The 54,887-nt window shown below is 52.5% G+C and carries 60 protein-coding genes, 2 tRNA genes and 1 pseudogene (2 of these 63 cut by a window edge); 15 read left to right on the top strand and 48 right to left on the bottom strand.

Going from position 1 to position 54,887, the window contains the following annotated elements:
• The 12 genes and pseudogenes from WC772_00955 to WC772_00900 form a co-directional block, all read right to left on the bottom strand.
• A protein-coding gene (locus WC772_00955) for an ABC transporter permease (GenBank protein MFA6169325.1) crosses the window boundary here: on the bottom strand, positions 1 to 780 show its 5' portion. 414 nt of this gene lie to the left of the window's left edge; only the first 780 of its 1,194 coding nucleotides appear in the window; it begins with the start codon at positions 778 to 780; its stop codon lies beyond the left edge, outside the window.
• Positions 777 to 1,094 carry an FtsX-like permease family protein gene (locus tag WC772_00950; GenBank protein MFA6169324.1) on the bottom strand — a complete coding sequence of 106 codons (318 nt, stop codon included), beginning with the start codon at positions 1,092 to 1,094 and terminating at the stop codon, positions 777 to 779. Before WC772_00950 ends, WC772_00955 begins: the two co-directional genes overlap by 4 nt.
• Before the next feature lie 168 nt (positions 1,095 to 1,262).
• Positions 1,263 to 1,973: pseudogene (locus WC772_00945) on the bottom strand (ABC transporter permease).
• Positions 1,970 to 2,611 carry an ABC transporter ATP-binding protein gene (locus WC772_00940; protein MFA6169323.1) on the bottom strand — a complete coding sequence of 214 codons (642 nt, stop codon included), beginning with the start codon at positions 2,609 to 2,611 and terminating at the stop codon, positions 1,970 to 1,972. The pseudogene WC772_00945 and the gene WC772_00940 overlap by 4 nt, the downstream one beginning before the upstream one ends.
• Positions 2,612 to 2,651: 40 nt before the next feature.
• Positions 2,652 to 3,629, bottom strand: a complete 978-nt coding sequence (locus WC772_00935) for an efflux RND transporter periplasmic adaptor subunit (protein MFA6169322.1) — start codon at positions 3,627 to 3,629, stop codon at positions 2,652 to 2,654.
• The gene (locus tag WC772_00930; GenBank protein ID MFA6169321.1) at positions 3,626 to 4,951 is read right to left on the bottom strand and encodes a TolC family protein; all 1,326 of its coding nucleotides are present in this window, start codon (positions 4,949 to 4,951) and stop codon (positions 3,626 to 3,628) included. Before WC772_00930 ends, WC772_00935 begins: the two co-directional genes overlap by 4 nt.
• Positions 4,952 to 4,988: 37 nt before the next feature.
• On the bottom strand, positions 4,989 to 6,113 hold the full coding sequence (locus tag WC772_00925; GenBank protein ID MFA6169320.1) for an ABC transporter permease: 1,125 nt from the start codon (positions 6,111 to 6,113) through the stop codon (positions 4,989 to 4,991).
• The gene (locus WC772_00920; protein ID MFA6169319.1) at positions 6,113 to 7,246 is read right to left on the bottom strand and encodes an ABC transporter permease; all 1,134 of its coding nucleotides are present in this window, start codon (positions 7,244 to 7,246) and stop codon (positions 6,113 to 6,115) included. Before WC772_00920 ends, WC772_00925 begins: the two co-directional genes overlap by 1 nt.
• Complete coding sequence (locus WC772_00915) at positions 7,243 to 8,196, bottom strand: ABC transporter ATP-binding protein (GenBank protein MFA6169318.1); 954 nt, start codon at positions 8,194 to 8,196, stop codon at positions 7,243 to 7,245. The genes WC772_00920 and WC772_00915 overlap by 4 nt, the downstream gene beginning before the upstream one ends.
• Positions 8,193 to 8,918 carry an ABC transporter ATP-binding protein gene (locus tag WC772_00910; GenBank protein ID MFA6169317.1) on the bottom strand — a complete coding sequence of 242 codons (726 nt, stop codon included), beginning with the start codon at positions 8,916 to 8,918 and terminating at the stop codon, positions 8,193 to 8,195. Before WC772_00910 ends, WC772_00915 begins: the two co-directional genes overlap by 4 nt.
• The gene (locus WC772_00905; GenBank protein MFA6169316.1) at positions 8,903 to 9,691 is read right to left on the bottom strand and encodes an efflux RND transporter periplasmic adaptor subunit; all 789 of its coding nucleotides are present in this window, start codon (positions 9,689 to 9,691) and stop codon (positions 8,903 to 8,905) included. Before WC772_00905 ends, WC772_00910 begins: the two co-directional genes overlap by 16 nt.
• A gap of 63 nt (positions 9,692 to 9,754) precedes the next feature.
• On the bottom strand, positions 9,755 to 12,193 hold the full coding sequence (locus tag WC772_00900; protein MFA6169315.1) for a homocysteine S-methyltransferase family protein: 2,439 nt from the start codon (positions 12,191 to 12,193) through the stop codon (positions 9,755 to 9,757).
• A 364-nt stretch (positions 12,194 to 12,557) separates the two neighbouring features.
• On the opposite strand from WC772_00900, the gene WC772_00895 reads away from it, so the two are divergent.
• A complete protein-coding gene (locus WC772_00895) occupies positions 12,558 to 13,505 on the top strand; it encodes a nucleotidyltransferase domain-containing protein (GenBank protein ID MFA6169314.1) in 948 nt (315 codons plus the stop codon).
• On the opposite strand, the gene rimI is transcribed toward WC772_00895, so the two are convergent.
• The 8 genes from rimI to WC772_00855 form a co-directional block, all read right to left on the bottom strand.
• Positions 13,480 to 13,893 carry a ribosomal protein S18-alanine N-acetyltransferase gene (gene rimI, locus WC772_00890; protein ID MFA6169313.1) on the bottom strand — a complete coding sequence of 138 codons (414 nt, stop codon included), beginning with the start codon at positions 13,891 to 13,893 and terminating at the stop codon, positions 13,480 to 13,482. The genes WC772_00895 and rimI overlap by 26 nt on opposite strands.
• Positions 13,886 to 14,545, bottom strand: a complete 660-nt coding sequence (gene tsaB, locus WC772_00885; GenBank protein ID MFA6169312.1) for a tRNA (adenosine(37)-N6)-threonylcarbamoyltransferase complex dimerization subunit type 1 TsaB — start codon at positions 14,543 to 14,545, stop codon at positions 13,886 to 13,888. The genes rimI and tsaB overlap by 8 nt, the downstream gene beginning before the upstream one ends.
• Positions 14,509 to 14,943 carry a tRNA (adenosine(37)-N6)-threonylcarbamoyltransferase complex ATPase subunit type 1 TsaE gene (gene tsaE, locus WC772_00880; GenBank protein ID MFA6169311.1) on the bottom strand — a complete coding sequence of 145 codons (435 nt, stop codon included), beginning with the start codon at positions 14,941 to 14,943 and terminating at the stop codon, positions 14,509 to 14,511. Before tsaE ends, tsaB begins: the two co-directional genes overlap by 37 nt.
• A gap of 53 nt (positions 14,944 to 14,996) precedes the next feature.
• The gene (gene folK / locus WC772_00875) at positions 14,997 to 15,635 is read right to left on the bottom strand and encodes a 2-amino-4-hydroxy-6-hydroxymethyldihydropteridine diphosphokinase (GenBank protein MFA6169310.1); all 639 of its coding nucleotides are present in this window, start codon (positions 15,633 to 15,635) and stop codon (positions 14,997 to 14,999) included.
• A gap of 2 nt (positions 15,636 to 15,637) precedes the next feature.
• Positions 15,638 to 16,828, bottom strand: coding sequence for a dihydropteroate synthase (gene folP / locus WC772_00870; protein ID MFA6169309.1), 1,191 nt, complete (start codon positions 16,826 to 16,828; stop codon positions 15,638 to 15,640).
• Positions 16,821 to 18,200, bottom strand: coding sequence for a tRNA lysidine(34) synthetase TilS (gene tilS / locus WC772_00865; GenBank protein ID MFA6169308.1), 1,380 nt, complete (start codon positions 18,198 to 18,200; stop codon positions 16,821 to 16,823). The genes folP and tilS overlap by 8 nt, the downstream gene beginning before the upstream one ends.
• A 12-nt stretch (positions 18,201 to 18,212) precedes the next feature.
• Positions 18,213 to 18,512 (bottom strand): hypothetical protein, encoded by a 300-nt coding sequence (locus WC772_00860; GenBank protein ID MFA6169307.1) that lies wholly within the window; start codon positions 18,510 to 18,512, stop codon positions 18,213 to 18,215.
• Positions 18,513 to 18,524: 12 nt separating this feature from the next.
• A tRNA-Met gene (locus tag WC772_00855) sits at positions 18,525 to 18,598 on the bottom strand.
• Positions 18,599 to 18,703: 105 nt separating this feature from the next.
• Between WC772_00855 and WC772_00850 the strand changes: the two genes are divergently transcribed.
• On the top strand, positions 18,704 to 19,129 hold the full coding sequence (locus WC772_00850) for a response regulator (protein ID MFA6169306.1): 426 nt from the start codon (positions 18,704 to 18,706) through the stop codon (positions 19,127 to 19,129).
• 28 nt (positions 19,130 to 19,157) lie between these two features.
• Here the strand turns inward: WC772_00850 and nadA are convergent, their stop codons facing one another.
• Positions 19,158 to 20,075, bottom strand: a complete 918-nt coding sequence (gene nadA / locus WC772_00845) for a quinolinate synthase NadA (protein MFA6169305.1) — start codon at positions 20,073 to 20,075, stop codon at positions 19,158 to 19,160.
• A complete protein-coding gene (gene mnmA, locus WC772_00840; GenBank protein MFA6169304.1) occupies positions 20,044 to 21,117 on the bottom strand; it encodes a tRNA 2-thiouridine(34) synthase MnmA in 1,074 nt (357 codons plus the stop codon). Before mnmA ends, nadA begins: the two co-directional genes overlap by 32 nt.
• 15 nt (positions 21,118 to 21,132) lie before the next feature.
• Between mnmA and WC772_00835 the strand changes: the two genes are divergently transcribed.
• The gene (locus tag WC772_00835) at positions 21,133 to 21,684 is read left to right on the top strand and encodes a hypothetical protein (GenBank protein MFA6169303.1); all 552 of its coding nucleotides are present in this window, start codon (positions 21,133 to 21,135) and stop codon (positions 21,682 to 21,684) included.
• Here the strand turns inward: WC772_00835 and nifU are convergent.
• From nifU to WC772_00760, 15 genes are all read right to left on the bottom strand, one after another.
• Positions 21,681 to 22,109, bottom strand: coding sequence for a Fe-S cluster assembly scaffold protein NifU (gene nifU / locus WC772_00830; protein MFA6169302.1), 429 nt, complete (start codon positions 22,107 to 22,109; stop codon positions 21,681 to 21,683). The genes WC772_00835 and nifU overlap by 4 nt on opposite strands.
• Before the next feature lie 13 nt (positions 22,110 to 22,122).
• Positions 22,123 to 23,304 (bottom strand): cysteine desulfurase NifS, encoded by a 1,182-nt coding sequence (nifS, locus tag WC772_00825; GenBank protein ID MFA6169301.1) that lies wholly within the window; start codon positions 23,302 to 23,304, stop codon positions 22,123 to 22,125.
• Positions 23,301 to 23,711, bottom strand: coding sequence for an RrF2 family transcriptional regulator (locus tag WC772_00820; GenBank protein ID MFA6169300.1), 411 nt, complete (start codon positions 23,709 to 23,711; stop codon positions 23,301 to 23,303). Before WC772_00820 ends, nifS begins: the two co-directional genes overlap by 4 nt.
• Before the next feature lie 54 nt (positions 23,712 to 23,765).
• On the bottom strand, positions 23,766 to 24,563 hold the full coding sequence (larE, locus tag WC772_00815; GenBank protein ID MFA6169299.1) for an ATP-dependent sacrificial sulfur transferase LarE: 798 nt from the start codon (positions 24,561 to 24,563) through the stop codon (positions 23,766 to 23,768).
• Between the two features lie 65 nt (positions 24,564 to 24,628).
• Positions 24,629 to 25,078: a 3D domain-containing protein gene (locus tag WC772_00810; protein ID MFA6169298.1), complete on the bottom strand. Its 450-nt coding sequence runs from the start codon at positions 25,076 to 25,078 to the stop codon at positions 24,629 to 24,631.
• 262 nt (positions 25,079 to 25,340) lie between these two features.
• Positions 25,341 to 25,787: a ferritin family protein gene (locus WC772_00805; protein MFA6169297.1), complete on the bottom strand. Its 447-nt coding sequence runs from the start codon at positions 25,785 to 25,787 to the stop codon at positions 25,341 to 25,343.
• Positions 25,787 to 26,362, bottom strand: coding sequence for a rubrerythrin family protein (locus tag WC772_00800; protein MFA6169296.1), 576 nt, complete (start codon positions 26,360 to 26,362; stop codon positions 25,787 to 25,789). Before WC772_00800 ends, WC772_00805 begins: the two co-directional genes overlap by 1 nt.
• 82 nt (positions 26,363 to 26,444) lie before the next feature.
• A complete protein-coding gene (locus WC772_00795) occupies positions 26,445 to 27,020 on the bottom strand; it encodes a GerMN domain-containing protein (GenBank protein ID MFA6169295.1) in 576 nt (191 codons plus the stop codon).
• 92 nt (positions 27,021 to 27,112) lie between these two features.
• Positions 27,113 to 27,583, bottom strand: a complete 471-nt coding sequence (locus tag WC772_00790) for a hypothetical protein (protein ID MFA6169294.1) — start codon at positions 27,581 to 27,583, stop codon at positions 27,113 to 27,115.
• 166 nt (positions 27,584 to 27,749) lie between these two features.
• Complete coding sequence (gene secF, locus WC772_00785; protein ID MFA6169293.1) at positions 27,750 to 28,628, bottom strand: protein translocase subunit SecF; 879 nt, start codon at positions 28,626 to 28,628, stop codon at positions 27,750 to 27,752.
• A gap of 6 nt (positions 28,629 to 28,634) precedes the next feature.
• A complete protein-coding gene (gene secD, locus WC772_00780; GenBank protein MFA6169292.1) occupies positions 28,635 to 29,969 on the bottom strand; it encodes a protein translocase subunit SecD in 1,335 nt (444 codons plus the stop codon).
• A gap of 239 nt (positions 29,970 to 30,208) precedes the next feature.
• A complete protein-coding gene (locus WC772_00775; GenBank protein MFA6169291.1) occupies positions 30,209 to 30,967 on the bottom strand; it encodes an MBL fold metallo-hydrolase in 759 nt (252 codons plus the stop codon).
• A complete protein-coding gene (locus WC772_00770) occupies positions 30,967 to 33,666 on the bottom strand; it encodes a cation-translocating P-type ATPase (GenBank protein ID MFA6169290.1) in 2,700 nt (899 codons plus the stop codon). Before WC772_00770 ends, WC772_00775 begins: the two co-directional genes overlap by 1 nt.
• A 17-nt stretch (positions 33,667 to 33,683) precedes the next feature.
• Positions 33,684 to 33,757, bottom strand: a tRNA-Arg gene (locus tag WC772_00765).
• Position 33,758: 1 nt separating this feature from the next.
• On the bottom strand, positions 33,759 to 34,403 hold the full coding sequence (locus WC772_00760) for a C39 family peptidase (protein MFA6169289.1): 645 nt from the start codon (positions 34,401 to 34,403) through the stop codon (positions 33,759 to 33,761).
• An 83-nt stretch (positions 34,404 to 34,486) separates the two neighbouring features.
• Between WC772_00760 and WC772_00755 the strand changes: the two genes are divergently transcribed.
• The gene (locus WC772_00755; protein ID MFA6169288.1) at positions 34,487 to 34,690 is read left to right on the top strand and encodes a hypothetical protein; all 204 of its coding nucleotides are present in this window, start codon (positions 34,487 to 34,489) and stop codon (positions 34,688 to 34,690) included.
• Here the strand turns inward: WC772_00755 and WC772_00750 are convergent.
• The 4 genes from WC772_00750 to WC772_00735 form a co-directional block, all read right to left on the bottom strand.
• Positions 34,687 to 35,277 carry a fumarylacetoacetate hydrolase family protein gene (locus WC772_00750; GenBank protein ID MFA6169287.1) on the bottom strand — a complete coding sequence of 197 codons (591 nt, stop codon included), beginning with the start codon at positions 35,275 to 35,277 and terminating at the stop codon, positions 34,687 to 34,689. The two genes, WC772_00755 and WC772_00750, sit on opposite strands and share 4 nt — an antisense overlap.
• A gap of 14 nt (positions 35,278 to 35,291) precedes the next feature.
• Complete coding sequence (locus WC772_00745; GenBank protein ID MFA6169286.1) at positions 35,292 to 35,939, bottom strand: hypothetical protein; 648 nt, start codon at positions 35,937 to 35,939, stop codon at positions 35,292 to 35,294.
• Positions 35,940 to 36,003: 64 nt separating this feature from the next.
• A complete protein-coding gene (mutM, locus tag WC772_00740; GenBank protein MFA6169285.1) occupies positions 36,004 to 36,870 on the bottom strand; it encodes a bifunctional DNA-formamidopyrimidine glycosylase/DNA-(apurinic or apyrimidinic site) lyase in 867 nt (288 codons plus the stop codon).
• Between the two features lie 86 nt (positions 36,871 to 36,956).
• Positions 36,957 to 37,997 (bottom strand): AI-2E family transporter, encoded by a 1,041-nt coding sequence (locus WC772_00735; GenBank protein ID MFA6169284.1) that lies wholly within the window; start codon positions 37,995 to 37,997, stop codon positions 36,957 to 36,959.
• Between the two features lie 60 nt (positions 37,998 to 38,057).
• Between WC772_00735 and WC772_00730 the strand changes: the two genes are divergently transcribed.
• Both WC772_00730 and WC772_00725 read left to right on the top strand, forming a co-directional pair.
• Positions 38,058 to 39,371: a TrkH family potassium uptake protein gene (locus WC772_00730; GenBank protein ID MFA6169283.1), complete on the top strand. Its 1,314-nt coding sequence runs from the start codon at positions 38,058 to 38,060 to the stop codon at positions 39,369 to 39,371.
• An 11-nt stretch (positions 39,372 to 39,382) separates the two neighbouring features.
• A complete protein-coding gene (locus WC772_00725; GenBank protein MFA6169282.1) occupies positions 39,383 to 40,051 on the top strand; it encodes a TrkA family potassium uptake protein in 669 nt (222 codons plus the stop codon).
• On the opposite strand, the gene cutA is transcribed toward WC772_00725, so the two are convergent.
• Positions 40,048 to 40,371, bottom strand: a complete 324-nt coding sequence (gene cutA / locus WC772_00720) for a divalent-cation tolerance protein CutA (protein ID MFA6169281.1) — start codon at positions 40,369 to 40,371, stop codon at positions 40,048 to 40,050. The two genes, WC772_00725 and cutA, sit on opposite strands and share 4 nt — an antisense overlap.
• Positions 40,372 to 40,440: 69 nt before the next feature.
• Here cutA and WC772_00715 point away from each other — a divergent pair, with 69 nt between their 5' ends.
• The 6 genes from WC772_00715 to WC772_00690 all read left to right on the top strand — a co-directional run bounded on the left by WC772_00715 (position 40,441) and on the right by WC772_00690 (position 46,044).
• Positions 40,441 to 41,028, top strand: coding sequence for an MBL fold metallo-hydrolase (locus tag WC772_00715; protein ID MFA6169280.1), 588 nt, complete (start codon positions 40,441 to 40,443; stop codon positions 41,026 to 41,028).
• Complete coding sequence (locus WC772_00710) at positions 41,012 to 41,659, top strand: HAD-IA family hydrolase (GenBank protein MFA6169279.1); 648 nt, start codon at positions 41,012 to 41,014, stop codon at positions 41,657 to 41,659. The genes WC772_00715 and WC772_00710 overlap by 17 nt, the downstream gene beginning before the upstream one ends.
• 105 nt (positions 41,660 to 41,764) lie before the next feature.
• Positions 41,765 to 42,859: an aminodeoxychorismate synthase component I gene (gene pabB / locus WC772_00705; GenBank protein MFA6169278.1), complete on the top strand. Its 1,095-nt coding sequence runs from the start codon at positions 41,765 to 41,767 to the stop codon at positions 42,857 to 42,859.
• Positions 42,860 to 42,951: 92 nt separating this feature from the next.
• Positions 42,952 to 44,295, top strand: a complete 1,344-nt coding sequence (locus WC772_00700; GenBank protein ID MFA6169277.1) for a potassium transporter TrkG — start codon at positions 42,952 to 42,954, stop codon at positions 44,293 to 44,295.
• Positions 44,296 to 44,317: 22 nt separating this feature from the next.
• Positions 44,318 to 45,367, top strand: coding sequence for an ATP-binding protein (locus WC772_00695; protein ID MFA6169276.1), 1,050 nt, complete (start codon positions 44,318 to 44,320; stop codon positions 45,365 to 45,367).
• A complete protein-coding gene (locus tag WC772_00690; GenBank protein ID MFA6169275.1) occupies positions 45,364 to 46,044 on the top strand; it encodes a response regulator transcription factor in 681 nt (226 codons plus the stop codon). The genes WC772_00695 and WC772_00690 overlap by 4 nt, the downstream gene beginning before the upstream one ends.
• 25 nt (positions 46,045 to 46,069) lie before the next feature.
• On the opposite strand, the gene WC772_00685 is transcribed toward WC772_00690, so the two are convergent.
• Genes WC772_00685 through WC772_00665 form a run of 5 tightly spaced genes read right to left on the bottom strand, consistent with a single transcriptional unit; the run spans position 46,070 to position 50,561 of the window.
• Positions 46,070 to 47,161: a radical SAM protein gene (locus WC772_00685; protein MFA6169274.1), complete on the bottom strand. Its 1,092-nt coding sequence runs from the start codon at positions 47,159 to 47,161 to the stop codon at positions 46,070 to 46,072.
• A gap of 41 nt (positions 47,162 to 47,202) precedes the next feature.
• Positions 47,203 to 48,327, bottom strand: a complete 1,125-nt coding sequence (locus WC772_00680) for an alpha/beta hydrolase (protein ID MFA6169273.1) — start codon at positions 48,325 to 48,327, stop codon at positions 47,203 to 47,205.
• 55 nt (positions 48,328 to 48,382) lie between these two features.
• A complete protein-coding gene (locus WC772_00675) occupies positions 48,383 to 49,045 on the bottom strand; it encodes a zinc ribbon domain-containing protein (protein ID MFA6169272.1) in 663 nt (220 codons plus the stop codon).
• A gap of 2 nt (positions 49,046 to 49,047) precedes the next feature.
• Positions 49,048 to 49,377, bottom strand: coding sequence for a zinc ribbon domain-containing protein (locus WC772_00670; protein MFA6169271.1), 330 nt, complete (start codon positions 49,375 to 49,377; stop codon positions 49,048 to 49,050).
• Entirely contained in the window at positions 49,377 to 50,561 is a 1,185-nt protein-coding gene (locus tag WC772_00665; GenBank protein ID MFA6169270.1) for a hypothetical protein, read from the bottom strand. The genes WC772_00670 and WC772_00665 overlap by 1 nt, the downstream gene beginning before the upstream one ends.
• A 52-nt stretch (positions 50,562 to 50,613) precedes the next feature.
• Here WC772_00665 and tsaD point away from each other — a divergent pair, with 52 nt between their 5' ends.
• Positions 50,614 to 51,678 (top strand): tRNA (adenosine(37)-N6)-threonylcarbamoyltransferase complex transferase subunit TsaD, encoded by a 1,065-nt coding sequence (gene tsaD, locus WC772_00660; GenBank protein MFA6169269.1) that lies wholly within the window; start codon positions 50,614 to 50,616, stop codon positions 51,676 to 51,678.
• Between the two features lie 53 nt (positions 51,679 to 51,731).
• Here tsaD and WC772_00655 read toward each other — a convergent pair whose 3' ends face one another.
• On the bottom strand, positions 51,732 to 52,556 hold the full coding sequence (locus WC772_00655; protein ID MFA6169268.1) for a hypothetical protein: 825 nt from the start codon (positions 52,554 to 52,556) through the stop codon (positions 51,732 to 51,734).
• Positions 52,557 to 52,876: 320 nt separating this feature from the next.
• Here WC772_00655 and WC772_00650 point away from each other — a divergent pair, with 320 nt between their 5' ends.
• Entirely contained in the window at positions 52,877 to 53,893 is a 1,017-nt protein-coding gene (locus WC772_00650; protein ID MFA6169267.1) for a LacI family DNA-binding transcriptional regulator, read from the top strand.
• Between the two features lie 75 nt (positions 53,894 to 53,968).
• On the top strand, positions 53,969 to 54,887 hold the 5' portion of the coding sequence (locus tag WC772_00645) for a HAMP domain-containing sensor histidine kinase (GenBank protein MFA6169266.1). It continues 362 nt past the right edge of the window; only the first 919 of its 1,281 coding nucleotides appear in the window; its start codon is at positions 53,969 to 53,971; its stop codon lies beyond the right edge, outside the window.

Raw genomic sequence — 54,887 nt, 5'->3', positions numbered from 1 at the left:
GATTCCCTTTTGGGTGATAAAACGGAAGTCGTCATTTCCCAGTCGGCGCTCCATCAGGATTTGGACTTTGGCTTTGACCTCGTCCATCCTGGCCACGTCCTTGGGAAAAATATTCATTCTCATGATGTTGCTCGTCCCCATCATATTCTGGGCGGTCGTGATCGGAATGATCACCCGGGCGTCCATATCGAAAACGCCGATGCTCCCTTTAGGCTCCGCCAACCCGATAATCAGATAGTTTGTCCCCCGGATTTTTATTTTTTCGCCGAGCGGGCTGATCTCACCGAAAATATCTTTGGCAATTTTCGGGCCGATAATCGCCACCTTTTTTCGCGCTTCAACGTCAGCCTCATTAAAGAAATGGCCGGACGATAAACCCCATCCCATTAACATCATGTTATTGGCGGTCGTCCCGATGATCACCGGGGCTTTATACTTTTTCTTGCCATAATACAGATCGCCGCTCCCGGGATTTAAAGCGACGATATCCCTGACCTCGGGGATCCGGGATTTGATCAAGTTGATGTCGGCATAGACGAACTTCGGATTGGGAGGGACCGAATTATCTTTCCCCGCGATCATGATAAAAGAATCGTAACCGGCCCCCAGGCTCTGCACCTGGTCGGTCACATATTTCTTCGCCCCTTCGCCGATCGTCACCAGCGTGATCACCGAAAAGATCCCGATGATCACGCCAAGCATCGTCAGGATCGAACGGACCTTATTGGAAACCAGCGAGCGAAAGGCCTGCTTTAAACTCTCCCAGAGAAAGAAGATCATACTTCAAACCTCAAGGCTTCGACCGGGTCAAGCCTTGAGGCCCGAACCGCCGGATAAACCCCGAAAAAGAGGCCAACCAAAAGGGCAACCAGACAGGCAATGGCCGCCGCGTTATAGGCGATAACCGCCTCGAGCTTCAGGGCGCTCATTATCCCCCAGGAAGCCAAAGTCCCCAGGGTTATCCCTAACAACGCCCCGCTTAAAGTGATCAGGATCGATTCCATGACAAACTGCAGGAAAATATCCCGCCGTTTGGCGCCGATCGCTTTCCTGATCCCGATCTCCCGGGTCCGCTCGGTCACCGCCACCAGCATGATATTCATGATCCCGATCCCGCCGACTAAAAGGGAGATCGCCGCGATCGCGCTGACGATCCCGGTCAGAGCGTTAAGAATATTGGTGGTGATGTCGATCAAGCCGGCTTGAGTATGCATGTGAAAATCGATCTTCCGATGCCGGGCCAGAAGCAGTTTTTCGATCTCCGCCATCACTTCCGGAACGTCTTTATCTTCGTTGGTCGTGATCATCATTTCCCAAATCTTGCTGGTCCCAAGGGTCAGCTCCGCCAGCGAAGAAGGGATCAACACCATATCGTCCATGTCATAAGTTAACATCGCCCCTTTTTCTTCCAGCACCCCGATGACGATATAGCCGACGCCGTTGATCTTGATCTTCTCGCCGATCGGGGAAAAATTACCAAATAAATTGCGGACAACGGTTTTACCGATCACCGCCACTCTTTTACGGCCGTTATCTTCCGCTAAAGAAAAAAAGCGCCCTTCGACCGCTTTTTGTTTGTAAGCAAAGGGATAATCTTGGGAAACCCCCAGGGTATAGCCCGGGGTGTACTCCTTATTCCCGTATTTTAGACGGCCCCGACCGACGATTTCCGGCATCAAATATTGGATCTTTTTGACCCGGTCCCGGATCGCGATCATATCACCGTAGGTTAAGGTCAGCTCCGGAACGGCGGTCCCGGAACCTTCGCCTGGTTGTAAGGTAATGCTATTGGATCCAACTCCCCAGCCGCTGATCTGGTTAAGAACATAGCTCTTGGCTCCTTCGCCCATCGAAACCAGGGTAATGACCGCCGCGACTCCGATAACCACACCCATTGTCGTCAGGATAGTTCGAAGTTTATTGGAAAGAAGCGATTGGCTGGCAAGTTTGAACGGCTCGATCAAATTGATCATCGGACTGTTTCGTCGGCCACGACCAAGCCGTCTTTTAAACGGATGATCCTTTTGCTGAAGTTCGCGATATCCTGATCATGGGTCACCATGATCAAAGTGATCCCTTTATTGTTCAATTCCTTAAACAGATGAATAATTTCTTCGCCGCTTTTGGAATCAAGATTGCCGGTCGGCTCGTCCGCCATGATGATCGAGGGATTGTTGGCCAGCGCCCGGGCGATCGCCACCCGCTGGCTCTGCCCCCCCGACATTTCCGGAGGCCGATGGAAAGCTCGCTCCTTAAGCCCGACCATCTCTAAAAGTTCCAAAGCTCTTTCCCGCCGCTCATCAGGCTTTAGACCGGCATAGATCAGCGGCAATTCCACGTTCTCGACCGCGTTCAGTTTAGGGAGGAGGTTAAAAGTTTGAAAGACAAAGCCAACCTTCTTGTTGCGGATCTCGGCTAGGCTGTTGTCATCAAGCTTATTAATATCGATATCATCTAAAAGAACTCTGCCGGTCGTCGGCCGGTCAAGACAGCCGACAATGTGCATCATCGTCGACTTGCCGCAGCCGGACGGTCCCATAATCGAAAGAAACTCCCCTCTCTTTACCACCAGGCTGATACCCTGCAGGGCCCGGACCTCGACCTTCCCCATCAGATAGGTTTTGGTGACGTTATTTATCGTGACGACCGCGTCATTGTTCAATCTTAACCCTGCCTTTGTTTTTCAACTTGGCTACGTTGGTAATCGCAACCTTGTCCCCCGCCAGAACGCCGCTGATCGCTTCGACGCTGGTATAGGAACGGAGGCCGATCACGATCTTGTTCTCGTAAGTTCGGTTATTTTTGACCGTAAAAACATACTGCGCGTCATCACGGCTAAGCAACGCTTCGCGCGGCACGACAACCGCCGAACTTTTGGCCCGGGTCACGATCTCAACGTTAACGGTCATATTGGCCTTAAGCTCTTCGTGGCCGTTCAGGAACTTGATCTTGCAGGGAAAGACATAAGACTCTTCGTCCATTTTGATCCGGCCGCCGACCCGGCGCAGTTCGGCCAAAGGAGCGATCCAGTAGATCTCCCCCAGAAAATTTCTGGCGGCGTAGACATCGGAAAAGATCTTGACCTGATCGCCGATCTTAACGTTGGCGATATCGATCTCGTCAATCTGGGCCTCAACCCAGGAATTATCGTAATTGACGACGACAATCGCCGGCTGTCCCGGAACGACCGTTTCCCCCTCCCGATAATCGATCTTGGCCACGACCCCCTTGTTCGGCGCGACGATCCGCGAAGCGTCGAACATTGTTTTGGCGGCATCGTAAGCCTGTTTGCTGGCCGCCCCGTCTTTGTAAAGCTGGCGGGTCCGCTCAAAATCGTTCCGGGCCTGCTCGTAACTGTCGAATTCGGCCAACAACTGGCCTTTGTTCACGCGATCCCCCTCTTTAACCTTTAAGTTTGAGAGCTTCCCCCCGATTTTTGTTCCCAGCTCATAGATCGGCGCGTCAACCGTTCCGCTGGCCGCGATGATCTCTTCGATCGAAGTCAGGGCGACCGGCGCGGCCTTGACGGAAACAACATCGCGGTTCAGCCAGTTAGCGGCGACTCGCCAGCCGATCAAAACGACGATCACGATCAGGATCAACCATAACCAACGGCGGTTTTTTTTCATAGCACAACCTCTCTTCCGACTATTTTATTTAGTTTAGCTTTCGCGATCTCCAGGTCGAATAAGGATTGAAGATGATTGATCTTCGCCTGGGTCAGGGCAACTTGAGCGTCGAGAACTTCGATATTCGTCCCGACCCCGGAATTATAGCGGGAGGCCGAAACTTTGTAGCTTTCCGCCGCGGAAGTGACCGCCTTTTCGGCCGAATTGATAATTTCCAGGGCGCTCTTAATGGTCAAATAAATATCGCGGACTTCCAGGGCGAGCCCGCTCCTGAACTGATCTTCATTGGCGGTCTGGACCTCGAGATTGGCGCCGTTTTCCTTGATCCGGTTCTCCCGGCCGAAACCGTCAAAAAGGGCCCAGGAACCGACCCCGGCAACCGACCAGGAATTGACCGAAGAATTATAACCCGGGTATTCCATCCCCCGGTTACCGATCTGGCCGACCAGAAAAATGGTCGGGTAGTATTCAACTTGCGAGATCCGCAAAGTTTCTTCCACGATCTTTTTGTTCAACTGGAACTGGCGCCACTCCGGCCGGTTAGCCAGCGCCAGCTTAAAAAGGTCCTGGTATTCAGGAAGCGCAGCGATCGCGCCCGACAATGACCCGTCTTCCAGCGCGACAGTCTGCTCCAAATCGCGGCCAAGAGCGTTGTTGAAAGCGTCTTTGGCCAGTTCCAGGCCGTTTTTTGCTTTAGTCAGGCTGACGTCGGTATTAGCGAGTTGGACCTCGCCCCGCAGCAGATCGGCCCGGGTGGCGACCCCGGCCGAAAACATCGCCTTGACCTGATTAAGATGGGACTGCGCCATCTCTTTTGACTCCTGCGAAAGTTTTACGAACTTTTCGGCTTTCAAAACACCGAAATAGGATTGCGTGACGTTGAACGCCGACTCCAGCTGGACTTTTTTCAATTCCTCATCGGCCAACTCAACCCCTTTCCGGGCCAAACTCAAACCCGGCCAGAGAGCGGCGACAAAAAGCGGCTGGTTAAGCGAAGCGGTCCAGCTGTTCGAAGTAACGGTCGAATCGGTGCCGGAAGTGAACGACTGCGTTACCGAACCCGTTGAGGTTGGGACGGTGAACTGGATAAGCGACGGCTGGGTATATGATTTACTGTAATTGGCGTCTAATTTAATGGTCGGCAAAAAAGCGCCGGTCGCCTGGCCGAGCTTAGCGCCGGCCGCCGCTTGTTTCTTTTGGGCGGCGATAACCGTTGGATTGTTCCTGTTCGCCAGGTCGAGGCTCTCTTTCAGGGTCAAGCCCTGCGCCGCCAGGACAAGAACCAGGACAAGAACGAAAGAAGATCCGATTGTCTTTCTCATAATATCATTATTTTACAATATTGACCGTTAAATGCAATTATTCTATCTTTTTTTTGAAGCGGACGATGCTTAAGCCGAGAATGACCACGGCAAAGACAAAGAGCGGCCAAACATCATTCCACAAATATGAAAAGCCGACTCCTTTCAGAAATAACCCGCGAACGATCTCCAGAAAATATCTTAACGGAACCAGATAAGTTATCGCCTGGACGACCGGCGGCATATTAGCGATCGGGAAAACGAACCCGGACAGAATGAATTGCGGCGCCATGACGGAAGTAATGGTCATCATCGCCTGGCGCTGGGTCTGGGAAACGGTGGAAATAAAAACCCCAAGCCCCAGGTTGGTCGCCATGAACAAGGTCGCCAGAGCAAAGAGAAGCCAAACGCTCCCTTTCAACATAATGCCGAACCAGAGAGTCACGACCAGGAAGACCAGTAAAATATCGAGGAAAGAAACGATCGCGAACGGCAGGATCTTGCCAAGGATCAATTCATAGGAGCGGAGCGGCGTGACCGCCAGCATCTCCATCGTTCCGTGCTCCTTTTCCTTAACGATCGAATTGGAAGTCAGGATCATGCTGATCATCATCAGGACCAGCGCGAACAAGGCCGGGACCATGTAATTCCGGCTTTTCAGCTCCGGGTTGTACCAGATCCTTTGGTTCAAGTCGACCGGCTCGAGATCGCCGGGCGACAGACCGTAACGCCGGCCCAGAATCGCGGCGACGTTGTTAAAATTGATCTGGCCGATGTACCCCTGAATGACCGCGGCGGTCGAAGAGTTCGAGCCGTCGAGAACGGCCTGGACGGCCGCCGTCTCTCCCCGGACCACCTTCCGGCCGAAACCGGGCGGCACGCGCAGGGCAAGTTTGACGCGCCCGTCATCAAGCAGCGAAACCATCGTCCGCTGATCATCGACGTAATAATTCAGGTCGAAATAACCGGAGTTCTTATAGCTGTCGAGATATTGCCGGCTGTAGACGGAGCGGTCCTCGTCAAAGACCGCGGTCGAGATATGCTTGATGTCGAGCGAAGCGATGTAGCCGAAAACGGTCAGCTGGACGAGCGGGGACATGACGGCGACAAAAAGCATGCGCGGATCCCGCAGCAGCTGGATAAATTCTTTTTTGATGAAATGGAACAAACGGCCGTCGAACATCATTCAATCCTCTTTTTAAAAAGCCGGACACTGATAAACATAAAAACGAACGAAAGAACGGCCAGCCCCAAAAGGTCGGGCCAAAAAGAGCTTATCCCGACCCCTTTAAGGAAAAGATCGCGCAGGATGCGCAAATAGTACCGGGCCGGTATCAGGTACGATATCCCCTGAAGAAGCCAGGGCATATTTTCAATTGGAAAAATAAAACCGGACAGGAGCAGCGACGGAAGCATCGTCGCGAAAGTCGCGACCTGCATCGCCTCCTGGCTGGTCTTGGCGATCGTCGAGACCATGACGCCAATCGCCATGGCGCCGACCAGAAAAATGAAGGAACTGACGATCAACAGAAAAAAATCGCCTTTGAGCGGGACTTTGAACCAAAAGACCCCGAGGGCGGTGATCATCATGATATCAAAAAAAGCGATGACGACGTAAGGGATGACTTTACCCAGCATCAGTTCGTTTTTCCGGACCGGACTGACCACCAACCCTTCCAGCGTCCCCTGTTCTTTTTCGGAAACAATGGTCAAAGAGGTCAGGATCGCCGCCATTTGCATTAAAATGATACAGATCAGGCCGGGGAGATAAAAATTGAGGCTGCGCAATGTTTCGTTGTACCAGATCCGCGAGACCAGCTCGATCGGCTGGGCAAGCCGCCCCCTTATCCCCCGCTTGATCAGGATCGGAGCGATCAAGCCCTGGGAATACTCCAGCGCGATCCCGTTGACGTAACCGATCGCCGACGAGGCCCAGGTCGGGTCGGCCCCGTCGACCAAGACCTGAAGTTCGGCCTTTTCCCCCGCCTGGACTTTGGCCCCGAACCGGGGCGGGATATTAATGATGACTTTGGTTTGCCCCCGATCCAGGCGGTCGCCGAACTGTCCGGCCGAGGTCAAATATTCTTCAATATTGAAATAGCCGCTGTTGGCGAAACGGGCGATAAAATCGCGGCTGACCGGGGTCCGGTCCTGGTCGAAGACCGCCGTCGGAATGTTCTTAACGTCAAAGGAGACCGCGTAGCTGTAGAGGAAAAGCAGAACGACCGGCATAAAAAACGTGATCGCCAGCGAACGCGGATCGCGGATCAGGTGCCGGAACTCCTTTTTCATGATCGGCAGCAATCGTTTGATCATTGCCCGGCCCCCCGCGCTTTATTTCTGGCCTGCTCTTCGACCATAAAAACAAAGACATCTTCCAAGGACGGGATGATCTTCTCGATCCGCCGGACCTCGATCTTATTTTTAACCAAAACTTCACGCAATTCGGCCCCCTGGCTCTCTTTTTCCACCACGACGTGGAGAAAAAGTCCGTAGAGGGTCAGGTCGAGGATTATCGGCCGCCCCCTTATGACCTCCAACCCCGCCATGACGTCGTCGCACTCGATCTCCAGGAGCACCCCTTTCATCGCCGTGCTCTTCAGCTTCGCCGGCGTATCGCAGGCGATGATCCGACCATCGCTGATCAAAGCGATCCGATCGCAGCGTTCCGCTTCGTCCATGTAATGGGTGGTGACCAGCGTCGTCACTCCTTGAGCGGAAAGATTATCAATAATATTCCAAAACTTGCGCCGGGAAAGCGGATCGACGCCGGCGGTCGGTTCGTCGAGAAAAACGATCCTCGGCTCATGGATCAGGGCGCACCCCAGCGCCAAATGTTGTTTAATGGAGGTGGCCAGATTCGCGGTCAAAACTCGTTCTTTGCCGATCAGTTCGGCCTGTTCGACAATCGACCGCTTCTTGGCCGCCCGGGTCTCTTTTTTAGTCTGATAGATCCCGGCGTAAAAATCGATGTTCTCGCCGACCGTCAGGTCATCGTAAAGGGAAAACTTCTGCGACATATAGCCAATATTTTCCTTGATCTTTTCCCCCTGCCGCCGGATATCCAGCCCCCCAACCAACCCCTCCCCCCCGGTCGGCGTCACCAAGCCGCAAAGCATCCGGATCGTCGTCGTCTTACCGGCGCCGTTCGGCCCAAGGAAGCCGAAAATTTCGCCTTTCTTAACGTCAAAGTTGATGGTGTCGACCGCTGTAAAAGAACCGAATCTTTTGCTTAGCCCCTTGACTTCGATCGCCGGGCCGCTCATTTCGCGGCCCCCTCAACCAGATTGATAAAAGCCTCTTCCAAAGTCTTGGCCCCGGCCCGGCGCTTAACTTCCGCCGGGGTGTCGCAGACCAGCAGCCGCCCTTCCCGGATGAGGCCGACCCGATTACAGCGTTCCGCCTCGTCCATGTAAGGAGTCGAAACTATAATGGTCACGCCGCTCAAGCCGTAAAGGATCCGCCAGAACTCCCGCCGGGAGATTGGATCGACCCCGGTCGTCGGTTCATCAAGGAAGAGAACTTCCGGCGTGTGGATCAGGTTGCAAGCCAGGCCCAGCTTCTTTTGCATCCCGCCGGACAACTGGCCCCCGCGCCGTTTGATGAACGGCGCCAGGTTGGTAAATTCCAGCAATCGTTTTTTGCGGGGCAGAAGCTCGCTTTTTTTCACCTGGTAGATCTCGGCGTAAAAATCGATGTTCTCATCAACCGTTAAATCGGGGTAAAGGCTGAAACGCTGGGGCATGTAACCGATCTTATCGCGGATCCGCTCTTCGTCGGTCTTCACGTTAAGGCCGAGGATCAGCGCCTCGCCATCCGACTGCTCCATGGCGGTCGAGAGCATCCGCAAAGTGGTGGTCTTGCCGGCCCCGTCGGGACCGACCAAGCCGAAAATCTCGCCGGAGCGAACCTGCAGATCAAGGCTTGAAACCGCGGTCAGCCCGTTGAATTTTTTTGTCAGGCCGCTGGTCGTTATCGCGAAGTCCATGGAAACTCGGCGTCCGCCGGCATCCCGGGCTTAAGTTTAAGTTCCGGGTTGGGGATCTCGATCCTGATCGCGAAGACCTGGGTCGTCCGCTCCTCTTTGGTCTGGATCGATTTAGGGGTAAATTCAGCCCGGTCCGAGATATAAACGACCCGACCGGCAAAGATTGCGCCGGGAAAAGAATCGACCGATATTTTCACTTCTTCGCCCAAATTAACCTGACCGATGTTTTGTTCCGGCAAGTAAACGGTCAGTTTGACTTTAGTCAGGTCGGCCAGGGTGGCGATCGGCGAACCGATCGTCGCCAGTTCTCCCCGCTCGATCGCTTTGACCAGGACGATTCCGGAGATCGGCGCGGTGATGGTGGTATTCTCAACTTGGAGCCTGGCTATTTCCAACGCGGCAGCGGCGATATCAAGGGAGGACCCGGCCCCTTCGTACTGCTGTTGGCTGATCATCCGATCGCGGTAGAGCTGTTGGCTGCGATCTAAATCATCTTTGGCGATCTTGTAGCGGGCCTGGGCGCTTTTTAGGGCTTCCCCCAATTCTTCGGCTTCGATCGAAGCCAGAACATCCCCCTCGTTGACGGTCAACCCTTCGTCGACCAGGATCACGGAAACTTTTCCGGTCACTTTACTGCTGACCGTCACTTCGGTCCCTTCGATCGTGCCGGAGGCGGTCAACTTCCCGTTGTGCTTCTGCTGGTAAAAATACCAGCCGAAAGCGGCGCCAACAAGCAGGACCGTGATCAAAACGAGGATCTTGAACCTGTCCATTATGTCCCTCCCGTTTGAACGGCCTAATTTTACCAATTGCTAACTAAGATGTCTAACGACTAATTAACCGATCTTTTTGATCAATCTTTTCGCCAAGTCAACCGCCCCGACCGCGTCGGCGCTGTAGAAGGCCCCGATCTCTTCGGCATAATCGTCGGTCACGACCGCCCCGCCAACCATGATCGGAATATCAAGCCCGGCTTTTTTCAGCTCTTTGCCGACCTGCTCCATCTCGACCATCGTCGTCGTCAGAAGAGCGGAAAGACAGATGGCGTTTGGCTTTTCCCGTTTTGCGGTGATCAGGATCGTCTCGGACGGAACATCTTTCCCCAAATCCAGGACTTCAAACCCGTGGTTCTCCAGCATCATTTTGACGATGTTTTTGCCGATATCGTGGACATCCCCCTTGACCGTCGCCAAAATAACCTTGCCGACCTTCCTGACTTCCCCCGCCGGGATCCGTTCCTTGCAGATCGCGAAACCGGCCTTCATCGCTTCGGCCGAAGCCATGACTTGCGGCAGAAAGATTTTCTTGGCCGAGAAGTCTTTCCCGACCTTTTCCATCCCTTTGACCAGCGCCTGATCGATGATCTTTTGCGGCGCTTCGCCTTTAGCCAGCAGTTTTGCGGTCAGATCGACAACTATCTCGTTGTCCCCTTCGATCACCGCCGCTTCGATCCCGCCGAGCGTTTCCGGATACTGCTTAACCGCGCTGGCGCTCGTATCCCGCTGTTCCGCTTCCCCCTTCTCCTCCGCCGCTCGCTTAAATTCCTCAAGCAACTTAACCTCGGCCTCCGCCTTAGCCTTCCCTTTTATCTTGGCGGCAAATTCAATCGCCTCTTTCGTCGCCGGATCGGTAATATCGACGATCCCGGCATCAAGGCCATTAAGCAGGCAGAGTTTCAAATAGAGATTATTAAGTTTAGAGCGGTTCGGCATCCCATGCGAAACATTGCTCACCCCCAGGATCGTCCTGACGCCAAACTTCTCTTTAACGATCGGGATAGCGGCCAAAGTGTCCAACGCTCCTTTGATCCCGACCCCGACCGTCATCGCCAGATTATCAATAAAGACCTGATCGCGCGGGATCCCGGCCGCGTCGGTCGCTTTGATAATCTTCCCGGCGATCGCCACTTTCTGGTCGACGGTTTCCGGTATCCCCTGGTCGTCGAGGACCAGGCCGATCAGCGCGGCGCCGTATTTTTTCGCCAGCGGAATAATTGTTTTCAGGCTTTCTTCTTTACCATTAACTGAATTGACCAACCCCCGGCCGCAAAAGGCTTTCAGCCCGGCTTCCAGCGCCGCCGGATTGGGGCTGTCGATCGACAAAGGCTGCTGCGAAGCGGTCGACGCGATGATCACCGCCTGTTTCATCGCGGCGACATCGTCGATCTTAGCGACCGAAACGTTGACGTCAAGCAGAGTCGCCCCATGTTTGGTCTGGTTCTCCGCTTCCGCCCGAACAATTTTAAATTTACCCGCCTTGAGCTCTTCCCGGAAGAGTTTCCGTCCGGTCGGATTGATCTTCTCCCCGACGGCGATAAAACCGTCCGGCGCGATCATCTTGGTCCGGCTGGAAAAACGAACAGCCCTCACCCCGTCGCTACGCTCCACCCCTCTCCCAGAGGGAGAGGGGTCGGGGGTGAGGGCCGTCTTCAACGCTTTTATGTGCCTAGGGTTCGTGCCGCAACAACCACCGACGATACTAATGCCGAGTTTGAAGGCTTTCGTCAGATGTTTGGCAAATTCTTCCGGGGTCATCTTGTAGACCGCTTTACCGTTCTCCAAGACCGGCATTCCGGCGTTCGGCATGATCATGACCGGCAGGTTGGTCACTTTCAACAATCTCTCGGCAACTTTGAGCAGTCCTTCCGGACCGGCCGAACAGTTGGCGGAAAGGATATCGGCCCCAAGAGCTTGCAGGACAACGGCCGCCGCCTCGGGCGTCGTGCCAGAGACCGTCGTCTCCCCTTCGTCGTAAGTCATGCTGGCGATGATCGGCAGGCTAGTCACGCTTTTGGCCGCGATCACCCCGGCGCGCATCTCCTGCAGGTCGGAGATCGTCTCCAGGCAAATAAGGTCAGCTCCGGCCTCGGCCAGCGCTTTGGCCTGCTCGGCAAAGGTTTCAACCGCCTGGTCAAAAGTCAGCCCTCCCATCGGTTCCAAAAGTTGGCCGATCGGCCCAATCGAACCGCAAACAAAACCATTTTCTCCAATTGCCCGTCTGGCCAGTTTGACCGCCGCTTCATTGATCTCTTTTACTTTATCGGCTAAACCATACTCGGCCAGTTTGATCCGGTTGGCGCCAAAGGTGTTCGTTTCGAGAATGTCGGCCCCCGCCTCGGCGTAAGCTTTATGGACGGCATAAACCGCTTCCGGGTTTTTCAGGTTTTGGGCGTCAAAGCAATCGTCCGGCCGGATCCCCCGCTCCATCAGCTGGGTCCCCATGGCGCCGTCGATGACTAGAATCCGCTTCTTCAACTCGGTTAAAAATTTGTTCATTATTGAAATTATAACATGAAAAAATAGCCGAAAAAGTGAAATCAACCAGTACAGCCAACGATAAATAAGAGCAGTGATAAATTCTATGAATATCCAAATTATCTACAGGAAAGGTTACGGATCGCAGCAGACATTACATCCCCAGTGGCAACACGACCGGCTCCCGGCTTGCCGCGGATATGAGCTGGGAGTCATCCATTGGGACCGCTCGAATCGGGTTGTCCGGGCCTCTGATCAGGATGAATCAGCGCGCATCACTCGGGCTCCAATTCCCCTTTCTATTTTGGGAGAGGTCGAGACGCGAGATATTAACGGTAAAACATGGGAGATCGTGCGGGAACCCAACCTCTGGAAGCCGTTTGAAATGGCACATGAAAATAATGGTACTTTTTTTAGTTTTTGCCGTGACGCTAGCTTGGTTTATCTGAATACAAACGGCCCTACCAGTTGGCGAGATAATTTCGACAAAATATTGGTAAATGGCCAGGGAAAGATCGAGATTGCGACCAGTGTCGATCCCCTCGCGGTAAAACTATTTGGCACCGCTTTGGCCTCTCTATTAAGACGTCACTTTGACTTAAGGGTTTATTTTGTCGAGGGGAATAAAGAGATCGGCTTGGGCAGACCAATTATCGGAACAACTGAAACCGAAGAAATTTTCAAGCCGCATCGGGAACTTGTGTCAAAAGGCTGCGTAATGGTCTCGGATTGTGATTATGACCCGGCCGGTAATTATGTCGGTTTGGGAGGGGGGAATGTCATTGCGCTTGGCGTTCCTCCTCAAGAAGAAAAAACAGCAAACCAGCCCGTTTCTCCCGCAACTTCCGCTTCGCCAGAACTATCAAGAAAAAGAATCGACTTGGTCCGCAATTTTTTGGCTGCCGGGCAAGCCCCAAATATCAGGGCAGTTATTGTATTCGGCAGCACCGCCCGCGGCCAAGCCAGAACGAACAGCGATCTTGATTTGATGTTAGTTTGCCAGACAGCCAACCGTCACGAAGAAGAGAAATTTATAACCACCCTGTGTTCCCTGCCGGATTGCCCGGAAATTCTGCTCCCGCCGACGCCAATAATTCCTGATGAGCCGGATATTTTTGCGCGGGAAGTCAGCCTTAAATTTATCCCCTTTTATTTATTGGAAAGAATAGGCATTAAAGTCTCCGGCGCGGGGCTTGATCCCAGCAAAGCTTTTATCGAAGACTACGTGGTCGTCGCGAGAACTTCGGAAGAAGCCGAACAAATTCGAGCCAAGATCGAAGCCAAGAAAGCGGAAATCCTAAACCAGCTCACTCAAATGGGATCCTCCTCATGACCAGGGCGTCTTCGTTATCAGGATAATACTGTTTCCGGGTACTGATCACTTTAAAACCGTACCGTTCGTAAACGCTTTTCGCCGTCTCGTTGGAAGCCCTGACCTCCAGGAAAAAGACATCTTCGTCGTTTAAGACATGCTGCATCAGACGTTTCGCGATCCCCTGCCCCCGGTAATCGGGATCGACCGCCATGTTAATGATATGGGTCTCGTCGATGACCTTCTCGATCCCAATGTAGCCGACCACTTTATTGCCGTCTTTCGCGACCAGATACTTATGTTCATCCTCGCGGAAGATCGATTCCGGTTTCGGGAAACGGAAACATTTCGCCTCGATCGCCACGACCTGGGCGATCTCTTTTTCTTTCAAGGGAATTATCTCAATCATGATACTCGCGGATATTCGGTTTGTGGGAATAATGAGGCGCCAGCTTAAGCAGATCAGCCCGCTCTCCGTTCCTGATCTTCTCCAGCCCCAGCCGGGCGACATTTAGACCGTAAGGAATAGAGTGAGCCTCTTCAGCAAAAAAGAAATTCTCACCTAACCCCCGCTCCTTCAAGCCGTTAATATTACCGACTAAATGAAGCGGACCGATGATCTTCTTTAATTTTTCAACCAAGGCGTCAAGTTTAACCACCAGATCATTGGTCACCCGCTGGAGTTTTCCGCCTTTGGCGCTGAATAAAGCGAAGTTGTACTCGTCGGCCCGGGCATCGAGGACGACCGCCATCGTCCCTTCGATGTCGATCAGATTATAAGCGATCGCTTCCAGGGTATTGACCCCCACGATCGGAATATTTAAAGCCTGGGCCAGCGATTTGGCGGCGGTGACGCTCCCTCTTAAGCCCGAATAAGAACCGGGACCGATCGCCACGGCGACCGCTTCGAGCTGTTCCGGTTCGATCCCCGCTTCTTTCACGTAGAAGATCACCCGTTCCGACTGGGCGCCGGCCACGGTCGTTTCGACCAAAACCTTGGTCTCGTCGATCAGGCCGATACTGACTACTTTAGTCGCGCTGCTAATCCCGAGGAGACGCATATTTCCCTCTCATTTTCATCGATCAGTTTGATCTCGATCGTTTCTCTTTTCGCCGGTAAAAGCTCGGTCATCCGCTCCGCCCACTCGATCAGGCAGACCCCGCCCCGCTGAAAATATTCCTCAACCCCCAGCTCTTCGATCGAGCCAAGGTCTTCCAGCCGGTAGAGGTCGAAATGGTAAAGCGGTAAGCGCCCTTGGTACTCATTGATAATAATAAAGGTCGGCGAAGTAACGTAATCCTTGACCCCCAGGCCAGCCGCGATCCCCTGGATCAAGGTAGTCTTCCCGGCTCCCAGGGTCCCGGTCAGGGCAATCAAATCGTTAGCTTGAAGAATCGAACCGATCCGTGTTCCCAGAACAATTGTTTCCCCAGCATTCTTGGTTACGATAATTGCCATAATTTTAAGCTTACAGCTGTAAGCTTAAAGCTTTATGCTGCAAGATTTTTCCTCTACCAGCGTTCGTAATCGTCCAGGTTCGCCCCTTTAATTTCTTTAAACCCGGGGAGTTCGTCATCGTAGGTATCGCCGTGCTCCGCTTTTTTCTCGTCGTAGATCATCTCGATCGTTTTTTCCAGCACCGGATGGATCAAGCGCGGGGCGATTTCCTTGAGCGGTTTCAAAACGAAGAGCCGCTCGTGCATCAGCGGATGGGGGATTTGCAGGTTGTCGTCGGAAACGATCATCTCGTCATACAAAAGGATGTCGATGTCCATCGTCCGCGGACCCCACTCGAGTTCCCGTTCCCGGCCGAGCGCCGCTTCGATCTCCTGGCAGACATCAAGCAATTTCTGTGGGGCGAGTTTGGTCCGGATCTCGACCGCGGCGTTAATGAACTTCGGCTGTTCGCTGTTCCCCTCCGGTTCGGTCTCGTAATTGGCCGAACGTTTGGTCACCTGGATGTACGGGTTCTTTTCCAGCAGGAAAACCGCCTGTTCGACATATTCCTCGCGGTCGCCGACGTTGGAGCCGAGTCCGAGATAAGCCATCACCAATCCGCCTTTTTTGGGCGCCTTCTTGACGCTCGCCTTTTTAACCGGGGCCTTTTTCTTGACCGGTTTTTTAGCCGGTTTCTTGGCCGCTTTCTTCATGGTCATTTCCTCCTAACGATTGAATCCGCCATTTTAACGACTTGGCTAATCTCTTTGACGTCGTGGACCCGGACGATGTCGGCCCCGTTTTGGACCGCCAGCGCGGTCACCGCCGCCGTCCCTAGGAGCCGCTCCGTCGGGGGAAGCGCCAGGACCTGGCCGATCAGCGATTTGCGCGACGGTCCGATCAGGATCGGCCGCCCCAGGCTTTTCAACTCCTTGAGCCGCCGCACGATCTCTAAATTATGATCCAGGGTCTTGCCGAAACCGAGGCCGGGATCGATCACAAATTTATCAGGTAGTATACCAGCATTTAACCCGATTTCAAGGCTTTGTTCCAAAGAAGCGATTATCTCTCCCATTAAGTCGTTATATTTAGGGTTGGCCTGCATCCGGCGCGGGGTCCCGCTGGAATGCATGACGCAGACCGGTATTTTATATTTGGCAACAACCGCCGCCATTTTTTTGTCGAAGCGAAAGCCGCTGACATCGTTGACGAAATCAGCCCCCGCCTCCAGAGCCGCGGCGGCAACCGCCGCTTTCCGGGTATCGACCGACAGGGGCATTTTCCCCGCCAGCTTTTTGATCACCGGGACGACCCGGGCGATCTCGGTCTTGGTTGGAACGGTCCTTGACCCCGGCCGGGTCGATTCGCCGCCGATATCGATCAGGTCGGCCCCGGCCGCGAACAAGGCTTCCGCCCGCGCGGCCGCGGCGGCCGGGTCGCTGAAGCAGCCGCCGTCGGAAAACGAATCCGGCGTGACATTAACGATCCCCATGATAAACGTCCGTCGACCGAAATGAAAGGTCCGCTTGCCGATCGAAAGCGCCGGGAGCGGACGATCGACGGCGGTCAGGACCTTTTCAATCTCCGCGCCGACCGCGGGGAGGCCAAATTGGTGAGCCTTCAGTTTTTTAGCGATGGACAGGAGCTGGCGAATGGTCCCAAAAAGGAGGACCCCGGTCGTTTTCACCGAATGATTGATCGAACCGTAAGCGGTCGCCGCTTCCGCGCCGTAAGAGAGGCTCTCCTGCTTCAAAATGTTGGCCGCTACCGGACGAAGCGCGCCGATCTTAAGCACCCGGAAAGCCGCCTTCGGGGCCATAATCCTGATCCCGGCCGGCTCAACTCCCAGCACGGCCAATTCTTCGGCCGCTTCGGCCGCGTTATTTATTTCTATAATTCTAGCCATTTTTTACCAGCTCCAGTTTTAAGATCCGCCGGGTAGTCGCGGTCACTTTCGAGCGCTCATCGAGGCGCAGCTCCCCCAACCAGATGATCCGGCCGGCGCTCTCAAAGACCGGTACGGCGTCCCGTTTCTCCTGGGGAACCTTCTCGTCGACTAAAAAATCCTGAAGTTTTTTCGTCCCGGCCAAACCAAGGGGCTGGAACCGGTCGCCGGGAAGCTTATTTCTGACGATAATATCCCGACCGAGCGAATCTTGGTCCACGTAGGCGACCTCCGGGCCGGCCGGACCAAGAGCGGCTCCTTCAGTCGCCCGGACCAGCCGCCCGATCTCCGGGATCGTCGTCTCGCCGGGGACCAGGACCGCGTAGCGGAAGGGTTCGATCTTTTCCATCTTCAGGCGCTCCCGACTGACCGTCAGGTTCATCCCATCGCCGTAGACCATGATCCCGTCGGGAAGATGAAGCTCCCACTTTTTAGCCGTGGGAAGCTGGTCGATGATCGAGCGGACATGATTAAAGGAAAGTTCGGTGAGGTTTCCTTTGACTTTTTCGATCGCCAAACGAAGAAGATGACGCTTGATCGCCAGCGGATATTCGAACAATTTGGTCAGGTTGAGCCTTACCAGCCCCTCTTTCTCTTCCAGGATAATCTTGGCCATCAGCTCTTCGGTCTCGCTCTCCAGATAATAACGGTCTTCATTGAGCATCAGGACCGTCTGCAGTAAGATCTCTTTGATGTTCATGTTGTAAAGCTTAAGCTGGGGAACCAATTTCAGGCGGATGCTGTTGCGCATGTATTTCGATTCGTAGTTGGTGTAGTCGCGGCGGGGGATCATTTTTAAGGCGCTGACGTAGTCTTCCACTTCCCGGCGCCAAACCTTGATCAGCGGGCGGACGATCCGCCCTCGCCGGGCCGGAATACTGCAGAGCCCCTTCAAGCCGGAGCCGCGCAGGAGACGCATCAGAAAGGTCTCGATATTATCTTCAGCGGTATGCCCGACGGCAATTTTTTGGGCGCCGATCTTATCGGCCAATCGCTCAAAAAAGTCATAGCGGGCGAGCCTGGCCGCCGCTTCGATCCCCAGCCGCTCGGCTGACGCCAAGGCGGCCACGTCGCGCGCCTCGACACTGATCGGCAGGCCCATTTTCTGGGCCAACCCTTCCACGAACCGGACGTCGAGTTCGGCGTCGTTCTTACGGAGCAGATGGTTTAAGTGCGCGACATGGAGAGAGAGCCCAAGCTGTTCTTTATATTCGTTGAGCAGGCTAAGCAAAGCGCAGGAGTCCGGTCCGCCGGAAACCGCCACCACGACCGTTTCGCCAGGTGAAAACATCTGGTATTCCGCGATCGCATCTAAAAATTCGTCTTTGATCATTGCCGTCCTTCCTTAATGAGGAATAGTAAAGGGGACCCCAAGATAACAGCGCCTGGCGCAGTAAGCGGCGTAAATAAAGGAAGCGAAGCCGACCGAAGTTTCGATCACCTCGAGATGAGGAACATAAAAAACCAGCCAGATCGAATTAACGATCATCCGGGCGGCAAAAAAGACCACAAAAATGATCGTCCAGAGAAGAAGCGCCTGGCGGGCGTGATAATTCAGGTACTCGCTGTGCTTCTCGGTTAAAACGAGGTAGATCGAAGGGACCCACGTCAGGTAGCACAAGACGGCCAAAGTTTTATCTTTCATATTAAGTATCCATGCCGGGGGCCAGGATCGAACTGGCGACCTAGGGCTTATGAGTCCCTCGCTCTAACCAACTGAGCTACCCCGGCCTGTTTTATCGTCCTTATTTAGAATAACACAACCGAATTTTTATTGCAATAATCGTCTCCTGATGCTAAAATGACAGCCGGATTTCATAGAAGGGGGAGAGTAACTTGCCAGAAAACGTTAAGATCATGGTTGTCGACGATGAACCATCGGTATTGGAATCATTCAAAATGATCCTGAAGATCAAGGATTATGATGTTGCCACCTTCCCCGACGGCCCCACCGCCCTCGCCGGGATCGAAAAAGGAAAGTTCGACCTCGCCTTTATCGATTACAAGCTCCCCGGAATGGACGGGTTGGAAGTCCTGCGCAAACTTAAAGAGCTCGATCCCGCGATCGAAGTTATTATCGTGACCGCTTACGCGACCGAATCGTCGCACGCCAACGCCATTACCCTCGGCGCGCTGGAATATCTGCGCAAGCCCTTCCTGATGGAAGAGATCTATGAGTTGGTGGAACGTGGTTTGCGGCGGAAACGGACCAAAGCGAGCCGTAAAGACGAAAGCGGCCCGTCACTGACCGGCATTCATTAACCCCTCGACTCACTTCGTTCGCTCGGGATCAATCCTGCCGGCCTACCGCCAGCATCCGCAAGATAGCCTGCTCCGCTTTGACCCTGACCGTTTCATCAACTTTCACGACCGTCTTCATGTCTTCCAGCGACCAGAGAACTTTTTCTAACGTGGTCATTTTCATGTTCGGGCAAACCGCCAGATCGGTCACCGGATAAAAGTTTTTACCGGGATTTTCCTTGTTCAGACGGTGGATGATCCCGATCTCCGTTCCGATAATAAATTCCCGGTCCGGCGAGTTCTTAACGTACTTCAGCATCCCGTCGGTTGAAAGGGACTGGTCGGCCAGCGCGACGACGTCGGGGCGGCATTCCGGATGGACCAAAACCTTGGCCTCCGGCCTTTGCCTTTTGGCTTCAAGAACCTGTTGCGGCATGATCTTGGCGTGGGTCGGGCAATAGCCGGGAAAAAGGACCAGCTTTTTTTCCGGCACCGCTTTTTGGGTGTTGAGCCCAAGAAATTTATCAGGCACAAAAATGATCTCTTTATCCGGCAAGGAACGGACAACCGCGACGGCGTTGGCGGAAGTGCAACAGATATCCGATTCCGCTTTGACCGCGGCGCTGGAGTTAACGTAACAAACGACCGGCACGCCGGGATGTTCGGTTTTTAAAGCGCGCAATTTTTCCGCGTCGATCATGTTGGCCATCGGACAGCCGGCGTTGCTCTCCGGGATCAAGACAGTTTTATCCGGCGAAAGGATAGCGGCAGTCTCGGCCATAAAATCGACGCCGCAGAAGACAATGACCCGGGCGGTTGCCTTGGACGCTTCGATCGACAGGCCAAGCGAATCGCCGACATAATCGGCCGCATCCTGGACCTCCCCCGGCTGGTAGTTGTGGGCCAGAATGACCGCCTGGCGCAGGGTTTTGAGCTTATTGATCTTTTCGACTAATGATTCCGCCACCGATTACTTCCTCTCCTTGGTAAAAAACGACCGATTGACCGGGGGTGATCGCTAATTGCGGTTCGGCAAAGCTGACCTTGACCGTCCCATTCCCCAAATCGCTGATCGTTGCCTTGGCCGCTTTAGCATTATAACGTATTTTCGCTTCTATTTGGCTAGGGGGCTCCCCTGACACAAAAGTGACTTCGTCTGCGGATAAAACCGTTCCGTAAGTCTCTTCCTTTGTCCCGATAATGACCGCGTTTTGCGCCCGGTCGAGGCCAATTACATAACGCGGCTCACGGTGCGCTCCGATCCCTTTCCGCTGGCCAATAGTGTAAAAAGCGATTCCTTCATGCTCCCCGACTTTATGTCCGGCGGAATCGAGGATCGGTCCTGGCTTGACCGCTTCGGGAACCTTTTCCCGAATAAAACGGGCGTAGTCGTCATCTTCGATAAAACAGATCTCCTGGCTCTCTTTCTTCTCGGCGACCGCTAAACCCAGCGCCCTCGCCTTAGCCCGAACCTCTTCTTTGGTCATCTCCCCTAACGGGAAAAGTGTGCGGGCCAATTGGTCCTGCGTCAGCCGGTAAAGAAAATACGACTGGTCTTTCTTCTGGTCTTTCCCTTTGAGAAGTTTAAAGCCCCTAACTCTGGCGTAATGCCCCGTCGCTACATATTCCGCCCCCAGCTCGCGCGCTTTCCGCATCAGAAGGTTGAACTTCAGGAACTGGTTGCAGCGGACGCAGGGATTGGGGGTCCGGCCGTTCTTATACTCATCGATAAAGTTTTGGATAACCGTTTGTTCAAACTCGCTCTTAAAGTTGACGACGTAGTGCGGGATCCCCAGTTTGGCCGCCACTTTTTGGGCATCGATCGCCGCTTCGGCCGAACAGCAGCTCCGGTCCGACCCCTTGGTCGAGCAATAAAGGCTCATCGTCACGCCGATCAGTCTCCACCCCTGCTCGATCAGCAAAGCGGCCGCCACGGAGGAGTCGACTCCGCCGGACATGGCAATAACCGCCGTTTTCCTGTTTCCCTTGAAATTTAGGGTGTTTTCCATAGATATAAGTATATCATGATCAATAAATTACGCGGCAGCGGCGCTCCGGGAGCGAATCACCAGTTCAACCGCTTGCTGGCAAAACTGCCGACGCCGGCGGAACGAGACAAAGCCAGGATCCAGGCGATCAACGGCTATCTGCGCGCCGACGCGATAGTCATGGCAGTCCGCCTCTCACGCTCGATCGAATCGCCGAGCCAGCGTTTTGCGCTCCAGATGGAAAGATTCGTCGAGCCGCATCTTTATGACGATCATCATACGATCGCGCTTGAATTGCTCTCTGACGATTTTGCCGCTTACGCGAAAACACTCCCGACCGCGGAGCGGCTTCCTCTCCTGGCGAAGATCGCCAAAAAAATCGCGCAAATGGACGGCAGAACGAACTGGTTTAGCAACGAGATCGATTACGTTCTTAAAGAGGCGGCAAAATGCGTAATTTCCAATCTCCAGCCTTTGACCGCCGGAGAAAGAGAACGCTTAGTGGAGGCCATTACCTGCCAGTGGGGAAACTTCAGAACGACCAGTCATCATGATCGGTTGATCGCTTGGCTGAACAAGACCTATTAATGGCCGCAGATCGGTTCGTCCGACGGTTTAAAACCGGGGAGCCCTTGGCCGGTCGTCTTCTTTAGGTAATCGTCGATCGCCGCCTTGACCGCTTCTTCCGCCAGAACGGAACAGTGCATTTTAACCGGCGGCAGGCCGTCCAGCGCTTCCGCGACCGCTTTGTTGGTCAACTTCAGCGCCTCTTCGATCGTCTTCCCTTTGATCATCTCGGTCGACATGGAAGAGGTGGCGATCGCCGCCCCGCAGCCAAAGGTCTTGAACTTAACGTCGGTAATTACGTTGTCCTTCACTTTAATGTACATCTCCATGATATCGCCGCAGGTCGGGTTGCCGACCTTGCCGATACCATCCGGATTTTCCATCTCCCCGACGTTCCGGGGATGGCGGAAATGCTCCATCACTTTTTCACTATAATTACTGGCCATATTATTCCTCCTCTTATTTACAAGTGTACAATGGCGACATTTTTCGCAAACGCTCCACGATCGGCGGAAAGACTTCCAGGACCCGGTCGACTTCCGCTTCGGTCGTGTATTTTCCCAGGGAAAAACGGATCGAGCCATGCGCCAGCTCGTGCGGCAGGCCGATCGCCAGCAAAACATGCGACGGTTCCAGCGAGCCAGAACTGCAGGCCGAGCCGGTCGAAGCGGCAATCCCCTCCATGTCGAGGCTAAGGAGCATCGATTCCCCTTCGACATATTTGATCGTGATATTCAGGTTGTTCGGCAGGCGCTCTAGCGGATGACCGTTAAGCTGGCTTTCCGGGATCCTGGCCAGCAAGCCGTCTTTTAATTTATCGCGCAATTTAGCGACCCTGGCGTCTTCATCGTCCATCTCTTGAAGGGCTATCTCGGCCGCTACGCCAAACCCAACGATCCCGGGGACATTCTCGGTCGAACCCCGTTTCCCCCCTTCTTGCGCGCCGCCATGGAGGAAACTGGTCAAGCGGGTCCCCTTACGGATGTATAAAGCGCCGACCCCTTTCGGGCCGTAAAGTTTATGAGCGGAGATCGATAACAGGTCAACGCCGAGCTCGTCAACATTGATCGGCAGGTGTCCGGCAGTCTGGACCGCGTCGGTATGAAAGTAGGTTTTGGTACCGAGGGCCGCCTTCCGTTCTTTAATAACTTTGGCGATCGCGGCCAGCGGCTGAACCGTTCCTATCTCGTTATTGGCATGCATCACGGAGACCAGGATCGTTTTGGCTTCGATCGCTTTGGCAACTTCAGCCGGATCGACCAGGCCGTATTTATCGACCGGCAAGACGGTTACCCGAAAGCCCCGTTTTTTCAGAAAATCGGCGCATTCTGTAACAGCGTGATGTTCAATCCCGGAAATAATGAGGTGATCCGCCTGTTTTTCGTTGGCAAAAGCGACCCCGATTAAAGCGTGATTGTCGGCTTCGGTCCCGCCGGAAGTAAAAACAATTTCCGCCGGTTTAGCGCCGATCAACTTAGCGACCTGTTCGCGGGCTTTTTCGACGGCGCTCCTGGTTTCCTGGCCAAAACTGTGGATCGAGGAGGGATTGCCGAATTTCTCGTTAAAGTACGGCAGCATGGCGGTCACGACCCGCTGATCGGTCGGAGTAGTAGCGGCATAGTCAAAGTATATTCTGTTCATTTTTTCTCCTTTGGACAAAGGTCAGCCAGAGTGGTCTGGTCAAACAACAATGCCACTTTTTTGCTTAAATTATGCCAAAGGTTACGGGTTGAGCAGCATCCTCCGCCAGTGCAGTGGACCCGGGAAGAAACGCAGCTGGCCAGTTTGATCGGACCGTCGGTCGCCCGGATCACTTCCCCAACACTGATCTTCGCCGGTTCCTTAGCCAGATAATGACCGCCAGCCGGTCCCCTGACGGTCTTAATTATACCGGCTTTTTTTAATTTCAACAGTAACTGTTCAAGATAGTTCAGGGCAATCCCCTGCCTCTTGGAAATAGTTTTCGCCTGGATCGGCTCCCCATTGGCATTGGTCGCCAGATCAAACAAGGCGGTTACGGCATAGCGGCTCTTGGTTGAAAGCTTCATAATAAAATACTAACTTACTTGACTTATTTTGTCAAGTATACGAGGTCGCTGATTTTAGAGGTTTTCGTTAAGACTGCCGGTCCGATAGCCTTTGAGGTCGAGGGTCACGTAGAAATACCCGAGCTGTTCAAAGTATTTAGTGATCTCCGGCATCACCCCTTCTTCCATGACCTTGGGGATCTCCTCCTGTTCCAGCTCGATCCGGGCGATCGAACCATGATGCCGCACTCTGACCTGGCCAAAACCTTTTTCTTTTAAGTATTGCTCTCCCCGGCCGATCTGCGCGATGATCTCCGGCGTGATCCTTGTTCCATAAGGGATCCTCGATGATAGGCAAGCCAAAGATGGCTTGTCCCAGTTGGGCAAATCTAGCTGTTTAGCCCGCTGGCGAATCTCCGCTTTGGTCAAACCCACCTCTTGCAAAGGACTGCGGACCCCGAACTCCCCTTTCGCCCGGCTCCCAGGCCGAAAGTCTCCCAGGTCATCAAAATTCGACCCGTCAACGACATGTTCATATCCTTTTTCCATGGCCAATTGACGCAGTTTGGAAAATAATTCTTTTTTACAAAAATAACAGCGCTCTTTTGAATTACAAAGAAAATTTTCATCGCTGAACTCTTCGGTCTTGATCTGGCGGCACTCCGCGCCAATTTGATCAGCCAAAACAATCGCGGCGGTCAGCTCTTCCAGGGGATAAGTCGGCGATTCGGCTATCACCGCGAGGACATTTTCAGGCCCTAATTGGAGTGCCTCTTTGAGGAGGAGAGAACTGTCAATTCCACCAGAATAGGCAACCACAACCCGTCCCATTTCGGAGAGTATTTTTCTTAATTGTTCTAATTTTAGCTCCATTAAGAGGATAATACCCTATTTTAATGACAAAAAAAAGCCCTCCGGTCATCCCGGAGGGCAACTGATTACGACTTCACGATATAAAATTCAACGTCTCTTTTTCCGTACTTAACCGCGTCACCGTAACTCCGGAACCAGACGTCGATCCGATCGCTAAACCGTTTATGCATCCGGTCCTCAACCACAAAAATCTGGTTCCCAAACCCTTTGATCATGACCTTGGTCCCAAGGGGGAGGAAATTCGAAGCAACCACCCCTTCCCGGCATTTAGTCCCCATGGCGGTGGTCCAGGGGGTGCTATCGGTCTGGTTGGGTATTGAGTTATAAGCGGTCGAAGTCGCCGACCCACCATAAAATACATGATATTTATGGGAAAAGACCATCGCGTACATATTACTCTCTTTACCTGACGATTTAAGGATCGTAAATGAGACAATAACCAACAATAAAGCAACAATTTTAACCGTTCTTTCATTGTTTTTTAAACATTCACCAATTTTATTCAATATATTCATTTTTTTCTCCTGTTGTTTGGGAATACAAACGGAATGAAAGCCGTGGATCGGCAGCAGATTAAACGTTGGAACCGACGTTGTTGTCCATCATATACTTATCGTCAAGGGAGGGGGTAAAATTGCATCGAATTTTGCCATTTTAGGGGCATTATCTTGATTTTTGGCTTATTTAAGGCGTAAAATAAGCCATTGCCTATATTTTAGGCATATTTTAACCACACAATTAATTATGCGGAAACGCAGGAGGCGCGACGCGGAAGGACTACGCTGAAAGGATCTTACAAATATGGTTCACGGTCTCGGCGTGCTGGCTTTCTTCGCTCGCCAGCTCATGGAACATCTTCTTGGTCTCCTCGTCGGTCGCGCTGGCGGCCGACTTCAGGTAAAAAGCGTGCGCTTCTTTCTCGTCTTTCAGGGCAACCTGACAGACTTCCAAATCGCTGGCTTCACGGTCCGGGATATGCTCTTCGGTCAAAGCGGAAAAAGTAACGTCGACCCCGTCGATCTCGGCGGCGGTCGCCTCATGTCCGCTCAAATGCTTAAATTTCCGAAGCAGTTCGCGATAGTGCTTTTCTTCCTGGGCTTTGATCTTGTTAAGAGCGGTCTTCCCTTCCTGGTTGGTCACCCGTCGCGCCGCCCGGGAATAATATTCGATCGCTTTTTTCTCCGCTTTCAGGGCAATTAAGATGGGCTGTAAATGTTTTGTCATTAATAATTCTCCCCTAGAAGTTCATAATAAGCCTTGGGATGGGCGCAAGCCGGGCAGACATCGGGAGCTTCTTTCCCTTCATGGACATAACCGCAGTTCCGGCAGTGCCATTTGACCACAACGTCTTTCTTGAAAACCTTGCCTTCTCTAATGTTTTTTAGCAACGCCCGGTACCGTTTCTCGTGCTGTTCCTCGACCTCGGCGATCTCTTTGAAAACGGCGGCAATCGCGGCAAAGCCTTCTTCCTTGGCGATCCTGGAGGCATCGGCGTAGAGCTTGGTCCACTCCATTTTTTCGCCGTTGGCCGCTTCTTCCAAATTCTTGGCGGTATCGCCAATCACACCGGCCGGATAGCTGGCGACAATTTCAAGGTCGCCACCTTCCAGAAATTTAAAAAACCGCTTGGCGTGTTCTTTTTCGTTATCGGCGGTTTCCAAAAATATTGCCGCGATCTGCTGGTAATTTTCTTTGATCGCCTGTGAAGCGAAATAAGTATATCGGTTCCGCGCCTGCGATTCGCCGGCAAAAGCGGTCAATAAGTTTTTTTCGGTCTTGGTCCCTTTTAAGCTTTTCATGACTCCCTCCCGTGTGCCATTATTTTACTACAATTTGGGGAAATTGAGAAGCGCCTCCGCTGCTCTAAGGCAGTCTAGGCGATCAAGGTTGAAACAAAGACTCGGGGAGGAACCGAACCTGCTTGACCCCGGAAAATTGTTTGGCGGTCTTTTCGATCTGGGCCGCCAGTAATTCCACCCGCAACGCCCCGCCGGTCGTAAAACCGGGAACATCGGTAAAGACCAGGGTCAAAACACCCCGGTCCAAGTCGGCCCTGATCAATTTGAAAGCAGGATGAGGGAATTCAGTCGTGAAGCCGGCCGCCTTTTCCTCCGCCGTCAGTTCTCCTGCGATCAACAGCCTGATCGTTGCCTTAAGCGGCGCCTTGGTTTCGGGAATTACCCTCTCCACCGGTAAAAGAGCGGCCGGGTTTCCCTCGCCGTCTTGGCCCAGCCGTCTGGCCGCCTGTTCGTTATAGTAATACAACTTAACGACCTGCCCCGTAACCTGGCTTGGGCGGCCTACCAATACCGGCGGTTCAGCCGGTTTTTTCGTCGCCACACCGAGGGACCAAAAACCAAGCAAGACTACCGCGATAAAAAGAACAAAAGCCGTTCCCCACCAAACCCATTGCCAATCGAAACGTGAAGCGGTTTTTTTTGCTTTTTTCTTTTTCACAGGCGGGTTGATTATACCTGAAGGCCGATGGGGAGGCAACCGTGAATTTTTTCCCGAAAAATAAGGCTCCAGCGGGGTCGGATCAATAAAGATTATGCGGCGTAGGTTATGAAGAGCTCTTTGACGACGACTCCATGATTGTAAACTTTGGTTTCCGGGGGGAGATGAGCGATCATTTGATTAAAAAGCGGCGCGTGTTCCGGCAATCTCTCCCCCAACTCTTCCAAAAATTCAACTTCCCGCCGGTAGTGCAAGGTCGTTTTCAGCTCTCCTTGGGAAGTCACCGCGTCAATAATCCGCCAGAGACCGACTTTCTGCCGCTCCGGCGTCCCCCGGGCTTTCTGCGCCAGCTTGAGGGCGGCCGTTTCTCCGCTTCCGGCAATCGCGATCCCGATCAAGCCTTTATTGGAAGACCGCATCAATTTATCCAGCGATAACTTCCCCGCCTTAAGATGGGCAATAATCGCGAATAAATGCCCCCCCGGCCAAACCCCATTAAGGATCGGGTTCGGCAGGTCGATCTCTTGGTTAATAACGATCCGTTCTTTGATGTTGTTTAGCATATACTAATCTTTTCAAGGAACCTGCGAATGAACTTCGCGGTTCCTTGAAAAACAAGGTCTGGAGGAAACCGCGACGTTTAGTCGCAGGTTTCCGACTCGCAAAGATTTATCGGCATATTTATGGGGAAATTTCAACAAAATAGACTTTTTAACAATCCCTGATAGTTTACTTTTTTGATTCGTTATGGTGCCAGAGGGCCAGGAGCGTTGGAGCGACGAAGACGGAAGAATACGCCCCGAGGGTAAATCCGATCAAGAGGGTCAGTGAGAACTCGCGCAATGGTTCACCGCCAAAGATCAAGAGACAGAGGACCATAAAGAGAACGGTCATGACGGTATTAATCGACCGGGACATCGTCTCCCAGATCGAAAGATTAACGATCTCATTGAATTTTTTCTTGGCCAGGCTGGTCTTTTTCAAGTTCTCCCGAATTCGATCGAAAATCACGATCGTATCGTTGATCGAATAACCCATGATCGTCAGAAGCGCCGCCACGAAGGTAATATCAATCTGGCGCCAGAGCAAGGCAATGATCCCGGTCGTAATGATCGCATCATGATAAAGGGCTAAAAGCGCCGCCAAGGCGTATTTAACCTCAAACCGGAAGGAAACGTAGATGATAATGCCAAGCGAGGCCAGGAGCAAAGCCCAGATCGCTTGCTGTCCCAGTTCCTTCCCGATCGTCGGGCCGATAACATCCGCTTCCAGGATCTCCGTCTGGCTGATCTTGGTATTAAAGTCGGCCAGCAATCTGGTCCGGACATCGTTATCAAGCGGCTTGGTCCGGATCAGGATATCCTGGTCGCCGGATTTTTGAATAGTGCTCTCACCCAAACCATAACCATCAAGAACCTGGCGGACCTCCCCGACCGATACCGCCTTGGCAAAGCGGAGGTTAAGCATCGTCCCGCCGGTAAAATCAATCCCAAAGTTCATCGGCTTGCCATGGACCATGAAATTAAAAAGCAAAACAGCAAGAGCCAGCGCAGTCACGATTGCTGAAACGGTCAGAAACATTCTCGATTTTTTGATAATATCAAACATAATTTCCTACTTATAAAGCAATTTCGAATTGGGATCGGTCACGATCTTGGCGTCAACCAGCATATTGAGCATCAGGCGGGTCAGGGTCAAAGCGGTAAACATCGACACTAAGATACCAATCGTCAGGGTAATGGCAAACCCGCGGATCGTCCCGGTCCCGACAAAGAACAGGGTAACCGCCCCGATGATGGTCGTGACGTTGGAATCAAGGATGGCGGCAAAGGCCCGGTCAAAAGCGGCGGCAAAAGAGGCTTTAACCGTTTTGCCAAGCCGTAGTTCCTCTTTTAATCTTTCATAAATAATAACGTTGGCGTCAACCGCCATACCAAGGGTCAGCAGGAACCCGGCAATACCGGGGAGAGTTAAGGTCGTATGAAAAGCGGCCAGGATCGACAGGGTCAAAGGAACGTAGATCGCCAGAGATAGGACCGAGATAAAACCGGGAAGCCGGTAATAAATGACCATAAAAGCGACGATGAACAAAAATCCAAGCACCCCGGCGATCTTGCTCCGATCGATCGAATCTTTACCGAGCGATGGACCGACGATCCTGGTCTCCACCATTTTGACCGGAATCGGCAGGGAGCCGGCTTTCAGTTTAATGACCAGGTCGCGGACATCTTCCGCTTTGAAATTCCCGGAGATCTGGGCGCGACCGGAGGGAATCGGCTCCCTGACGTTCGGAGCGGAAATAACTTTCCGGTCAAGGATAATGGCGATCGGCTTGTTGACCGATCGGGCGGTCACTTCGGCAAAAAGCTTGGCGCCGTTATCGTTAAACTCGATATCAACGACCGGGTTGCCGTATTGGTCAAATCCGGGGAAAGCCCCTTTCAGGTCGGCCCCGGTCAAAACGGTTTTTTTCAGGACGATCGGCTTTTCGCTGACGACCCGCCCATCTTGTTCCTCTTTAACGGTCCCGATCCTGGCCTCGGCGCCGTAAAATTCTTTGACTTTTTCCGGTGAAGCGCCGCGGGCATCGCCCGGAAGCCATTCAGCCTCCACAAATTCCAGCATCGCCGTATCACCGATCAAGGCAATCGCCCTTTCCGGGTCTTTGATGCCGGGAAGTTCAACGATAACCTGGGATTGTCCCTTGCGCTGGATAGTCGGTTCAGAGACCCCCAGCCCGTCGATCCGGTTACGGATGACCGCGACCACGCCGGCCATGGAATCATCGCTGACTTTGACCTTTTCGGTCTCCTGCCCTTCGTAAACCAGGCGGGTACCGCCCTGTAAGTCGAGACCGAGATTGAGCGGGAATTGGATCAACACGTAAACGGAAGCGGCAATAATTCCCAGGATCAACAAAATACGTAATTGATTAATATTTTTAGACATCGGTTGTAAATATAACATATAAAAGCAATGGCTAGCAAGCATTTTTAACCGCGGAATTAATTCCGCGGGTTTCAAACCATGGCAAAAAGGAAACCTGCGGCAATATCGCCGCGGTTTCCTTTTCTCTTCTAAACAAGATACTCTTTTGGAAGCCGAGACGATATTGTCTACGGCTTCCAAAAAGGGCTTTTTCAGCAGTCCCAATATTTAACCGCCCCGATCGGATCGGGGCGGTTAAATCAAATTTTATAAGTCATACCATCACCGGCGGCAATAATTTTACTTTTCAGCTCCCGGCTTAGTTGTTCGGCAACCAGCCACGGCTTGGCCGCCAGCATGAGCTTGCCAAAATGGGTCATGATCGTCACCCGGGGCTTGATCCCCTGCACCAACTTCTTCAGGTCCTCAACGCAAAGGTGCTCCAAGTGGGACGGCTCCTGGCGTAGCACGCTCACGACCAGGATATCGCTCGCCCGATAAGCCCTGATCAATCCGGGGAAAAACTTGGTATCGGCAATATAAGAAACGGTCGTCTTCTCCCCTTTGATTTTGAAGCCATAGGCCTCCGTATTATGATGTACGTGCTGGACCGGGGTGGTAAAGGTCAACGCTCCTACATTATATTTTCCTTTAGCTTTGAGGATCTCCAGCCGCTCCGGGTATTGGCGGACATATTTTAAGATCACCGGATCGCCAACCAGCGCCTCTTTTGGGGCAAAGACCGCCCCCCGCTTTTTAAAGGTCCCTTCAGTCATCGCTTCGATCATGGCATTAATGTCGCCGGAATGGTCGAGATGTTTGTGCGAAAGTAAGATCCCATCCAGGTTGGCCGGATCAAGCTTCGGCCGGGCCCCCAGGGTTTTAACCAAAGCTCCCGGTCCCGGATCGAGGTAGAGGTTCGTCCCGTCAAGCGACAGCCAGATCCCCCCAGAGGCCCGCAGCTGTTTGGAAACCACGACCCTGGCACCGGCGGTCCCAAGGAATTTAATAAAGTCCATTATTCTTTAATAAATCCTTTCTTAAGGTTAATCGCTTTAACAATCTCCATCCCCCAAAGCGGAAGAGAAGATAGGATCAGGACTAACAGCCAATCAGCCTGGCCCAAAGCTTCGGTCTTAAAGATCGTTTGCAGAGGCGGAAAGTAGACGACCAGCATCTGCAAGGCAAAGGAAAATAGAACCGCCAGAATTAGCCAGTGATTGGTCCACATTCCCGGAAAAAACGACTTCGTTTGGCTCCGGCAGTTGAGCGCATGAAAAAGCTGGGCGCAGCAAAGAACGATAAAAGCGGCGGTCCTCGCCCTGGTTACCCCCTCGCCTTCAATAAACAAGACAAAACTGAACGCGGCTAAAACGCAGAGGGCGATAAATAAGCCCTGCAAGATTATCAAACCGGCCCGGTTGGCCGGCACGACCGGTTCGTCTTTTTTCCGGGGCGGTCTGGACATGATCCCCGGCTCGACCGGGTCCATCCCGAGCGCTAAGGCCGGCAAGCCATCGGTCACCAGATTGACCCACAAAATATGAATCGGCAAAAGCGGCAGGGGCCAGCCGACCAGGGCGGCCAGGAACATCACCATGATCTCACCGGCATTGCAGGAGAGAAGATAGTGGACGAACTTTTTGATGTTGTCGTAGATCCCCCGCCCTTCTTCGATCGCGGCGACGATCGAAGCGAAATTATCGTCGGTCACGACCATGTCGGAAACTTCCTTGGTCACGTCGGTCCCGGTAATCCCCATCGCCACGCCGATGTCGGCTTCTTTGACCGCGGGAGCGTCGTTAACGCCGTCGCCGGTCATCGCCACGATCTCCCCGCGCCGCCGCCAGGCTTTAACGATCCGAAGCTTATGCTCCGGCGAAACCCGGGCATAGACCGGGACCCGATCGACCTTGAAGGTCAATTCCTGGTCATCGAGCCGGTCGAGCTCTTCCCCGGTCAAGGCAAGGGCGTCGGCCGGAAAAAAACCAAGCGAAGCAGCGATCGCCACGGCGGTATTTTTGTGGTCGCCGGTGATCATGACCGTCCTAATCCCCGCCCGGCGGCAATCGGCGATCGCCTGACGGGCTTCATCGCGCGGCGGATCGATCATCGCCATCAAGCCGACCAGGATAAGGTCACGTTCAACTGTTTTATCATCGAGTTTTTCCGGACGGTCGGCCAGCGGCCGGTAAGCAAAAGCCAAGACCCGCAGCGCCTGGCCGGCCAGCCCGTCATTGACGGCGGCAAAACGGGCCTGATCTTCAGGCGTCAACTCCCGCACCTGGCCATTTTCTTCGATGTAGCGGCATTTCCGCAGGAGACTATCCGGCGCCCCTTTACTATAGGCGACCAGTTCCGCGCCCCGCCCAAAGATCATCGTCATTTGCTTCCGTTCGGAATCGAAGGGGATCTCTTCAACAAAATGAAGCTCCCGTCCGGTATTCTCCCTGGTCAGCCCGGCTTTGGCCGCCGCCGTCAGGAGAGCCGCTTCAGTCGGATCGCCGATAATCCCGGTCGGCGTTAAGGCCGCGCTGTTGCAAAGTACGCCGGCAATCAAAGTTTTGGTCAAGCCGGGCTGGTCCCCCGCCTCAATTTTTAAACCATCCAATAAAAATTCGCCTCGCGGGGCATAACCGATCCCGCTGACCGTAAAAGCGCGGCCGTCGGCATAGACCGCCTGCACCGTCATCTCGTTTTTGGTGAGCGTCCCGGTCTTATCGGTGCAGATAACGGTGGCGCAGCCCAAAGTCTCAACTGACGGAAGTTTTCGGATCAGCGCCGACCGTTTGACCATCCGCTGGACCCCGATTGCTAAAGCGATGGTCACCACTGCCGGCAACCCTTCAGGAATGGCAGCAACCGCCAAACTGACCGCGGTTAAAAAGACTTCCAGCAGTTCGCCGCCGCGCAACCAGCCTAGAAAAAAGACCAGACCGACTAAAAAGAAACAGAGATAGACCAGCCACTTGCTGAATTCATCCAGCTTTTTCTGGAGCGGCGTCGTTTCCCGGTCAATCGCCTGGATCAGGCCGGCGATTCGTCCCAATTCGGTCTTCATTCCGGTCGCGACGACCAGCGCCTTGGCTTTGCCGGAAGTTACGGTCGTCCCAAGATAAAGCATATTGGCCCGGTCGGCCAGCGGGACCTCCTTTTCGGCCAGCGCGGCAACGGTTTTATTAACCGGGGTCGATTCACCGGTCAGGCTCGCTTCCTGGACGGTAAAATTCGCGGTCAGCTGAAGAAGCCTCGAATCGGACGGAACGTTATCGCCGGCCTCCAGTTCCACAATATCGCCGGGTACCAGCTGAACGGCCGGGATCTGGCGCCGTTCCCCGCCGCGAATCACTTTACAGGTGGGAGCGGCCAACTTTTTAAGCGCGGCCAGTGATTTTTCGGCCCGAAAGCTTTGGACGAAACCGAGGAGGGCATTGAGAATTACTATGGCAACGATCGCGCCGGAGTCCAGCCATTCGCCAAGCAACCCGGCGACCAGCGCGGCGGCGATCAGGACCCAGACGATAAAACCCTGGAATTGTTCCAGCAAGAGGCGGCCGGCGTCGACCCCTCCTTTTTCCCGGAGCTGGTTTAAACCGTATTTTTTCAGGCGATCGGCCGCGTCAGCGGCAGGCAAACCATTCACGGAACTGTTTAATTTGGCAAGCGCGGCTTCGGGGGTGGCCTGGTAAAAATGTTCTTCGCGATAAATTTCGCTCATTAGGTAGCTCCAAAAAATGGGCCCGGCGAGATTCGAACTCGCAACCCTTGCCTTCGGAGGGCAATGCGCTATCCAGTTACGCTACGGGCCCACTATTGATCTAATTTTATCACAAGAATCGATTTTTTGCCTCGGGAAATGCTCTCTTTCCGGCCGGTCCAGTCGTGAATCGCCTGAAAAAGGGTCCGGTATTTATACGTATAGTTCGCTCCCCGGCGGGTCCCGGGATCGTTGGTGATAAAAACCCCGCGGGTATCGTCGTAACCTTTGATCAGCACATAATGGTAATAAGGACCGGGAGGAGTAAAATACGGGTTACCTAATTCCCGCCCGGCCATCGGCGCGATGATCAGATCTCCGGCCGCCAGGAACTTTTTCAGTTCTTGGCTCGTCCCCGCTTGAAGAACTTCGATCCCATCGTATTGATAATAGTCTTTTATTAACTTAGCCGATTGCTTGGCGGTCAGGTCAAAATGCCCGCCATAGTTTTTAATCTGAAATTTCACCAGATCAAGGATCGTCTGGTTACCGGAACGTTTGGTCACCGCCTTCCCTTCCACCCAACTCATCGCCATAATGATCGCCGCTTCCTCGCACCCATCCTGCCATGGTTGCCGCCAGTCACCGTAAGGAGCCTGACATAAAAATGGAACCGGCCGGTCAATGACCCCACTCCCAAAAACACTTCCCACAAACAAGACCCCGGCTGCAAATATCGCAATAATTAGCTTATTCATGCCAAAAACATAATGACACATTTTACCCCAAAAACGCAAGTTTTTCGTCTTCTGGTACGAATAGTATATGTAGGGGGAAACAAATGACATCAATTACCGCCGTTCGTTACGATTCATCGTATCACCTTCATATAATTAAGCCGCAAGAGGTTGATGGCGGGCCAAAAGTTAAAGAACTGGCCGACCAACATCGGACCACGGTCGCGGAACTGGAAAGGCTGAACCCGGAATTAGCCAACCTTAAAGAAGGGGACCTGTTAATGACCCCGATGCCCAGAAGTTTCTAAGCGGCAACAACCTGATTTTTTAAACGCCCGATCTTTTCGATCTCCACCTCAACAACATCGCCGACCTTCATCGGCCCGATCCCGGGCGGAGTCCCGGTCAAAATTATGTCGTTCGGTTCCAAAGTCATGACGCCGGCAATAAAAGCGATCAACTCTTCCACTTTAAAGATCATACTCGTTGTATTCGATGACTGCTTTAACTCCCCGTTTAAATAACATTTGATCGCCAGATTATTGGGATCGATCCCGGTCACCAGCCGCGGACCGACCGGACAAAAAGTATCGAACGACTTTGCCCTCGCCCACTGACCGTCTAAGAGCTGCAAATCGCGGGCGGAAACATCGTTGGCACAGGTAAAGCCAAGCACGTGTTCCAACGCCTGTGCCTTCGTGATATTACGGATCCGGTCTTTGATAACGATCGCCAGTTCCGCTTCGTAATGGAGTTCTTTGGTTTGCGGAGGATAAACAATGTTGTCGCCGTCGCCGATCAGCGCGGAGGGGGCTTTGAGAAAAAGGATCGGGTGGTCGGGCCGGGCCATCTTCATCTCGGTGATGTGCTCAATATAATTCAGACCGGCCGCTATTATCTTGGAAGGTCTTAAAAGAATGCCAACCTTACCCCTGCCGCCAAAACGTAACCATCCAATGGAAGCTCAACATTGTTGGCATCTTTAATACTGGTCTTCTGGTAGCCGACTTCGCCAAAACCACTGGTATTAGGACCAAAAGCCAACTCAATCCCCACCCCGCCATATCCTCCGAGACCGGCAAAGCTGGAAGGATTAGTCGCCATCGCGGTAACTTCAGAAACTTTGTTGCCGGTGTAATAGTCAACTTCGGCGTTAAAATAAAGGTTGAAAAAGCCGTGGCTGCTGCCGTATTCACCCCAATACATGGTATAGATCCTGGCTCCATAACCAAACTTAACTAAAGTGTAAGAGGCATCGACCGTCGCGCCTAGCTTTAACTTCTTATTTAAAACTATCCCGAAGCGCGGCCCGGTATCAAGATTTTCGTTAAGTTTGGCGTCAAATTCTAAGCCAAAATCAAGGACCGAATCTTTACTTACATTAACATTGTCGGTTGGCGAAAGAAGGCAACCGCGCAGACCCAAACGATAAGTTTTTCTTTGCGCTAAGCTGTAAAGGTCTTTAGCCGCGATTGTGGCGCTCCCTTCGATCGCGCAGACTTCACCAACAAAAATAAAGCTCAAAGCGAGAACCAAACCAACAAACGGCTTTTTCATGAATTACCCCCTAAATTTTCGAACTACCAGAATTATATCGTTAATTATTTACCTGTCAAGCCAACTATTTTTGGCAGCTCGGGCAAAAAGAAGAGGTCCGCCCGCCGATCTTTAACCGGGCAACTTCCCCCTTGCATTTCAGACACTTTTCTCCGTAACGACCATAGACCTTAAGTTTTTTAGTATAGGCCCCCGCTTCTCCCTGGGCGTTAACGTAATCGCTGATCGAGGTCCCTTCGTATTTGATCGCTTCGGCCAGGATATGCTTGATCCCTTTAAATAAAAGGCTGATCTCCGCGCCGGTCAGGGTCTTCACCTGGCGATTCGGCCGGACCCGGGCGTAATAACAGATCTCGTCGCTGTAAATGTTGCCGATCCCAACCACGTTCCGGTTGTCCATCAAAAATTGCTTAATCTTCGCTTTCGGCCGGCGGACCAGCTCGCGTTTAAAAACTTCTATGGTATAGGCGTCATCAACCGGCTCTGGCCCCAACCCCAGCCCGTTTAAGTAGGCGGCTAACTGATCGGCGGTGTAGAGACGGAGCCAGCCGAATTTGCGGACATCGTTGTAAAATAATTTTGTCCGGTCACGGAAACTAAAGGTCGCGTGAGTAAATCGGTTCGGATCTTTTTCAAACCCTTCTTTGATCGGATGCCCGCCGACCACCGTCTTATGATCGCCGCGGTAGACGAGCTGGCCGGTCATTTTCAGATGCACGAGGAGTCGCCAATCTTTGGAAAAAGTAATAATGACCATCTTCGCCCGTCGGCCAACGCCTAGAATCTTGAGCCCCTTTAAAGTTCGGCGATAAAAGGCCAAGGGGTGGTTCAGCATTTTTACGGTGTCACAATCAAAGTCCAAGATTGTTTTGCCGATAATGGATTTGGCCAGGCCGCGTTTGACCGTCTCAACTTCGGGGAGTTCAGGCATGGTGGAATGTCAAATGACAAATTATGCCCCAAAGGCGCATCCGCCTCTGGCGGAAAAATGTCAAATGTTGGTCATTTGTCATTGCTTTACAGCGCTTCCTTGAAGATCTCGATGACGACATCGAAGATCGTCAGGATCATCGGGCCGAGAATAATGCCGGCGATGCCGAACAGCTGAATCCCCCCCAGGATCCCGAAAAGAACGATCAGCGGGTGGATGTTGGCGTTGTCGCCGACGATTTTCGGCTTCAGCAGATTATCGATCAGGCTGATCACGAAAACACCATAGACCAGCAAACTGATCGCGGGGATATAATTGCCGGTCATCGTCCCGACCAGAAAAAGATAAATATCGACCGGCACCCAGATCAGGGCCGCGCCGAACAAGGGGATCATCGAAATGATCGCCGTCAGGCTTCCCCAGAGGATCGGGCTGGGAACCCCGAGGATAAAAAAGCCGAGCCAGGCCAAAACTCCCTGGATGCACCCGACAAAAACCTGTCCGATGATCACCCCCCGGCTTAAATTGTCGAACCGGCTCACTATTTGTTTGTAACGCTTCTCCGAGAGCGGAAAAAGATCGGCAAAAAACTTATAGAGGTCGTGGCCATGGACCAGAAAGTAATAAATTGAAAAGATGGTAATGAAGACTTGCAGCAGGACGTTCGGGATCACTTTGAGAACATCCTGGAGCATGCCGATCAATTGACCGACCAAATCAGCCGCGCCGGCCTTTAATTGCGGCAAGAATTGTTCCAGCTGTTTAATGACCGGCGGCAGGTTGTCGAGCTGGAACTGGGGGGCCTGGAGAACGGTTTGCAAAAAGTGATAGCCGCTTTTGACCTCGCTGGTCAATAAAACAGCCACGAAAATAGAAGGGATGAGGACCACCAGCAGAATCACCAGACAAGTCAAAAGCGAAGCCAGTTTTTCGCCAAGCGGCACGTTCTTCAATAATTCGGCTAATTTACCGTAGAGCGGATAAAAGATAAAAGCCAGGACGGCGGCCGACATAATGGCGACAAAAAACGGCCGGACAATCAGGAACGAGAACAACAAAATAATAACGACAAAAGAGACCGCGGCGGTCCGGCGATAACTTTCGAGACGCTCTTCTTCTCTCCCCATGGCTGGTATTATAACACAAATAATTGACTTGCCAGTCCAATTGTACTAACATTTTGCTTTATGTTTAGAATACGCCCGAGCGCGATCATTGCCTTAAGCTTTTTACTCGTCATTCTGGCTGGAGGAATCCTTCTTTCCCTCCCGATCGCCTCGGCACAGGGAACCCCGACAAATTTCCTGGATGCTTGTTTTACCGCCAATTCCGCCACCTGCGTGACCGGCCTGGTCACGCTCGATACCGGGGTCCACTTCTCCCTCTTCGGGCTATTCATTATAATGGGATTGATGCAGATCGGCGGCCTCGGCTATATGACCTTTTCCACTTTCATGGTCCTGGTCTTCAGGCAAAAACTTTTTATTTCCCAAAAGCTCGCCATTCAGGAGGCCCTGAACGTCTACTCGACCAAAGACGTCGTTCTGGTCTTAAAAAAGGTCTTCGGGATCGTCTTTTTCGTCGAAGGAATCGGGGCCGCGATCTTTTTCTTCCGCTGGCTCCCGGAAATGGGGTTCAGCCGGGCCTTGCTTTACGCCGTATTCCATTCGATCTCCGCTTTTAACAACGCCGGCTTCGCCCTGCCGGCTAATTTTGCCAACCTGATGCCCTACGCGACCGATTGGGTCATCAATCTGACAATTACTTCTCTGATAATTATCGGCGGCCTTGGCTTCATCGTGATCGCCGACCTGATCGAACATCACAAGTTTTCCCTTCATTCCAAGATCGTCATGGTCACAACTCTCGCCCTGCTCGCCCTGGGGACAGGACTGATCTTTGTCCTTGAATACCACAATCCGCTAACGATCGGTCCCTTGACCATGTCGGATAAACTCCTGGCTTCATACTTCCAAGCGGTCACCTGTCGGACCGCCGGGTTCAATACCGTGGCGATCGGCGGTCTCGCGCCACCCACCCTTCTTTTGATGATGGTCCTGATGTTCATTGGGGCCAGCCCGGGAGGGACCGGCGGCGGGATCAAAACCACGACCTTCGCGGTCATCATCGGCACTATCTGGGCCACGCTCAAAGGGTTCCGCAACACGATCATGTTCAACCGCCGGATCCCGGTGGAAACGGTTCGCCGGGCGATCACCCTGACCTTTCTCGCTCTGGCGGCTGTCGGTTTTTCGATCTTCCTGCTCGATAATATCGAGCATTTCAGTCTGATGGAAGTCGCCTTTGAGATTTTCTCCGCGTTCGGCACTGTCGGCCTGTCGATGGGGATAACCCCCAATCTTTCGACCGCCGGTAAATTGCTCGTCATGCTGGTCATGTTCATCGGCCGGGTCGGGCCGCTCTCACTGCTGATCGCCTTGACATTAGGCCAGCGGGAGAATAAAGTTGAACCGCCTAAAGAAGGCGTTTCCATCGGTTAAGGAGGAAAAATATGAAAAAAAGACAATTCGCGGTATTAGGGTTGGGTCGTTTCGGCAGTAAGGTCGCCAGGGAACTTTATTACAAGGGACAGGAAGTGATCGCCATCGACAAAGACGAGATCAAGATCCAGAACATTAAGGACGAAGTGACCCACGCCTACGTCGGCGACATCACCGATGACGGGGCGCTGAAAGAAGCCGGGGTCTCCGATTGCGACACCGTCATCATCGCCGAAAGCACCCACATGGAAAGCAACATCATCGCCACCCAGATCTGCAAAAGCCTGAAAATTCCCCAGGTCATCTGTAAAGCCAACAACACCGTCCACGGCCAGATCCTGCAAAAGCTCGGGGCCGACCAGATCATTTTCCCGGAGCAGGATACCGCGATCAAACTGGTCAACGTTTTGACCAGCCAGGGGGTCCTCGATTATTTCGACCTTGGAGAGAAAGTCAAGATCGTCGGGGCCAAAGCGCTTGACCGCTGGGTGAATAAGACCCTATCGGAACTAGATTTGCGCAATAAATACGCCATCACCATCCTGGCGATCCGCCGCGGGACCGAAAACCTGGTTATGCCATCGTGGAGCACGCCGATCAAAAAAGACGACGTTCTCATTATGTTCGGGGAAGAAGAATCGCTCAAGAACCTCGACCTGGATATCACGCACAGGACCTAGGCGGTTTCGGCTTCGATCCACTTTAGAAAATCGGGGTTTGCTTCGTTGATCGGCAGGCTGACAATACACGGCACTTTATAGCTATGCAGGCTTTTAACTTTTTCGATTAAAGCGGGAACGGCAGATTCTTTTGTTTTAGCGATCAACAGCGCCTCTGACCCGTTCTGAACTTTCCCCTCCCACCAGTAGATCGATTCGATCCTATCAATAATATTGACCCCAGCCGCCAGACGGTTTTTAACCAAGGCTAAGCCGATCCTTTTCGCTTCAGCTTTGTCTTTGGTCGTGATATAAATCAAACAGCTTTTTATTTTGCTCATTTTTCTCTTCTTTCCGCTTACAGCTTTAAGCTTACAGCTGTAAGCTTTTCTTTCTGTTATAATTAAACCATGAAATTCGAGGTTCTCAAAGTCGGCCCGCTCTCCGCGAACTGTTATATCGTCTGGGACGAGCCGACAAAAATCGCGATCGTCATCGATCCGGGAGGCCAGGTCCCCAACATTATGAAGATCGTTCAGGACAACCACTTAACGGTTAGAGAGATCATCAACACCCACGGTCATTTCGATCACGTCAGCCGTAACGGCGCGCTGAAAAAAGAGACCGGGGCCAAACTGCTCCGTCATGAGCTTGATTCGCCAATGGCGGAAGAAACCGACCCAACTCCGGCCGACGAGCCGCTCCGGGACGGCGAGCTCATCGTTCTCGGCCAAACTAAATTTAAAGTCATCCACACCCCCGGCCACAGCCCCGGCGGGATTTGTTTATTTAACGAAGAAGACCGGGTCCTCTTTAGCGGCGACACCCTTTTCCGAGGGACATACGGGCGGGTCGATCTTTTCGGCTCATCAGCAGAAGCGATGGTTAGCTCCCTGAAAAAGCTAATGCAGCTCCCGCCGGAAACTAAAGTTTATCCCGGACACGGCCGCCCAACAACCATCGGCGAAGAAAAGGAGACCCGTGAAACTGCCAATTGACCTGATCATGTTCGATCTGGACGGGACCCTCTCCGACTCCATCCCGCCGGCGATCGTCGCTGTTCAGGCGATGCTCAAAGAGCTGGGGCTTCCGGCCAAAACAGCGGCCGAGATCCATAAACATGTCGGCTTCGGTGAACTCCCCTTGGTCGGCGGCGCGATCGGCAGCCGCGATCCGGTCCTGCAGCAAAAAGCGCTGGAGGTTTATTACCGCAATTACACCAATGTCGGGATCAAACAAGTTCCTCTCTATCCTCATGTTAAAGAGTTCCTGGAACATTTCAAAGAGAAAACAAAATACATTCTTTCCAATAAAAAGGACGAATTTATCCGGTTGATCTTGGCCAACCATGGCTTGCTCGGTTACTTTAACGAAATCTACGGCGGCGATACCGCTCCCTGCCTGAAACCCGATCCCTGTACCATCCTGAAGATCCTGGCCGACCACCAAATCACCCCGGAGCGGGCCCTGTTGATCGGCGATATGACGGTCGACATTGAGACCGGGAAGAACGCCGGGATCCACACCTGCGCCGTTACCTACGGTTTTGACGATAAGGCTAAGCTGGCGGCGGCTAAGCCTGACTTTTTGGTCGATGATCTGCTGGAGTTGAAAGAATTAATAGTTTAAAAGGAAACCTGCGGCAATATCGCCGCGGTTTCCTTTTTCTGTTATAATGAATTCGGTCATGAACTTCACCTCCGACCCTCTGGCCGGAGCACCCAGACCGCACTTATGCTTGTCCAAATTGAATTCGAACAACAGCCGTTATTATTTGAACAGCCGCTCGATCTGATCGTGGCGCGCCACGGCCATGAGCTGGCGGCTTGTTTTACCGAAATGGAATCGGCACTTTCTAAAGGCTGCTACCTGGCCGGGTTCCTTTCTTATGAAGCCGGGTACGGTTTCGAGGCAAAACTTGCCACGGAAAACAAATCGTCTTTTCCCTTGCTTCAGATGGGAATTTATAAGGAACCAAAATTGCCCCATTCTAACCGCGCAATTAATTGCGCGGTTAAATCAGAGGTGACGAATAAAAAAACAAACATCACCCAAGAAAAATACTTCGCTAATATAAGAAAAATCCGGGAGTATCTGGAAGCGGGAGATACCTATGAGATCACCTATTGCTTGAAGTTTCTCTTTGACTTTGCCGGTGACCCTTACACTTTTTACCGGCAACTCTACGCAACCCAACCGGTTCCTTATCCCGCTTACATTGAGGGTGATGATTACTTCATGTTATCCCTCTCCCCGGAATTGTTCCTGAAAAAGAGAGGGAATTTTCTAACCACTAAACCGATGAAGGGAACCTGGCCAAGAGGCAGAAATCTTTGGGAAGACCTCTGGGCCGGGCGAAAACTTCACTTTGACGGTAAAAACCGGGCCGAGAACCTGATGATCACCGACCTCCTCCGCAACGATCTGGGCCGGATCGGCAGTAACGTTAAGGTCCCCAAGCTCTTTGAGGTCGCTCGGTACAACACTCTCTACCAGATGACCTCGACAGTCACCGCCAATATTCCTAAAGAGTTGCCCCTCTATCAGCTATTCAAGGCGCTCCACCCTTCGGGTTCAGTAACCGGCGCCCCCAAGATCCGTTCGATGGAGATAATCCGCGAACTGGAACCGGAACCCCGCCATATTTACACCGGCGCGATCGGTTATATTACTCCAGAACGCGATTTAATGTTTAATGTTCCGATCAGAACGCTGCTGATAGACAAACAAGGCCAGGGAGAGATGGGGGTCGGCGGCGGGATCGTCTGGGACTCGACCCCGGAAGGTGAATGGGAAGAGTGCCTCTGGAAAGCCGGTTTTCTCCGCTGAATTTTACGCTTTTTTTACGTTTTTCATCGTTCTTTTTACCTCATTTTAACTCTTTTCAATGCTAGCATTTCCCATGATCCCTGGGAAACCATATGCGTCATAAATTCGGCTTAAACGCGCTGCAAGTTTTGATTATCGGCTATTTTGTTGTGACAATTATTGGCGCCGCGCTCCTCTCTCTGCCGATCTCATCGGCGGCCGGGACATCGCAACCGTTCATCGACGCCCTTTTTCTCGCGACTTCAGGGATAAGCACTTCCGGTTTGACCGTCGTCGATATCGGCAGTTATTATTCATTCTTCGGCCAACTGGTCTTACTGTCAATCTTCCAGATCGGCGGCATTGGTTATATGGCTTTTTTTGTTTTTCTGGCTTACTTGCTTGGGAAAAAATTCTCAAAAAAAACCTCAACCGTCGCCAAGGAATCAATGGCTACGGACAGCCATAGCCTGCATATGCTTGGCGGTTTTTTCCTAAAAGTCATAATCTTCACTTTGTTTTTTGAGATCATCGGCACGGTTATTCTGGCTTTCTATTGGGCCGGGGAATACAGTCTGCCGCGAGCCCTCTACCTCGGACTTTTTCATTCCGTTTCCGGATTTTGCACCGCCGGCTTCGGTCTTTTTCCAACCAGTCTGATAAATTATCAAACCAGTTGGACCGTCAATTTGACCATCAATATCATTTCAATTGTCGGGGGGCTAGGTTTTTTTGTTTTATCTGATTTCTATAATGCCCTAATTAATAAAATTAAGCGTCTTAAGCCGGCCAGGCTGACATTACACAGCAAAATGGTAATTTTAACTACGGCCATCGTCATGTTGGCCGGGACCGTGGTTATCCTGGTCGCCGAACAGTGGCCGAGTTCCGTCACGCTTCAGGACAAGATTTTGATCGCCTCTTTCCAATCAATCTCCGCCTCAACAACTGACGGCTATAATTCCATCGATATTGGAAAAATGTCCGCGACCAGTCTGGTCGCGCTAATGCTCCTTATGTTCATCGGTGCCTCGCCGGGTAGTACCGGGGGCGGGATGAAAACCACGACCCTGGCAACTCTTTTTGCCGCCGTTCGCGCCTCCCTGCAGGGGAAGGATCGAACCGCGGTTTTCGAAAGGAAAATCCCTATTGAAATAATCATCAAAGCAATGACGATCTTCTTTCTTTTTTCGGCGGTCGCCGCGATCGATATTCTGATCATGGCCAATACTGAACAAGCATCTTTTCTGCAAACCCTGTTCGAAATCGTTTCCGCGCTTGGAAACACCGGCCTCTCGACCGGCATAACCGGGAGCCTTTCCACTGCCGGTAAAATCATCCTAATAGTGACCATGTTTATCGGCCGAGTCGGGCCGCTAACCATCGGCTCGGCTATTTTTAAAAGTGAGACGCATAATGCCCTGAAACTCCCCAAAGAAGAACTTTTTGTCGGATAATCGGTGTATAATTAAGGGATAAATGATCTTTTCACCTTGGCGCCTTCCCTTAAGCGACCTCATAAAAACGGTTGTCATAGTCATTGGCATCGCCATGGCCAATCATTTGCTCCTCCCTTTCATAGGGTATCAGTCCACCGGGCTCATCTTCTTATTATCGGTCCTGTTTCTCGGCCTGTTTGTTTCATTCCCCGTTCTTATCTTGTACGCGGGCCTTAGCGCTTTGACCTGGAATTTCTTTTTTATCCCGCCGCACGGGACCTTCGCGATCGCGAAGACCGAAGACCTGATGATGAACATCGTTTATTTTATTGCCGCGATCATCACCGGTTATTTAACCGACAAGATCAAAGGCCATCAGCGTCAACTCGCTCTAAAAGAAGCCCGGGAGGGTCTTTATCTGACGATTTTCGACAGCCTTTCACACGAATTAAGGACCCCGATCACGTCAATCATCGGGATCGTCTCCACCCTCAAAACCGCGGAAGAAAACAAGGAACTGACGGCGGAGTTGGCCGAGTCAGCCGAACGCCTTGATCGGATCGTGACCAATTTGCTTGATATGTCCAGGCTCTCTTCCGGTTCAATCGCGCTAAAAAAAGAGTGGCAGGAAAGTTCGGAAATGGTCCAAGTTTGCCTGCGGCATCTCGAGCCGAAGCTGGCCGACCACCAGCTTGAAGTGGAAACGGAAGAGAACCTCCCGCTGGTTCAGGCCGACTTCGTTCTTTTTGAACAAGCCTTATCGAACGTTTTACTAAACGCGGCTAATTATTCTCCCGCCGGATCGCTCATCCTCGTCAAAACAACCAGGCAAAACAATTGGCTCTTGGTCACTGTTACCGATAACGGGCCGGGAATCGCGGCCAAAGAGCTCCCCTTTGTCTTCGATAAATTTTATCGGGCCGCCGATTCTCTGCCGGGCGGGACCGGCCTGGGTCTGGCGATCGCCAAAAGCGCGCTCGAAGTTAGCGGCGGCAAGATCAAAGCACGGAACCGGCAAGAAGGCGGGCTGGAGGTCGAGCTTTTCTGGCCGATCGACAAACAACCGGAAATAAAGGGGTTAACGTTATGAGCAAAGGAGCAAGGGTCCTGGTAATCGACGATGAGAGAGCGATCAGAAAACTGCTTGATATCAACCTGACCGCCCAGGGGTTCACTGTCTGCCTGGCGAAATCCGGCAAAGAAGGCTTGACCCTCTTTAACAGTTTTCGGCCTGATATCGTTATCCTCGATCTTCGGCTCCAAGACGCCAATGGACGCGAGATATTGGCTCAAATAAAAGAAAGAGCTTCCGTTCCGGTCATCATCCTTAGCGTAAAAGATGCCGATTCCGACAAAGTCGCGCTGCTTGATGCCGGCGCCGACGACTATTTAACCAAGCCCTTCAGTCCCGAGGAATTGGTCGCGCGCCTTAAAGTGGCCCTAAGGCACAGCCTTAATCTGAAAGAAGAGCCTATTTTTCGCCATGATCGGATAAAGTTGGATTTTGGTCTTCGCAGTTTGGAGATCGACAACGAACCGGTCAAGATCACCAACACGGAATTCGATTTGCTGAAGATGCTGGTCCAAAATGCCGGTAAAATCGTAACCCAAAAACAGCTCCTAAAAGAGATCTGGGGACCGGAATCAACCGGACAAACCCATTACCTTAGGATCTATTTTAGCCAATTAAGAAAAAAGCTCGATAAGTATAAGCTGTCAAACCTTATCCTGACCGAACCGGGAATTGGCTATCGTTTAAACATTTAAGGGAAGTATGTGCCGGGTTTCTCCGCTAAAAGATGGCGGGCTCGTCGGCTTCCAGCCCCTGCAAAACGTCATAAGCCGAATGGAATTGTTTTATCCAGCCATCAAAATCGAACATCTCTTTCAAATGGGGATAAATCTCCGCGTAACCGTGCCGCATTAAACTGACGGCTATGGGATCAACCTCTATCCGCTCAATCAATTCCCCAATTGAATGTTCCGCGATACTCCCCATCGGCAAGATACCGGGAGAGCTATAATGCAAATTCATATATAATTGCCGATCAACCCCGATTGATAATTGATGTTCGGGAGAATAATTGATCCCGGCAATGCTCGCCGGATCCCTTGGTTTAGTGCCAAATTGAGCTTTTAACGCGGGAGAACACCGCCCACTTAAAGAGACAGGGAAAAAACTGACGGGAATTCTTACGAAGCTCGATCCTTGCCCATAGAAAAACTGGTGATATTCAACTTCATCAAAAAAAGCGTTGGTCTGCTGGGGTTGAATGGCCGAAACAGCCGCGGCCACATCGTGGAGGCTTCGAAAGTTATTCAAAACAATGCTATTAAAACTTAGTCCCATTGCCGGAAATTCAGTTTTAATTAGTAAAATGATATTCGCCAAATAGGTCGGGCTTAAAATTGGCTGGCATTGATGAAAATTATCACAAGACAATTGGAAAGATAATTTGGCCTGGTTAACTCTCCGCCCTAATTCGCTAAGAATTGCCCTGGCCGCGTCACGGTCTCTCCCCCAAAAACCATTGGTCGCTATCTCAATAAATTTGAAACCAAGCTTATCCGCCTCTTCAACGATCCCATAAAGCAGCTCTCGATCCAGGAAGGGTTCTCCGCCCCAAAGATGCAAATAATCTTTAGCTTTACCGGGATTTAATTCGGCAATTTGCCGCAAGACGCCGACCGCTTCTTCCAGAGTGTACGGTTTAAACCCCTTCTCATTGCCTTTTTCCAAACACATCGCGCATTTGGCGTTGCATCGATTGGTAAAATTCAGCGCGGTCATTTCCGGCTTGAACAAACCGGAGCCATTAGCCACGGGCAACCGAGTGGCCAGCTTTTTCAAGATTCCCGTTCTTTCAGGCGCGGTAACTGTCATCTATTCCCTCCTTAATTAATAAATCGGTTCGAACAAAAAGCTCACCGGTTAGCGATCAGCCAATCCAGGCATCGCTCCCAAACTTCACCTTCCGAATTATTACCGATGACCAGATCGTTGTGGCCGCTCCCCTTGATGACCGCGAAGTTATCGTCCACGCCCGGGGTCAGGGCTTTTTGGGCCAGGCGGACGCTTGCCGGCGGAGCCAGCTTATCCTTTTCGCCGGCCAGGAACAAACAGTGCGGCCGTTTCCCTCTCATGCTTCTTAAGCCGTCGAAGTAATCAAAATCACCGGCCAAAGAGACGAATCCCTCGCGAATAAATTGGCTGAATGAGTTTTCCAGTCCGGACGGGATCGGCTCAACAATTTTGGCAAAAAAAGCGCGTAACGTATTATAATTTATATTGTTCGGTTCATATAAAAAATCAAACTGTCGGCTTTTTAAGGCCCGATCCGGCAAGAAAGCGGTCAAACTGGCAAAGAGATGCAGTCTGGCCGAAAGGGTCCCGCCGATCGTCTGTTCTTCCGCTCCGACCATTTTTGATAAACGGTTAACGGCGGAAATCAAGCGGGCCAAAGACAGGGTGATCCGGATCGGACTGCCGATCGTCACCAGGCTCCTGATCCGATCATCGCCGTATTTCGCCAAATAAGCATACGCCAGCATCCCTCCCATGCTAAACCCGACCCAAGAGAGGCGCTCGGTCTCCGCGTCTTTAGCGACCAGATCTAGGACCAGCGGCAGATCGAGATTAACCATCTGATCAAAATTTAAGGCGGGGGAGACGCTGTAATGTTTACCGTAGTAAAGGCTCTCCGAACAATAACGGGAGACAAATCGATTGTAAACCAGCTCTGAACTGGGGTAATGCCAAAGATAAACCGTGAATCCCTGGCTGGCCAATAAGTTGGCAAAAGAGTTGGCGTGATCATAAGTTAGAATTCGACCATTGTCCGTTCTCAACCGGAAAAGGTTGCCGTTGCAAGCAATCCCGGGGGCCATAATGACCGGGCCGCGACGAGGCATCCAGGGAGCGGTCGTTTCGATCTTTTTAAGGAAGACTTCCCGGCGTTCCCTGATCCCGTTACGGCCGAACAAGCTGGTCCCCTGTAAGTAATATGGTTCGGATAACCGTAGGTTGTCTTTTGGCCTGACGATGTTCATGCCATAACTTCGCCAAAAAAAACCGGGGATTTCAAGGAACTTGCCGGAACGCTAGCTAAAACTTACCGCCGCACTCGCCGCAGAACCGGGTCCCGGCCGGGCTTTCCGCGCCGCATTTAGGACACTTGATCAGACCAAGCGACGCCCCGCAATGAGAACAGAATTTTCCCTCGCCCGCCGGCTTGCCGCATTTGGGGCAGATCGTCTGCTTGCTCTTGATTTCGCCTTTAAAAACCGTCGTCTCTTCGGCCGCCGCCTCGATATCCTTGACCATTTTCTTCGCCTTGGCCGCGGCAACCTCGATCGCCTGGCGGGGAGCGTCATCCACGCAAAGGCCTTCCTGTTCGTTCCAGTCGGCCGGACAGACCCATTTCTTACATTTAGGACAACGGTGGAAATGGCCTTTGGCCTCGTTTTGGGCCAACTCGAACGCCGCGTCGTGCTCTTTTTGCCATTCCGGAGACATCCCGCTGAACCGCTGGGTCAAAAGATCGGCTCCGCGCTCAACGTTGTAGCCAATGTTTTGCTTGCCGAGCATTGACGCCGCCATGGAAACCCCGGCCGCCAACCCCTTCAGAAAACCGGCCTTCTTGGTCGTCCTGGACTCCACAAACTTGGTCTTGTAGCCTTCCCGGCAGATATCACAATAAAAGGTAAACTGGAAACCAGCTTCGGTCGAGTTATCGGTCATGTTGTCGGTAAACGATTGAAGCGGCATTGTTATTTCCCTCCCTTGAACGGTTTCCCGCATTTAACGCAAGCCCCGAGCGGCGGCTGTTCGGTCCGGCAGTGCGGACAGACGATCGTCAGCCGCGCTCCGCACTTTTCACAGTAATCGTCAAAAAAGGTCTTCTGCCCGCAGGCCGGGCAATCGATCTGCAGGTCAAGGCCGCACTGCTCGCACTTTTTCCAGCCGGACTTGATCGGATTGCGGCATTCGGGACAGCGCGGCGTGCCGACCGGATTTACTTTCCCGCATAAGGGACAAACATTGGCGTCGGGCGAGATCAGTTCGTTGCAGTAGCGGCAAGGGACGTTATAGCCGGCCATCAGGAAGCCTCCTTCTTTGGTTCGATCCCGAGCAATTCTACCACACTATTTTTCCACTGCTCCGCGTCGGAGTGAATGGCACGGCCAAGAAAACGCTCGCGCAGCAGCCGCAAGCCCGGTAACCTGGCAATGGAGAACTTGTAGCGCTGATATTCCGGCTCCGCCAATTTTTCCGCCGGGAGATAGACCGGTTCGCGGCGGAAATTGATCTCGCAGAGCGCCCGGACGAGTTGCGTAAGGTCCGCTTCGCCCGCCCGAAAAAAATAGGTCGCCCGCCCCTCTTCCGCCTCCGCGTTCAAAGAGGCCGCTTCCAAAGCAACCGCCTTATATTGCGGCAGGGGGATCAGCGCCCAGAGATAATCGGCTTCGCCGCCGCCGCCAAGCCCGCGCTTAAGACCGAATTGGACCCGCTCCCTGTCCGCCAAGGAAAACAGGTATTTCAGATCCCCCTGCTCCACGGCGCCGGAGAGCGTTTGCTCCAGGACCGGCCAGAGACCGGCGGCCAGTTTCTCCACCTCGCTCTTCGAAGCTCCCCGCCCTTCGCGAAATATTTCCGCCAGCCGGAGGAGCGCGTCCGGGCTTAACCCGGGCGATAAGGACTTGAGCAGGGTTTGGGCCCTAAGGCTAAGTTCCGCCAAAGCGGTTTGCAACTCCCGGCTGAATGGGTCAAGCCAGCTCCCCATCATTGAAAAAATAAATTCCTGTCCGGCCAACGTTTTTACGATCAAACGATAGTCGGCTTGGCGGTTATCCGCAATGTCGGCCAGCGGGAGGCGGATCAGTTCGGCTTTATCGGGCATGATAACCAGGGCGGTCTCATAGATTCTAAGTTCGCAAGGAACGCCGGCCATTTCCGCCTTGACGTCTCCGAGCCGGACCTTTTCCTTGATCAGCAGGTCCGAAATGATAAGCTCGTTCCGCTTTTTGGCCAACAAGCGCAGAAAGTCCTCGTAGTCATGGCCGAGCTCGGCCAAAACCAGTTTTTCGCCGGAGAACATAACGAGAGAAACGCGGTAATCGGCGCCGGAGAACTCAACAATGTCGCGCAGAGAGTAAAAAAGCGCCGCCCCCTCTTTGGGCTTGACGCGCAAACCGTCTTCTTGCAAGGCAAATTTGCCGGCCGCCGCCGGAGCCGCGTTAAGCGAGTAACTCCCGCTAAATTCCAGGTTGCTTTTTTGATCCATGCCGGAATTATATCACCAAGGATCGGCGGTATGTTAAGATATTAACAATGCCATGAAAATATTAGCCATCGAAACTTCTTGTGATGAAACTTCCGCCGCCGTTGTCAAAGACGGTCCCTCGACGGAGCTCGGGACAAGGGTTAATGTTCTCTCCAACGTCATCGCCTCCCAGATCGAGTTTCACAAGAAATACGGCGGGATCGTCCCGGAGATCGCCTCCCGGCTCCACGCCGAGATCATCTCCCTGATTATCCAGGACGCCCTCGACCGGGCGAAAATTACTTTAAAAGAGATCGATGCGGTCGCTGTTACCTACGGTCCCGGTTTGGTCGGCTCTTTGATCGTCGGGGTCTCGGCCGCCAAAGCGCTCGCCTATGCTCTAAAAAAACCGCTGATCGGGATCAACCACCTAGAGGGGCATATCTACGCTAACTTCCTCGCTACTCCCTCCTACTCCCTGTCCCTACCTGTCTTTCCCTTCATCACCTTGCTCGTCAGCGGCGGACACACTTCCCTTGTATTAGTGAAGGGGCATGGCAGCTACGAGACGATCGGCCGGACCAGGGATGACGCGGCGGGGGAAGCATACGACAAGATTGCCCGCTTCCTGAAGATCGGTTACCCCGGCGGCCCGATCATCGATAAATTAGCCAAGGAAGGAAATCCCAACGCCATTCAATTCAAACGGCCGATGCTGGAAGATGAATACGGTCTCGACTTCAGTTTCAGCGGCCTGAAAACCGGAGTCGTCAATCTCGTCAACAAAGCGGGAGGAATAGAATCTTTTTCCAGCGGGACCACGCTTGCCGACCTTTGCGCTTCGTTCCAGCAAACGGTCGTCGACGTTCTGGTGGGAAAAAGTCTCAAGGCGGCCGAACTTCACCACTGCAAGACGATCGCCCTTGCCGGCGGAGTCTCGGCCAACTCGGCTTTACGACAAGAACTAAAGGCCAAGGCAGAGGCCAAAGGGATAACGGTCCACATCCCACCTTTTGAATACTGCACCGATAACGCCGCCATGATCGGCGCCGCCGCTTATTATAAATACCTTAATTTGTCATTTGACATTGGTCATTTGTCATTTCAGCTTTCCCCTGTTGCCAGCCTGAAGTTGTAGCGTTATGACCAAGCCGCCGGTCGACTCCTCTATCAAGAAAAAAAAGTAACCGCCTACCAGCCTGCTTCGATCAATTCATCAATGTCCTCGCCGGCGGCTATTTGTTTCAGCTTCATGGTTTCAGGCACGACCGCCACTTCCGATAACCGTCCCGTATGCCCCTGATCGATCCTGGTCACATCCAGCGAGTAGGTTTCGCGTAACGGCCAACAGCGATTGCCGGAAGAGTATTTGGAAAATGGCCCGCTATAAAACACAGAGGAGACCCCCTGCCAAAAACCGGGCGCTTCGCTTTCAACCCTCTGATAAAAGTGCCGTATCGAAGCGAGATCATCGCTAACAGAATACGGCAAACGGACTTTAACCCTCGAGACCAGCCCGATCACGGTCATGATCCGCTGGACGTTCTCCCAGTTGGCCAGGATCCGGCCAGTAGCGCTGACCGCGTACCCGGCGATATTATCCAGCTTGCCGCTGCTTAACGAACCGAGCTCTTCCCCGGCCAGCTTAACCGCTCGCAAACCTGCCAGTTCCAATGTTCTGCAGATCTTATTGTCCGCCATCAACAGCACCGGCCCCGGTATTTTGCCAATCGTCGTTCCCCATTCGCTTAACCACGGCCGTTCCTCATAAAGCGCAAGATTGTCCTGCACGATAATGCTCAATACCCGCCAGGCCCCATGATCGAACTCGGATGCAAGCCACAGTAGATCGCCGACGGTCCTGGTTTCGCCAGAAACTTTGACGCCTCCCCGTTTCCTCCGATCAGCCAGAGGCGGTTCCCAGCGGAGACTATACCCCGACAGCACCCGGTTGATTTTCGTTAAAACCTTCGGAGTCCTTAAACGATCGATCGCCTGATGAGCTGCTATTTTCATCGGGCCATCAGCTCTCCATTGATCCCTTTCCATCCATGTCACCGACAATTTCCTCATTAAAACATTCTGTTTCGGCCTTATTCCCCTGATCATTCCAATCACCCTCCTGTTAAATTTGAGTTTCATCACTCACAGCTACTTATCGTAAATTTGTTTTAACCGATTTCATAGAATAATCGACAGCCAAGGCCAGACTTGTTTGTTTTTGGCTTTATTGCCACTATAAATAATTGTCCGATTTTAAATAATCGTCTAAATTTATTTAAATATTATATTAAATTATTGTGAAATTTTTACCCCAAACGATCGATTAATCTATGATGGCCAAACAGATCAGATTAAAAGACATCGCCCGCAAACTGGGACTATCGCCCGCCACGGTCTCCCAGGCGTTCAATAATCCCAAGCTTATCAACAGAAAAACCCGCCAGCGGGTATTTGAACTCTGCAACGAATCTGGCTACGTGCGAAAAAAATACAAAAAGGGGCGGAATAACGCTATCGGCATATTGGGAGAGAGTTTCTATATCACTCTCGGCGGTTTTTACAACTTCGTGACCACCAGCCTGTTGCAGTATGCCCACCGGAAAAAGATCAATACGCTCATCGGCTCGTTCGAGGCCGACGACGATCTTCTGCCGTCCATGGTCACCAAAGGGCTGGTCGACGGACTGGTCCTGATCGGCCGGTTTACCAGAGAGAACGTCATGCGGCTAAAACAGGAAAACCTGCCGCTGGTCTTATGCGGTAATCCGATCCCGGGCGTGGAGCTGCACACCGTGGTGCCTGACGGACGAGCGGGCATTTACGCAGTCACCAGGCATCTGCTCGACCTGGGCCATAAAAAGATAACCACGATCACCGGCGGACCTCTGTTCGACCCGATCACCTCCGACCGGCTTGACGGCTACCGGTTCGCGCTGGCCGAGGCAGGGCTGGCGTTCAATGAGCGCTCGATCGCTCAAGCCAACTTCTATGATCTAAGCACGGTCGCGGCGGCGGTCGGAAAACTGCTCGCTCAGCTTGAGCGGCCGACGGCGATAGTCTGCGCCTGCGACGCGATCGCTTATACCGCCATCCAATTATTGCAGGAAAAAGGGATCAGGGTCCCTCAAGATATCTCCGTGACCGGTTTTGATGACCTCCCGTTCCCGGATTTCATCGAACCTTACAAACCGCAATTGACCAGCGCCCGCGTCGACCTGGAACAGCTCGGCCGGGTCGCGGTCGATGTCCTGGCCGAGATTATCGCCAATCCCGCCAAATCGGCCTACCGGCACACATTGCCGACCGAGTTAATCGTTCGGAAAACCTCTGTCCCACCGTTCAAAGCCTAACTTGCGGCCCAACCCGTCTCGCCCGCCTCTTTCCCCCGTTGCCAGCGCTAAGATCTAGGGTTATAATTCGGGCAGATGAAAAAAAAGTCATTGAGCGAAAAACAGCAGGTGGTTCTCTGGTTTGTTCGGCTCCGCTGGTACGCTATCGTTTTCATGTTCCTGATCCTCATAATGTCGACTTACCTAAGTCGGCTCCAAATCCCGATTATCCCATCTCTCCTCATCATCGGCATTGCCGCTCTATATAATTTAATTTTTCCTTTTCTGGTCCGACAGCTCCCGTTTTTTTCGGAGAATCAAATTTTCACTTATTTTCGGGCTTCAGCCGATATCCTGGTCGTCACCATTTTGATCCATTTCACCGGCGGAGTGGAAAGCCCCTTCGGCTTTTTCTATTTGATCGAATTCGCCGCGATCGCCGTGTATAATTTCGAGTTCATCGCTTATATCCTCTCCGTCCAGACCGCTGCTTTTTATTGGATAAACTGCATCCTGGAGGCTTATCTAATTATCCCGCATTATCGATTGGTGGTCCATCCGGGGACCCTCTTTCTTAGCGTCCCTTACGTTAATGCCAAAGCAATGGGGCTTTTCTTCTCCTCCATCCTGATAATTTACATCGTCGCCTATCTTTCGGGTCGTTTACGCGACAAGCAAAAACTGATCGAAACGCTCTCCGGCGCCCAGGTCGAATTCATGAACATGGTCATCCATGAGACCAAAACCCCCCTGACCTCGATCCTCGGTTACACCGATCTCTTAAACGATAAGAACCCGGCCGATTTCCAAAGGGAGCCGCTGGGAGTGATCAAGCGACAGGCCCAACGGATCCTGAACATGGCCAACGACCTGCTCAACCTCGCCCGGATCGAATCGGGCAAGGTCAAATTAAATAAAACCGACGCCGATCTCCGGGAGATAGCGGAACACGCTCTGGAAGAGGTCGAGCCGCTTCTCCAGTCGCACGAACTGACCATGGTCAAGGAATTCGAAC

It is taken from the genome of Candidatus Margulisiibacteriota bacterium (genome assembly GCA_041661965.1).
Lineage (GTDB): Bacteria > Margulisbacteria > WOR-1 > O2-12-FULL-45-9 > XYB2-FULL-48-7 > XYB2-FULL-45-9.
The sequence above is the reverse complement of the archived record's forward strand: the minus strand, read 5'-3'. Positions and strand labels throughout refer to the sequence as shown.

What these genes read in the sequence shown, in the direction of transcription:
- WC772_00950 (MFA6169324.1), bottom strand. Translation starts at nt 1,094, where the DNA reads ATGCTGGTGGCGGTGACCGAGCGGACCCGGGAGATCGGGATCAGGAAA.
- WC772_00940 (MFA6169323.1), bottom strand. Translation starts at nt 2,611, where the DNA reads ATGGGGAAGGTCGAGGTCCGGGCCCTGCAGGGTATCAGCCTGGTGGTA.
- WC772_00935 (MFA6169322.1), bottom strand. Translation starts at nt 3,629, where the DNA reads ATGAAAAAAAACCGCCGTTGGTTATGGTTGATCCTGATCGTGATCGTC.
- WC772_00930 (MFA6169321.1), bottom strand. Translation starts at nt 4,951, where the DNA reads ATGAGAAAGACAATCGGATCTTCTTTCGTTCTTGTCCTGGTTCTTGTC.
- WC772_00925 (MFA6169320.1), bottom strand. Translation starts at nt 6,113, where the DNA reads ATGTTCGACGGCCGTTTGTTCCATTTCATCAAAAAAGAATTTATCCAG.
- WC772_00920 (MFA6169319.1), bottom strand. Translation starts at nt 7,246, where the DNA reads ATGATCAAACGATTGCTGCCGATCATGAAAAAGGAGTTCCGGCACCTG.
- WC772_00915 (MFA6169318.1), bottom strand. Translation starts at nt 8,196, where the DNA reads ATGAGCGGCCCGGCGATCGAAGTCAAGGGGCTAAGCAAAAGATTCGGT.
- WC772_00910 (MFA6169317.1), bottom strand. Translation starts at nt 8,918, where the DNA reads ATGGACTTCGCGATAACGACCAGCGGCCTGACAAAAAAATTCAACGGG.
- WC772_00905 (MFA6169316.1), bottom strand. Translation starts at nt 9,691, where the DNA reads ATGGACAGGTTCAAGATCCTCGTTTTGATCACGGTCCTGCTTGTTGGC.
- WC772_00900 (MFA6169315.1), bottom strand. Translation starts at nt 12,193, where the DNA reads ATGAACAAATTTTTAACCGAGTTGAAGAAGCGGATTCTAGTCATCGAC.
- WC772_00895 (MFA6169314.1), top strand. Translation starts at nt 12,558, where the DNA reads ATGGCACATGAAAATAATGGTACTTTTTTTAGTTTTTGCCGTGACGCT.
- rimI (MFA6169313.1), bottom strand. Translation starts at nt 13,893, where the DNA reads ATGATTGAGATAATTCCCTTGAAAGAAAAAGAGATCGCCCAGGTCGTG.
- tsaB (MFA6169312.1), bottom strand. Translation starts at nt 14,545, where the DNA reads ATGCGTCTCCTCGGGATTAGCAGCGCGACTAAAGTAGTCAGTATCGGC.
- tsaE (MFA6169311.1), bottom strand. Translation starts at nt 14,943, where the DNA reads ATGGCAATTATCGTAACCAAGAATGCTGGGGAAACAATTGTTCTGGGA.
- folK (MFA6169310.1), bottom strand. Translation starts at nt 15,635, where the DNA reads ATGAAGAAAGCGGCCAAGAAACCGGCTAAAAAACCGGTCAAGAAAAAG.
- folP (MFA6169309.1), bottom strand. Translation starts at nt 16,828, where the DNA reads ATGGCTAGAATTATAGAAATAAATAACGCGGCCGAAGCGGCCGAAGAA.
- tilS (MFA6169308.1), bottom strand. Translation starts at nt 18,200, where the DNA reads ATGATCAAAGACGAATTTTTAGATGCGATCGCGGAATACCAGATGTTT.
- WC772_00860 (MFA6169307.1), bottom strand. Translation starts at nt 18,512, where the DNA reads ATGAAAGATAAAACTTTGGCCGTCTTGTGCTACCTGACGTGGGTCCCT.
- mnmA (MFA6169304.1), bottom strand. Translation starts at nt 21,117, where the DNA reads ATGGAAAACACCCTAAATTTCAAGGGAAACAGGAAAACGGCGGTTATT.
- WC772_00835 (MFA6169303.1), top strand. Translation starts at nt 21,133, where the DNA reads ATGATCAATAAATTACGCGGCAGCGGCGCTCCGGGAGCGAATCACCAG.
- nifU (MFA6169302.1), bottom strand. Translation starts at nt 22,109, where the DNA reads ATGGCCAGTAATTATAGTGAAAAAGTGATGGAGCATTTCCGCCATCCC.
- nifS (MFA6169301.1), bottom strand. Translation starts at nt 23,304, where the DNA reads ATGAACAGAATATACTTTGACTATGCCGCTACTACTCCGACCGATCAG.
- WC772_00820 (MFA6169300.1), bottom strand. Translation starts at nt 23,711, where the DNA reads ATGAAGCTTTCAACCAAGAGCCGCTATGCCGTAACCGCCTTGTTTGAT.
- larE (MFA6169299.1), bottom strand. Translation starts at nt 24,563, where the DNA reads ATGGAGCTAAAATTAGAACAATTAAGAAAAATACTCTCCGAAATGGGA.
- WC772_00810 (MFA6169298.1), bottom strand. Translation starts at nt 25,078, where the DNA reads ATGAATATATTGAATAAAATTGGTGAATGTTTAAAAAACAATGAAAGA.
- WC772_00805 (MFA6169297.1), bottom strand. Translation starts at nt 25,787, where the DNA reads ATGACAAAACATTTACAGCCCATCTTAATTGCCCTGAAAGCGGAGAAA.
- WC772_00800 (MFA6169296.1), bottom strand. Translation starts at nt 26,362, where the DNA reads ATGAAAAGCTTAAAAGGGACCAAGACCGAAAAAAACTTATTGACCGCT.
- WC772_00790 (MFA6169294.1), bottom strand. Translation starts at nt 27,583, where the DNA reads ATGCTAAACAACATCAAAGAACGGATCGTTATTAACCAAGAGATCGAC.
- secF (MFA6169293.1), bottom strand. Translation starts at nt 28,628, where the DNA reads ATGTTTGATATTATCAAAAAATCGAGAATGTTTCTGACCGTTTCAGCA.
- secD (MFA6169292.1), bottom strand. Translation starts at nt 29,969, where the DNA reads ATGTCTAAAAATATTAATCAATTACGTATTTTGTTGATCCTGGGAATT.
- WC772_00775 (MFA6169291.1), bottom strand. Translation starts at nt 30,967, where the DNA reads ATGGACTTTATTAAATTCCTTGGGACCGCCGGTGCCAGGGTCGTGGTT.
- WC772_00770 (MFA6169290.1), bottom strand. Translation starts at nt 33,666, where the DNA reads ATGAGCGAAATTTATCGCGAAGAACATTTTTACCAGGCCACCCCCGAA.
- WC772_00760 (MFA6169289.1), bottom strand. Translation starts at nt 34,403, where the DNA reads ATGAATAAGCTAATTATTGCGATATTTGCAGCCGGGGTCTTGTTTGTG.
- WC772_00755 (MFA6169288.1), top strand. Translation starts at nt 34,487, where the DNA reads ATGACATCAATTACCGCCGTTCGTTACGATTCATCGTATCACCTTCAT.
- WC772_00745 (MFA6169286.1), bottom strand. Translation starts at nt 35,939, where the DNA reads ATGAAAAAGCCGTTTGTTGGTTTGGTTCTCGCTTTGAGCTTTATTTTT.
- mutM (MFA6169285.1), bottom strand. Translation starts at nt 36,870, where the DNA reads ATGCCTGAACTCCCCGAAGTTGAGACGGTCAAACGCGGCCTGGCCAAA.
- WC772_00735 (MFA6169284.1), bottom strand. Translation starts at nt 37,997, where the DNA reads ATGGGGAGAGAAGAAGAGCGTCTCGAAAGTTATCGCCGGACCGCCGCG.
- WC772_00730 (MFA6169283.1), top strand. Translation starts at nt 38,058, where the DNA reads ATGTTTAGAATACGCCCGAGCGCGATCATTGCCTTAAGCTTTTTACTC.
- WC772_00725 (MFA6169282.1), top strand. Translation starts at nt 39,383, where the DNA reads ATGAAAAAAAGACAATTCGCGGTATTAGGGTTGGGTCGTTTCGGCAGT.
- cutA (MFA6169281.1), bottom strand. Translation starts at nt 40,371, where the DNA reads ATGAGCAAAATAAAAAGCTGTTTGATTTATATCACGACCAAAGACAAA.
- WC772_00715 (MFA6169280.1), top strand. Translation starts at nt 40,441, where the DNA reads ATGAAATTCGAGGTTCTCAAAGTCGGCCCGCTCTCCGCGAACTGTTAT.
- pabB (MFA6169278.1), top strand. Translation starts at nt 41,765, where the DNA reads ATGCTTGTCCAAATTGAATTCGAACAACAGCCGTTATTATTTGAACAG.
- WC772_00700 (MFA6169277.1), top strand. Translation starts at nt 42,952, where the DNA reads ATGCGTCATAAATTCGGCTTAAACGCGCTGCAAGTTTTGATTATCGGC.
- WC772_00695 (MFA6169276.1), top strand. Translation starts at nt 44,318, where the DNA reads ATGATCTTTTCACCTTGGCGCCTTCCCTTAAGCGACCTCATAAAAACG.
- WC772_00690 (MFA6169275.1), top strand. Translation starts at nt 45,364, where the DNA reads ATGAGCAAAGGAGCAAGGGTCCTGGTAATCGACGATGAGAGAGCGATC.
- WC772_00685 (MFA6169274.1), bottom strand. Translation starts at nt 47,161, where the DNA reads ATGACAGTTACCGCGCCTGAAAGAACGGGAATCTTGAAAAAGCTGGCC.
- WC772_00680 (MFA6169273.1), bottom strand. Translation starts at nt 48,327, where the DNA reads ATGAACATCGTCAGGCCAAAAGACAACCTACGGTTATCCGAACCATAT.
- WC772_00675 (MFA6169272.1), bottom strand. Translation starts at nt 49,045, where the DNA reads ATGCCGCTTCAATCGTTTACCGACAACATGACCGATAACTCGACCGAA.
- WC772_00670 (MFA6169271.1), bottom strand. Translation starts at nt 49,377, where the DNA reads ATGGCCGGCTATAACGTCCCTTGCCGCTACTGCAACGAACTGATCTCG.
- WC772_00665 (MFA6169270.1), bottom strand. Translation starts at nt 50,561, where the DNA reads ATGGATCAAAAAAGCAACCTGGAATTTAGCGGGAGTTACTCGCTTAAC.
- tsaD (MFA6169269.1), top strand. Translation starts at nt 50,614, where the DNA reads ATGAAAATATTAGCCATCGAAACTTCTTGTGATGAAACTTCCGCCGCC.
- WC772_00655 (MFA6169268.1), bottom strand. Translation starts at nt 52,556, where the DNA reads ATGAAAATAGCAGCTCATCAGGCGATCGATCGTTTAAGGACTCCGAAG.
- WC772_00650 (MFA6169267.1), top strand. Translation starts at nt 52,877, where the DNA reads ATGGCCAAACAGATCAGATTAAAAGACATCGCCCGCAAACTGGGACTA.